The following is a 57,671-nucleotide window of genomic DNA, read 5'->3' on the forward strand; positions in this document are numbered from 1 at the left end:
TACGGCAACACCGCCGTGTTCTGAACGAGATGGTTCGCCTCGCCGAACAAGTCGAGCGTCGTCGGAATCCCAAGGTGGTGATGCAACTCCAAATCGTCGAGCATCGTCACCAAGTTCTTGCGAATCGGTCCGGAGAAGCTACCTCGTTGTTTGACAGCTCGAAGCGCCTCCTCGTCGGGTGCGTCCGCCAAATCACGAATCGCCTCGAACGATTGCCGCATTTGATACAATCCTGGCGTAATCCCTGCGATGACGACTTTAGCATTCGGATTAATATATTCGAACGGCGCATAATAAATCGTCAGTTGCTTGTTCGAGTCCTCCTCGAGCAGGAACGGTTCACTCTTCAGTGTCGTCTCCTCCAGGTCGGACAGTTCGAGAATATGTTGTTTATAGCGTTGAAATAAATCGGTACGTGTCGGCATGATTGTCCCTCCTCTGTTTCTGTTCTTTCCCCAAACCGCCAAATCCTATCAGAGGATGGTGAACTCGTTTCGCGCATTGACGCGGCACATCCGCTTTTGTATAGTTAGGAACGACAAAACGAATAGGAGTGACCAATTTGACTCCAACAGAACCGACGACACGACTCCTCGACCTCCTCAGTGAGCGACATGACCAAATCCGTCGCATCAGCGAGCGGGCTTGGAACGAGCAACACGATATCTACATCTCCAACTCCGAATGGTACGTGCTCGCCCGGATTTATCAAACAAAACCGACCATTGCCGAAGTGACACGCAACGTCCACATCTCCCGTCAAGCGATCCATAAGCTCATCAAGAACTTGAAAGCGAAGGAACTCGTCACGGTGACCGATCATCCGACGAGTCGAAAAGATAAATGTATCGAGCTGACCGAGCTCGGGGTCCGTTGCTACGAACAGAACGAGGCACTGAAAGCCGAACTCGAACAAAAAATAGCCGATTCACTCGGTGATGACGCGTTCCGACAACTGAAAATGTTGTTGAAAGCCGACTGGAATTTGTAATCTCTCCTAACGATTGGGAGGGATTTTTTTGTGTCATATCTCACCTCAAATGTCAACCGAGTTGACATTTCGTGTCATGAACTACTATACTTGATGAAAGGAAGAGGTGATCGATTTGTTCAAAACTGGTGATTTAATCATCTATTCGACCCACGGAGTTTGCCGCATTGACGACATTTCCGACATGACGGTCGCGGGTGAGACAAAGTCGTACTACACGCTCCATCCCATCAATAACGCACAGAAGTTGCAAATCAGTATCCCCGTCGATAGTGATAAAGTGATGATGTTGACGCTCCTTGAAGCGAAAGAAGCAAAAGAGATCCTCGAATCGTTCCGCTCGCCGGGTGTCGAATGGAATCCCCATCCGAACAACCGCAATCGTGAATTCTTGAACGTCGTGCACTCGGGTAACCGTCACGAGATTGCTCAAGTCATCAACACGCTTGCTCGCCGCCAAAGCGAAGCTCTCTTGTTGAACAAAAAGTTATATGAACAGGACCGTAAGATTCTAGAGAACGCTAAAACGATCCTCGTGAAAGAACTTTCGCTCGCGCTTGAATTATCGGAAGAAATTATCGATCAACAAATTGCTGCTTATTTGAGCGAAGAACCTGTCGCCACTACTTGATTGGCCCCTTCCGTGCGAAGAGGTCTTTTTTTTATGCGAAAATTGAAAAGAAAAAGCGAGAATATGAACATATCCTCGCTTGTACTCGCTTAATTGTGGACGACGCCTTTCTCTTTCAGGCCGAGCGCCATCGCTGTCGATTCGTGAATCGTCTTGAACAGTTCCGGGTGATCGGAGAGTGAGATACCATAAGACGGTACCATCTCTTTGATTTTCGGTTCCCATTCCGGCATCCGGCTTGGGAAGCACTGCTCGAGTACTTTTAACATGACGTGCACGGCCGTCGATGCGCCCGGTGACGCACCGAGCAGCGCTGCGACCGATCCGTCTTCGGCGCTGACGACTTCCGTTCCGAACTGGAGTGTCCCTTTGCCGTCCGGCGTGTCTTTGATGACTTGCACACGTTGTCCGGCGACGACAATTTCCCAGTCCTCATTCTTCGCGGTCGGAATGAATTCGCGGAGCTCGTCCATCCGTTTGTTGTGCGACAAGAGCACCTGCTCAATCAGATATTTCGTGAGCGGCATCTCTTTCGCCCCAGCCGCGAGCATCGTCACGACGTTGTATGGTTTGACCGATTGGATGAGATCGAGGTTCGAGCCCGTCTTCAAGAACTTCGGCGTAAAGCCGGCGAACGGTCCGAACAACAATTCTTTGCGCCCTTCGATGAAGCGCGTGTCGAGGTGCGGCACCGACATCGGCGGTGCGCCGACTTTCGCTTTGCCGTATACTTTCGCGTTGTGCTGTTCGATGACGTCACGGTTCTTACAGACGAGGAACAGACCGCTCACCGGGAATCCACCGATGTGCTTCGACTCCGGGATGCCTGTCTTTTGAAGGAGCGGTAGGCTGCCGCCACCGCCGCCGATAAACAGGAACGGCGCCGTGTGCGTCTCGATCGTGTTCGCCTCGATGTCTTTCACTTTCACTTCCCACAATCCGTTCGCCAACCGTTTCACGTCCTCGACGCTATGCTTGTAATTGACCTCGACGCCTTGGCCGGTCAAATGGTCAAACAGCATACGTGTAAGCGCACCGAAGTTGACGTCGGTACCTGAATCGATTTTCGTCGCCGCGATCGGCTCATCGACGGAACGTCCTTCCATGACAATCGGCATCCAGTCACGGAGCTGTTCCGGGTCATCCGATAAAACCATCCCTTCAAACAACGGATTATTTGTTAGCGCTTCCAAACGTTTCTTCAAGAAGCGGACATCATTCTCGCCTTGGACCATACTCATATGTGGAATCGAACGGATGAACGCTTCCGGATTTTGAATCAAGCCTTTGTTGACGAGATGCGCCCAAAACTGACGCGAGATTTGGAACTGCTCGTTCACGTTGATTGCTTTCGAGATATCGAGCGTGCCATCTGGCTTCTCGGTCGTATAGTTCAACTCGCAGAGGGCGGCATGTCCCGTCCCGGCGTTGTTCCATTCGTTCGAACTCTCTTCCCCTGCACTTTCGAGCTTCTCAAACACTTTGACTTCCCACTCTGGTACGAGCTCTTTAAAGAGCGATCCGAGCGTCGCACTCATGATGCCTGCACCAATCAAAATGACGTCTGTTCTCTTTTGAACACTGCTCATGAAAACCACATCCTTCTCCCCTGGATTTGTGTATGAGACGATTCGGTAAATCCCCATTCGCCGACTCGCCCCGTTTATAATTGTTATATTGATTATAACGCTTTTGTGATGTTTGATAAGGGTTAAGTACGGATTTCATCCATGAAACTTTTGAAGGGAGGAATGCAATCCGTGAAGCGCGGCATCCGTTTTAAAATCCCGAATACATATGGACGCTTTCTGGCCGACATGTTGAGTCCCATCGATATCGCCTCTTACAGCTGGTTCGTCGGTGGTGAGGAATCGTATCGTGTGAAGAACGGCGACCTCGATCAACCGTTGTTTCCTGGAGAGACCGAGGTAGATGGAGAAACGTTTTCTCATTTGATTCATCAGGATGAGCACTATCTCATCTTCGCGAATTTAAAGGCCTTTTCGAAAGGACCGGTGAAAGACATTGAGACGTATGAGGCGTTTCGTGATAGCCATTGTGACCTTGCCCTGCTCATCGTCGACTCCACGTTCGTCGATATGTACTGCAAAGATCAACAAATGATTGAATCACTCTATACGCACGCCCTATCTCGTTCCTTTGAGGACGTCGCCTATTTGACCGACGCCAACGATACGAAAACGAGTTTGACCGTCTGGTAAGCACCCAACCCTATAACGAAGGAGGATTCATCATGTCTACATTCTATCTCATCCGTCATTGCTCGGCGACTGGCCAAGAGCCGGACGCCCCACTCACCGAAGCCGGCGAACAACAAGCACTCGCCCTCACTGACTTCTTTCGAGACATTCCCGTCGACCGCATCATCTCGAGCGACTATACGCGAGCTACTGCCTCGATCGCACCGCTCGCCACATCCAAGCAGCTGACCATCGAGACGGAGCCGAAGTTGCGCGAGCGCATCCTCTCGCTTGAACCGCGCGACGATTGGTTCGAACTGCTCCGCCATTCGTTCACCGACACCTCGTTCCGTTTGCCGGGCGCCGAGTCGGGTCAAGATGCGATGGACCGGATTTTGAGCGTCATCGACTCACTCGACGACATAAACGGCACGACCGTCCTCGTGACGCACGGAAACCTGCTCGCGTTGCTTCTTCAACATGTGGATAACCGCTATGACTTCGACACGTGGCGCAATCTCAGCAATCCCGACGTCTATCGCCTTAAAATTGTGGATAACTCTTGGTCTGTGGAACGTGCCTGGTCCGTCCCTGCCTGTGGATAACGTTATCCACAGAAAAAGCCGCCTCTTAATTGAGACGGCTTACGTTTTATTTCTCCACAAAGAACATCGAGATGGCTCCGAGGCCGACGTGCGTCCCGACCGAGACGCCCATCTGCATGAGGTAAATCTCACCTTTGAAGTCGGATTCGGCTTGAATCTTCGCCTTCAAGTTCTCGGCAATCTTTTGATCTGACGTATAGCCGATGATGACGAAGTTGGTGATGTCCTTGTCGCAGCGTTTGATGAACTCGTCCGTATAGTGCTTGAGCACTTTACGCGTTCCCCGTTCTTTCGCGACGATGGCCCCTTTGCCGTTCTTCATGCTCATGATCGGCTTGACCATCAACAGCTTGCCGATGATGGCGCTCGCATTCGAGATGCGGCCGCTTTTAATCAAGTGGTCCAAGTCGTCGACCGACAAGAAGTGCTTCACTTTCAGCTTATACTTCTCGTTGAAGTCAACGAGCTCCTCGAACGTCGCCCCGGCTTCACGCATCTGGGCACTCTTCATTAATAACCAACCGCTCCCGTGGCTCATCGAACGTGAGTCGACGATATGAATCTTCACCGTCGAATCGGGATGCGCCTCTTCGAAGTATTCTTTTCCGAGCACGGCCGATTGATACGACCCGCTCGTCCCGCTCGACATACAGATGCAAAGAATCTCGTCATGTCCGCTCTCGACGGCCTCTTCCATCAATTTCATGAACGTTGCGGGGCTCGGCATCCCCGTCGTCGGGAATTCCGGTAGCGCTTCCAACATTCCGTAAAACTCATCGGGCTGGATGTCGACACGGTCCTCATACGATTTATTGTCAATCGTGATGATGAGCGGCGCGACGCCAATCTCATATTTTGCTAAAATCTCATCGGATAAATCACAAGTTGAATCTGCTAGTAATTTTATCATGGTACCCTCCAAATAATCGCCCCTAAATGACGAGAATCGTCCTAGACCACTACGTCGATTCAGACGTCACGATAGGACTTCTCCATTGTATCAGATATGGAGGGGTAGATGTTTTTTTGCCAGGCTCGGATATGCGTTTGTTTGCTCGTGTCGAAGCAGCCATTCCTTTCGCCAGAGGCCGCCCGCATAGCCCGTCAACGTCCCGTTCGATCCGATGACGCGATGGCACGGGATGACAATGCTCAACCGATTGCGCCCGTTGGCACTGCCGACGGCCCGCACGGCGCGGTCCCGGCCGAGTGTCACGGCCAGTTCGCGATACGAGGTCGTCTCGGCGTATGGAATCATGACCAGCGCCTGCCACACGTCCTGTTGAAACACCGTCCCCTCGACTTCAAACGAGAACGTGAACGATTGGCGACGTCCGTTGAAGTACTCCTCGATTTCTCGGTAGCACGTCTTCAACACGTCCGGCGTCGTCTCATCCGCTTCAAAGCAGACGTCAGTACGTTCGACGAACAGGATGGAACGGATGGCCATCTCTGTCCCGACAATCTCCAGAATCCCAATCGGACTCACATAGTCCAGTCTATACGTCTCCATACAATGACCTCCATAAATAGAATGTGGCGTACGCTTCCCACCCGGCAAAGCGTTCCCCGTACTGCCTCACTTCGTCTGCCGTCAACTTGTCGCTTCGCCCAAGATGATGCTTCAACGCCTGATGCAGACCAGCATCCGCAGCCGGGAACGCCGTCGGATCTTGGAAACACTTCATCCGGACATACGCGGCCGTCCACTCCCCGACACCACGTAAGCTTAACAACCGTTCATGCATCACGTCGGGTGGCTCGCTGCGCAACTGCTGTTTCGACAATCGTCCGTCCGTCATTTCCTGGGCGATGCCGATGATATATTCTGCTTTCCGGGTACTGAATTGGAGCGGTCTCAGTTCACTCGGGTCGAGCAGCGCGATTGTCTCTGGGGTCGGGAAAGCCCAGTACGTCACGCCGTCCACTTCCCGAGATGGTCCGTATTGCTCGACGAACCGTCGTTTCAGCGTATAGGCGAACGACAGTGTGATCTGTTGACCGATGACGGCCCACGTGAGCGCCTCGAACAAGTCTGGGAAGCCGATCAGACGTAGCCCCTCGTACTCTCGGACGAGCGGACGCAACAGTTCATCCGTCTCGGCCATTCGCACGAACGCTGCGACGTCTTGGTCGAGGTCGAACCAGTCGCGGACGTATCGTTCCACGTGTTCCTGTTCCGAGCTCGTGATGTCGTCTTCCGGGAACACGATGACGAGGCCGTGAGCCGTCTCCATGATGTCCCCGAGCAGCAATCGTCCGCCCACATCGAATAGCTTGGAGACGGACGTTTCGCGGGCGACATGCATCACTTCATCGTCGGAGCGTCGCAAAAACTGCAGACATTGTTGAAAATCAAACGGAGCGGTGACGTGAATCTCGAACGATGAGCGACTCATCGGCTCCCCCCTTTCGATACATGCTCGGTGAACAACCCTTTAGCCGTCGGAAGACGCGATAAAAGTTGGATGGGGTTTGAAAGCCGACCTCATAACAGATGGCGAGATTGCTCATGTCCGTCGTCCGCAACAGATGGGCCGCCTTGTCGATGCGAACCTTTTCGAGCAGACGGCGCGGCGTCTCGCCCGTCGCTTGCGTGAACGTCCGCTCGACGTAGAACGGGCTCAAGCTGACGTGCTCGGCAATCTCCTCAAGCTTGAGCGGCCGTTTGTAATGCGTGAGCACGAACGCCGTCACGTCATGGACGAGCGCGCTCGCCGGACTACGGTCGACCTCGGGCTGACATCGTTTGCACGGCCGAAAGCCAGACGACTCCGCTTCAGCTTTCGTCTCATAAAAATCGACATTCTCCCGCTTCGGCTTCCGCGAGCGGCACGAGGGACGACAGTAAATCCCGGTCGTCTTGACCGCGGTATAAAACTGTCCGTCATACGTCGCGTCACAGACGAGCACTTTCTCCCACTTCTCTTCAAACGTCAGCATCTCGTCACCCCCTTTGTTCCACTGTATCAGATTGATTTTCGTTCACTCGTCCTATTTCTTGCGTTTACAGTCTACATTCCCGCGATTTATGAATCTCATTTATTTTGAATCCGTCTTCCCGTCTGACTCGTACTATGATTACACGACTCAATTGAGTACACTTTAGCTAATCAAGATTTCGATAGTTTGTCAGAAGGAGCACATACGATGCAAAAGCGATTTTCCTGGAAACAACTGAAATGGTTGCTTCCATTCCTATTGATTGGATTGATTCTTTATCAGAGCGGTCAGGAGCTCCAAAACCTGTCGCTCGCCGCGGCGTTTCAAACGTTAGAGGCGTTGACGGGCTTCGAACAGATTGCCTTGATCGGACTCGGACTCGTCGCCGTTTTGACGATGACCGGATACGACTATTTTCTACTGCGCTCGCTCGACGTCCAGCTCCCGCTCTCGAAGCTGCTTCGCGCGGCATGGATCACTAACGCGATGAACGGCATGATCGGGTTTGGCGGCGTCATCGGCATCGCGCTCCGGACGTCGCTGTATCGACCGTATACGGATACGAAGCGTTTGCTCCGGGCCATCGGTTGGATGACCCCGACGCTCATCAGCGGCTTGTCGCTGCTTGCCGCAGGAGTGCTCATCGGACTTTTCCCGGCCGGCGTGCTCACCGGAACGAAACAATGGATTTGGCCCGTGCTCCTCGCGACACTCGCCGTCCTGCCGCTCTACATATACGTGACGCGGAAACGCTCGAACTTAGATTGGACGACATTGCTCGGCTATATCGCGACGTCGCTCGCCGAATGGGTGACGGCCGGACTCGTCGCCTTGTATGCCCTGCATTTGCTCGGAGGCGAAGCACCGCTCACAGCCATGATGGGTGTCTTCATCGTCGCGACTATCGTCGGGGTCGTCTCGCTCGTCCCGGGTGGTGTCGGTTCGTTTGATCTATTATACCTCGTCGGGATGACCCAGCTCGGCATCGACCAAGAGATTGTTTTGTCTTCTTTGATCGTCTATCGCTTTGTCTACTTCATCGTCCCGTTCATGATCGGCCTGTTCTTGGCGGCTCTCGTCTTCGGGGACCAGGTCGTCAAACAGATCGAGTATAAGCCGATCATCGGGTCGTCTTATGAAATCGGAACCGTCGTCTGGCGCATCGTGTCGCGCACACTCGCCAAGACCGGACGGCTCGCCGGAAGCCTGATCGCATTGATGACGAGCCTCGTCTTGTGGTTCCAGACGCTGTTACCGAGCGTGTCACCGCTCTATTCGACCGCCCTCTGGTTACAGTGGGTTGGCACGCTCGCGCTGTTCACGGCCGGTCTGTTGACGCTACTGACCACGTTCGGGATGTACATTCGGACGAAGCGTGTGCTCTGGCTCGTCGGGGTCGCAGTTTTCATTGCCAGTATCGGTGTCATCGCGCGCGGCTTCAATCTGTTTGAAGCGTTCGTCGTCGGTGGGTTCGCCTTGTTTGTCTGGTTGACCCGGACCCAGCACAAACGCTATCGCTCCATCGTGACCGTCAGCCGCTTCGTCCGCAACGTCGCCTATGTCGGCCTCTATGTCGGTACGCATGCGTTCCTGCTGCAGTCGTTCAGTCAGACCGACACGATTTTCTTCGATCCGGAAGCTGCCGCCGCGTTGAGCATCGCCGCCGTCGTTTTGTCCGGACTGCTGTTGATTGGCATCTTCACGCTGTTCAACCGGTTGAAACGTCCAAAGCTCGGCACGTCGTTTGAACCGTCCCGCTTCGCGGCGTTTCAAGCCACGCATGCGACGACGAGCGCGTTCGACTTGGCCTATATGAACGACAAACTCGTCTATTATGGGCCGGACGACGAGGCGTGTCTCTTGTTCGCCGTATCTGGCAATCACGCCATCGTCCTCGGGGATGTGCAAGGAGCGCGAGACGCCGCGTCACACCTATTGCTCGCCTTTATCGAAGAAACGGACCGGCTCGGCTATATCCCGCTCTTTTATCAAGTCACCCCGGACTGGATGCCGCGCCTGCACGACGCCGGGTTCACATTCTTCAAGCTCGGTGAAGAGGCGACGGTCGATGTTGCCACGTTCTCGCTCACTGGCAAAAAGCGTGCCAACATGCGCTCGCTCCACAACCAATTTACGAAGCGAGGCTATACGGCTGACATCGTCATGAATCCGTCTTCCGAGCTGATTGCGTCATTGCGCGGCATCTCGGAAGACTGGCTCGGTAATCGAAGTGAAAAAGGGTTCTCGCTCGGCTTTTTCAACGAGCAGGCCTTGTCCCACTATCCGGTCGCCCTCCTTCGTGACGAGACGGGACAAGTCGTCGCCTTCATCACGTTGCTTCGCGGCAGTGATACTGTCTCCATCGATTTGATGCGCTCTCACGGTGAGGCCTTGCCCGGATCGATTGAGGTGCTGATTCTGCACGTGATCGAGTGGGCACGGGACAACGATTATGCCCACGTCGGCCTCGGCATGGCACCGCTCGCCTCGGTCGGTGAGCACACATTCGCGTACTGGCCAGAGCGGATTGCGGCCGACATCTTCGAGAACATCAGTTACATCTATCCGTTCAGCGGGCTCCGTCAATTCAAACGAAAGTTCACACCGACGTGGGAAGCCAGATATTTGGCCATCCGCAAGCGTCGGAAACTGCTCCCGTCCTTGCTCAGGACGGCACGGTTGATCAGCCGGAAACGAGAATCTTAAAACGTCAAAGAGCGCCTCGCATGCGAGGCGCTCTTGCTTTCGATTATTTTACGGTCACGCTGACGTTGTCGATCGTCACATCGTGCGCGCCGAGCGGCGAGCCTTCCGTGCGGCCGAGCAAGAATTTCATAGCTGTCATGTCTGTCTGGCCCATGACAAACTCGAACTCATACGTGTTCGTCTCAGGAGTAACTTGGACGATTTCGCTCAAGTAACGCGTGTAGGCTGCGTTCTCGATCGTCACTTCCATGTTGCGGGCTACTGTCGATTTGGCGTCAAAGCGCACGACATAAGTTTGACCTGCATGTAACTCGAGACCACCCTGCTCCATGAGCACGCTCCACGGTTCTTGTCCTTCTTGCGTGATGGACAACTGAGCTGCCTCGTTCACCGCTTCGACCGCCGCTTGAGCGTCAAAGTGGACGTACGAGCCCCAATGCGTCAATCCTTCAGTGAATGAACCGTTCTTGAGAGGTGATGGATCAACATCGACCGGTGTCACATCTAGTAATTGTACATCGTCGAGCGTGATTTCACCTTTAGCCGAACCAAGCACGAATTGAAGTTGGCTCAATAAATCCGTCTCTTGGCCCATCGTGAACGGGATTTCAATTGACTTGAAATCGCGCGTCAACGCCACGTCTTGGAGCGGGAGATACGCTTGTCCGTCCAATCCATTCAAGCCGACTTGAAGCGATTTGATGCGTTCCGACTTCGCGTTGAACCGAAGCACGTACTCACGGCCTTCCGTCAATTGAATGCCGTTTTGGACGAGCGTTGCCGGTTGCCCTTTCTTCGCGTTCGTCACGAACTCGAAGTGACGAGCTTCCTCATCAACTGCGCCTGTGCCTTTCGTTGCGCCTGGGTCAAACTGCCAGTACGTCAAGCGGTCCATTGCCCCTTGATCGAACGTGCCGTTATAGACATGGTTGCCGTCTCCGAGCGCCGGTTTCGTCGCGTTCGGGTCGAGCGCTTCACGCGGTGTCTGTTCGACGCGCACGTTCCCGATTTGAACGCCTGCCGTGCTGAGGCCGACGTTGAACTCGAGGCGTGCCGCGAGGTCCGTGTCTTCTGTCATGTCGAACGTCATCGAGTACGTCTGGACGTCGGTCGTCAAATCGAACGAACCTTCATCCGAATATTTGGCGTAACCACGGTCTGGTCCACCGCCGACTTTGACAGCGATTGAGCGGGCCGAGTCGGCACTCGCATCGAACGACACTTTGTAGTGACCGCCTTTGCCGAGTGACACGTTTTGAATCAATTGGTGCGAGTAAGGCTGACTGCCCGCTTGCGTAATCGAGATATCCGCGAAGCGCGAACCAGCTTGCTCAATCACGTCGATGGATCCAGCTCCACCGAAGTCCGGTAGCGCCACATAGTTCCAATTCACAGGGTCAAGTGCCTGCGAACCGTTTGTCACGGTCGTGATTGGCTCTGTGTAGTCTTGATCGTAGACGAGGTTGCCGTCTTCAGAAGGTTGTTTCGCTCCATCCGGAAGCACGATCGTTTCATCCGTATACACCGGTTCGACTGCTTCACGATAGTCGCGGTTCTTCAAATCGAAGACGCGAACGTAATCGACTTTCATATCAGCCGGGAATGGTGTCGTCGCATCGACGTCTCCATCAAACCAGCCGCCGACGGCCAAGTTCATAATCAAATAGAAGTTTTGATCGAACGGTGCCGGATAGCTATATTTCGTCGCTTGGTTCAACCCTTTCGAGTACCAATCGTTTTGAGTCTGATACAATTTCCCGTCAACATACCAACGCAACTCGCCTGGCTCCCACTCGACCGCATATGTATGCCATTTGTCGATGCCGTCGCCTTCTTCGAAGTGGTAGTCTTTGCCGGTATATTTATTGTTCGGCCAGTTCTCGCCGTAATGAATCGTTCCGGCGACCTTGTCAGGCTGACTGCCCCATGATTCCATGATGTCGATTTCGCCAGACGCGGCCCAGGCGCCGTAACGGTCCTGTTCCGGCAACATCCAGAATGCCGGCCATAGCCCTTTGCCGGTCGGGAGCTTCGCACGCATCTCATAACGGCCGTACGTTTGACTGAACTTACCTTTGGTCGTCAACTTCGCTGACGTGTAATCGTATGACCCAAGTTCGTCTGTCACTTGTTCTTTTTTCGCACGGATGACGAGGTTCCCGTCTTCTACGAAAGCGTTTTCGTTTTTGTCCGTGTAAAATTGCTTCTCATTGTTTCCCCAACCCGGTGTGACCGGCGTACCGTCTTGATCCTTCAACCAGTTCCCCGTATCGAAGTTCCATTTGGTCTGATCGATTTCTGATTTGTTGAACTCATCCGACCAGACGAGCTTCCATTTCGTGTTGTCTTTTTTCTCAGGCTTTTCGGCAGATGCGCCTTGTGCGGCTGACAAGACAAGACCGGTCCCGAGTGCAAGTGCGACCCATTTCTTCATTACATTTCCTCCCTTGGCATGAATGAAGGCAGGGACGACGCAATCGACCTTGCCTCTTTTAGTGACGTACAAATTGAAACCGCTTTCCGAAAGCGCTTTCGTTAATCTTATTATAAATTTTTTCCATGTCTCGATTCAACCATTTTCTTGAAGTGAAATGAAAATGACATAAAAAAGCATCGACCGATGACTCAAGTCGATGCTTCCGTAACGGTCCAATCTGAAATCGTTACTTTGAATCCAGGTGCCTCCGTATCCGGACTGCAAGCGTACGGTCCGACGCGTAACGTCGACACGTCGTGGAGATGAGCAATCCGCAACTGCTCACGCGTACCATCCTCGTATTCGAAGAACACCTCCACATCCCCATCTGTATAGACGAGTTCGAACGTCAACCGTCCGTGAATGTCCTTGTTCGGGAAGTCCCGCGTCGACCAATCCGAATAACCAAAGGATGTGACAACGGCCCCGAGGTGTGACGGTCCGTCCGGGATATATTCAACGGACGTCTTGAGCCAATGGTCGTCGTTAACGTATAGCAGGATTCCTGCCTGGTCATATGTATGGCTCGGCTCCATTTCAATCGTCGCCCGGCACGTGAACCGCTCGGCCGACACGCTCTTCACCAAAGCATGTGCGGTCATCCGGTTGAAGCCGTAATGGGTGTTCCGCCAAAAGTCGGTGTCGGGTGCTGTCTGGAACGTCAGGTGTTCACTTGCATTTACTTCGTCTGGTTCATTGATCCACGTGTACGGCTGCCACATGATTGATTCCTCCCCACTGTCCTCGCATTGCGAACAATAATGGAATCATCCCCTCGTGATACGGGATGAATTCACCTGAACGGATCATGTCGAGAATCGTCGCCTCATCCGCCCACTGCACGGCCTGCACTTCCGATTCCTGAAGCGTCAGGCTATCCAAATCGACTTCTGCATCGACAAGATAGATATCATCGAACCCCTCGTCAAAATTGACCGTCAAATGTGGTCGTGTTTGGGTTAAGTCGAGCTTCAGCCCAATCTCTTCTTCAAGCTCGCGCATCGCCGCCTGTTGGCTCGTATCGCCGACCGTGGCGCTACCACCGACCGTGATGTCCCACATGTTCGCCCAACCGTCTTTGAACGGTTGGCGCTGCTGAATCAACATCTGTCCGTCCTTGTTAAAAATGCAGACGTGGATGACGAGATGATAATCGCCGTTCTCGAGACGGTTGCCCCGCTGCCACGTCCGCCCTGTCTTTTTGCGGTCCACATCATACACATCCCAAAACTCCATCGTTCCATCCCCTTCATGTCGCCGCGCTAGCACCTGCGGCTTGGTCTGACTTCGCACAATCGATGGCGACGACGATTGAGATGAGCATGTGCTCCATCGTCTCGTCCATCACTTGAATCTCGTAACTGTCACCCCATGACAACCATTTCTTTTGGACGCTGCCGATGACTTGGCCGTTCTGCATCACTTGGAAATCCATGTCCCACCAGTTGCCTTGCACATCGATTCCGGCCGCATCAATCGTATAACGCGGTTTGAATAACGTAAACTCTTTCGAAATCGTGACCGTCTCTTGGCCTTCGACGTCGACATAGAACTTCGGCAAGAAACTGAACGTTTTTTTCGTGATTGTCGTAATCTCATGCCCTTCTTTGTCTGAGATCGTGAACGACTTCGGCAGCTTCATGAAGCTCCCTTCGACGAAGTACCGATCGTTCTCATCCGCATCTTTGATCGTGAAACGTCCGCGCAGGCTGAAAACCTTTTGTTTCATGTAGAGCGTGTTCATCGTCATCCCTCCGATTTGGTCGTGATACCATGTATACGAGTATTTACCCAACTATGGTTCAGTTCATTGTATTTTTCTGTGCTGATCGTTGAGAGGAGTTTTTATGAACAGTCAAGTTTCAATCGAAGTAGATCTCGACTCTTTAATTTATGAGACACATATCATCGGCAATATTGCCTTCGTCATCGATGCTTATGCTTATTTCCCGGGACAAGGATGGTCTGATTTCGTCGCCGTCGTCTTGAACTGGTGGATTGCTAATGCCCGCGCCCTCTTATTCGCCCCCTTGCATGAGACATACTCGTTTCAATTCATGGACGGCCCGATCCGGATAGCCACTAAAAAGGTGACCGCCACAGAAGTTGAGCTCACCTTTGTAGAAGATGGTCATGCTAAGACGCCTATGGGGACTGTATCGCTTGAGGAATTGAAAGATGCCCTCATCAAAGCGACACGTCAGTTCATCAATGCCGTGGATCGACTCGGCTGGAGAAACGAGGACGTCGAGACGTTGCGACACGCAATCAAAGTGCTACATACAAGCTAAATCTAACCAAAAAGACGACGCGGCAACTGTCCGCGTCGTCTATAAATCCAATTTTATTATTTGATTTTCCCACGATTTTCTAACAGCTCAAAAATGCGAGCGGCTTGATCCGTGTTATCGATCATGCCCGTGAACTGCTCTTTTTGAGGACCGTACGCATAGACCGGCACATCGTCCCCGGTATGACCGTCCGTCGTCCAACCCGTTCCTGAGCGGACGTCGAAGATTTTTTCAATCGCATTGTCAATCTTCGTCACGTCTTTTGTCTCGGCAGCTTGCTGGACCGATTTGATTTCCGCATCCGTCAAGTCGAGGTCGATCCATTCGTTCAAGACGGCTTCGACATCTTTTCCTGACTCGATTTGTTTCGCCATGAAGTCCGGCGTGCGTTTCGCGGCTTGGATTGGAGCCGCATCCCAGTTATAGTTGCCGTCCGAGCCAATCGAGAAGCCGCCGGTCGAATGGTCCGCCGTGACGATGACCAACGTCTCTCCGTTCTCTTTCGCGAACTCCTCGACTTTCTTGAACGCATTCTCGAAGTCTTTCATCTCACTCATCGCGCCGACAACATCGTTGTCATGACCGGCCCAGTCGATTTGACTGCCTTCGACCATCAAGAAGAATCCATCTTCGTCGTCCTCTAAGCGGTCGAGCGCCGACATCGTCATGTCGGCCAAGCTCGGTTGGCTGTCGTCCCGGTCGATCATCTTATCGAGTCCGACCTCGGCGAACAGACCGAGCACTTGTTGATTGTCGTCCTGCTTCATCTCTTCCGCCGATTTTACATAGCTATATCCATCTTGTTGGAACTGTTTCGCGATATTGCGGTCCGAGCGTTCGAAGAAGTCGGTCCCGCCGCCCAACATGACGTCGATTTTATGTTCCCCATTAATCAACTCATCATAATAATCGTTAGCGATGGCGTTCTCACTCTTGCGCTCTTCTTCGTGGGCACCGTACGAGGCCGGTGTCGCATGCGTGATTTCAGACGTTGCGACGATTCCCGTCGACATGCCGTTCTCTTTCGCCTGCTCGAGGACGGTTTTCACATCCGTCTTATCGTTATCGACTGCGATGGCATTGTTATACGTCTTCACCCCGGCGCTCATCGCCGTGGCCGCTGCCGCTGAGTCCGTCACGTTCTCTTCTTCATCTTCAGGATATGTCGACTGTAATCCGACCAAGTGAGGGTCGAATGCCGTCTGTGGCATATCTGCCCCTTCTGTATCGTTCATATAGCGGAGTGCCGTCGTATATGGCACACCCATCCCGTCACCAATCATAAAGATGACGTTTTTCGCCTTGCCGTTCTTTCCTTCTTTCGCCTGTACTTCGGCCTCGTTTTGTTGCATCCCAATCAACCCACCAAATGCAAGTGTCGACACGACCGCCAATGGAATCACTTTTTTCATCGATTTCTTCATTTCCTTAGTCCCTCCCGAATATGTACTGCGTTTCTAGACTTTTGTAGACTAAAGGAAATTTGTTAAGAAGCTTTTTCAACACCGAGTCAATCCTGTATATGTTTTGTAAAGACAACAAAGTGCGCTTGGTTTTAAGCTCCACAAAAAAGAATCGACGCATGGTCGATTCTCCGTTTACTCTTTCAACGCCGTTTCGACGAACGTCATCAAGGCGTCAAGATTCGTCATGTTCTCGTTGCATGAGGCACTGTCTGTACAAATATACGTCCCAATCGCTTTATAATAGTCAGGATTTTTAGCTTGTTTTGCTTTTGTGATGGTGACACAATACGAGACTTCTGCCAACTGATTACAGAAGGCGCAAATATTTTTCTTCGCATTTGAGCTTGCCTTAAGCTCGATCCCAATCAGCTGATGATTCTTTTCGCAAAGGATATATTTCCGATTGGAACGCAGGTCGTTCCAGCTCATGTAGGACATACGATTCACATTAAGTTCCGCTGCGTCTGGAAGTCTCAGTTTTTTCTGTTTGGGAAACATTTTTTTCACTTGCTGTTCCGACACTTGCGGAAACGACCGGACGTGAGGTCTTAACTCATCTATAAACCCATCATAGGCTTCGTCGGTTTGTAACTTTGATACGTCCAACATGGCAAGCTGAGCTGATGTCGCTTCAGGAAACAGAAAAGCAATTTTGGCATTGGCCAAATCGATGACGGCTTTTAACACGGAAGGTGGTAAGCTTTTCTTTCGACTATCTCGAATCATCTCGACTTGCTCTCGAATGAAATTAAATTGGTGGTTCTCAATAAAACGCTCTTGCATATTCAGTCATCCTTTCTCAATCCTGACTCCCTTCAGTGTAAAGGATTTCGGACGACCCGATTGTACCGACTTTGAATTAGAACTGTTCTATACAAAAACGGTACAGTCGCAAAAAATGCGCTGTACCGCTAGTTACTGTGAAGAGTAGACGATTTTCCGAATGGTCGTGACCGCTAAATGATAGTCAGCGGCCAACTGCTCGACCCGAGTCCCCTTCTCAAAGGATGTTCGAATCGCTTCATTCCGTTTTTCAAGCAGCTGTTTCCCACCACTGACTGTTCCCCAGCGCTTCTTGTCTTGACCGGTCCGTGGGACGTAAAGCGTCTCCCCTTGGACGTATCGTTGAACTTCCTGAAGCAATTTCTCCGGAAGAATCTGTTGCGCATTTACATACTTCATTTCTGCTCGCTCCTTATTAAGAATCCGACAATAAGGAAGCAAAGCCATCGTTGTCACACGATTTAGCGATCAAATGAAACGTTCTGCCCCATGCAAATGATCGCCTTTGTGACAACTGGCTTTGCATGAGTGATTGAAGACTTAGAAAATCTCAAACGATTTTCCACGTATATGCGCCCCCCTTTCCAATCACAAGATGTTGACTCCATTATACAAAATAGCACGTGATGTGTGAAAGGCGGCCAGCCGTATACAATGAAGCAATCAAGTTCATCAGCCGTTTTTCATGCTGAACGAGTCCGCGAGCGTAAACGTGATGTCTTTCACGTCGAGACCGCCGAGTGCGAAATAGAGTTGCAAGTAGTTATGTTGATTCAGGAAGAATACTTGCTTCGTCTGCGTCACCCATTCGCCGTCCGTTCCGTTGAACGTGAACGTCGGGCCCGGGATGTTGTTGGCGAACAACGTCACCGGCATCTGGGCAAGTTCGCCCGCGTCCGATTTCGCCGTGATCGTCACGTCGTACGTGCCTGTCTCATCGACCGAGACGGCAAAGACGTGCGTGTTTCCCGTCGATGTGTCCGCATCACTCAAGCTGACGGCCTCACCGCTCTCCAGGTGGCAATACATCACATCAAAGTCGATAGCCTGTCCGGCTTCCTCGTCGAGCCCGATCACGTCGACCGAACCGTCGTGGACACCGACGAGACGTTCCATCGCCGGTGACTGCAAGACGAAACGACAGATGTTCGCCGCACTACGGAGCAGTTCACCGCGCGTGAGCGACCCGGCCGCGAGCGCCGCGCCCGTGTTATCGTCGAACGAGTTCGTGTCCGGACGGTCGACGACCATATACAAGTCGTTCTGCGACTGGACCATCGCCGCCGTGTTCTGACGGTTCGCCGGCTCGTTTTCATGGTGATTCACTTTCGCCCACCAGTCGGTCATGACGATACCGTCAAAGCCCCACTCGTCGCGGAGGACGCGTGTGTTCTGATCATAAAGCCCGGCCGTCCAGACGCCGTTGACGGCGCCGTACGTCGTCATGATTGACTTCGCCTTGCCTTCTTTGACGGCCATCTCGAACCCTTTCAAGTAAATCTCGCGTAGCGCCCGCTCCGAGACGATTGAATCGATATCGTGACGGTGCGCCTCTTGGTTATTGGCGCTGAAGTGTTTGAGCGTTCCCGTCACGCCGACGCGATGCATCCCGTTCAATTGAGCGATCGCCATCTTGCCGGTCACGTGCGGGTCTTCCGAGAAGTACTCGAAGTTCCGGCCGTTCAGCGGGTTGCGGTGGATGTTCATCCCAGGTCCGAGGAGCGTATCGACGCGATTCTTGCGCATCTCGAGCCCCGTCATCTCGAACAAGTCTTCCACCAATTGAACGTTGAACGTCGACGCGAGGAGTGTCCCGTTCGGAAGCGCGAACGCCTTCGTCCCGATGTCCATCCGGATGCCGGACGGGCCGTCCGCACAGCATGCGGCCGGGATACCGAGGTCGGTCAAACGGTCCGACACGCCACCGAACGCGGCGGCTGTCCCCGGTGTCACGCGCGGCGAGTTCATGCCTTGTCCCCGGACGATGCAGGCGAGATCCTCATCCGTCAATTGATCGAGGAACGTATCGAGTTCGGCTTTGCCCGCGTAAACATCCGTCAGTTTTAAGCCGTTGTCACCAGCGTAGTCACGCGTGATTGGACGTTCGGCGAGGTAACGTGCCTCGACATCGACCGCACGGAGCGGCGTCGGCACGTACTCGACCAAATAACCGTTCTCGCCGACGACCGGTTTGATGCGGTCGAACGGAGTGACGGGAGCCATGTTCTCGCTGAGTGTCTCGACGACTTGTTGAGAATCCACTTCATACGTGAACACCGGTCGTGCCGAGCGCACGTCGGTCCCGAGGTGAAGCTCGTATGTGCCGGCCTCGAGAACGAAGCTTGACGCGTGCCCAGTCGCGCCGTTGTCGTCATAGCTCGCGAAGTCCGTGACCGGGACGCTGAGTGTGAGCGTCGTCCGTTCCCCCGGTGCGAGTCTGTCCGTCTTATCGAAAGCGACGAGCGAACGCGCTGGATTCCCTAGCGCGCCTTGTGGCTTTTCGACGTACAGCTGGACAACTTCTTTTCCTTCAACAGCGCCTGTGTTCGTCACATCAACGGTCACCGTGATCACGCCGTCCTGTTCGCTCGCCGTCGCGACGTCGGTCGTGAACGTCGTATACGACAAGCCGAACCCGAACGGATAGAGCACTGAATCCTTAGCGAACGTCTCGAAATAGCGGTAGCCAACGTAGATGTCTTCTTGATAGATGCCCTTGTCCGCATGACCGAAATTTTTCGTCGATGGGTAGTCCTCAATCGATTTGGCAATCGTATCGGTCAGCTTACCAGATGGTGTGACGACACCCGTCAAGACGTCGACGAGTCCAGTGCCACCTTCCATTCCGCCTTGCCACGTATAAAGAATCGCGCTCGGTTGGTGCGCCCAATCCATGTCGATGATATTGCCGACGTTCAAGACGACAGCCGTCTTCGTGAATGTTTTTGATACCTTCTCAATCAGCGACTGCTCGATGTCCGTCAACAAATAGCTACCCGGGTCGGCCGTGTTATCCCGGTCCTCACCGGCCGTGCGTCCGATGAAGATGAGCGCCAAATCAGAAGCCTCGGCCGCTTCCGCGACGAGCTCGTCCGTCACTTCCATCTCCGGCTGCGACCACGGTTCGCCGGCCCAACCGACACCTTGGTCGAACGGATTCGCCTCGACCCATGTCTCATACGTCTTAAGAAGCGATGCGTTCAATTGAATCCCTTCGGTCGCCTGGAGCGCCTCGAGCGGACTCGTCACATGCGAGACGTTGACCATTCCGCCTGACCCCGTGCCGCTCTTGTAGTAGTTGAATTGACTGCGTCCGAACACAGAAACGGTCGTCCCTGCTTGAATCGGAAGCGTCGCGTGCTCGTTCTTCAAGAGGACGGCCCCTTCTGCGACGGCTGTCCGCGCCAGTTGTTTATATGTATCCCAGTTCAATGTGTAAGTCTTCATCGTGTCATCTCCTTCATTCCATTTGCGATTTCAATCATGCAGTCTTCGGCTTGCGGGTAGTCGCCGAGCTTATCCATAAAAGCGTGGTCCATCCCGCGGTATTGAATCAGTCGCGTCGGTACGCCGTCGCGTGCGAGTTTACGCGCGTACGCCTCGCCTTCGAGACGAAGGTAATCGTATTCGGCCGTGATGATCAAAGCGGGCGGTAAGCCGTTCACATCATCCGCGAACAACGGCGACACGAGCGGGTCGGTCAGCTCGGCCTTGCCTTGTAAATAGATTTGGTTCAACAAGTCTTCTGAATCTCCGAGCGCCATGACGACGCCACGGATTAAGTCGTGATGATGCTTGATTTCATAGCGGTCGAGCGTCCATTCGTAATCGTCTGTCGGAATCGATCCTAAATTGACGACCGGATAAATGAGCGCCTGGAAACGAATCATGTTCGTCTCATTCGATCGGTCGAGTAAGCAACAAGCGGTCGCCAAGTTGCCGCCGGCACTGTCGCCGGCGACCGCGATGTCGTCTCGTGACACCCCGAGCTCATCGGCACGCTCGTGCACCCATTCGAGCGCTCGGTAACAGTCGTTCAGTCCGGCTGGAAACGGATGCTCCGGCGCGAGCCGGTAATCGACCGAGACGACGAGGGCGTTCGCTTTCTCCGCCAGTAACTTACACGGGTTCTCGACCGTATCGAGCGTCCCTCCGAAGAAGCCACCGCCGTGAAAGAACAGAATGGCCGGTAACGTCTCTTCCGTGCGCGGTCGATACAGGCGCGCCGGGATGTCACCGTCAGCGCTCGGAATCATAACGTGGTCTGTCGTGATGTCCATCGTCGTCACGTCACGGTTGGGCCAACCCATGCTGGCACGGGCAGACGCCAAGTCGAATGACGTTTCCGGCTCGGATGCGGCATAGCCTTTGATGACGGCTAACACCCGTGGATCGAGGTCTCCGGTCACATCAGTGTCTGGGATAGGTTTGATGATGGTCTCGACACCGTCTATTGTGTAGGCTTGTCGAGCTGTCTCAAGCTTTGCTACCAATACACGATACGTCTCACGTGGATTCAACATGATATGTAGTCCCCTTTTCATAGGCAAAATTGACACGTAGATTCAATTCCCTGATTCCTTACTGTTTCGCCCTACTCAACAAGAAAAAATTGACAATTATCCAGCTTTTCCATACCATTCTACTAATACTCCAGTAGAAAGGATCGATGTCCATATGTCACAACCAGTACGATATGACGTCGCTGTCATCGGCGCCGGCACGATGGGCATGTCAGCTGCCTCGTTTTTAACGGAACGCGGTGCCCACACGCTCGTCATCGATGCGTTCGACCCGCCTCATAACAAAGGCAGCCATCACGGGGACACCCGGATGATCCGCCATGCCTACGGGGAAGGTCGTGCGTATGTCTCACTCGTCAAACGGGCCCAAAAATTATGGGAAGATCTCGACCGTACGTCGCAGTATCCGATTTTCAAGAAAACGGGTGTCCTCGGTATCGGGCCACGCGATTCGGCGTTTCTCGATGAGACGATTGCCTCGGCCGAAAAGTATAACTTGCCGCTCCAGCTTTTGTCTAAACGAGACATCGAGACACGTTGGCCCGGACTCTCGATTCCAGACGACTATATCGGTTGTTATGAGACCGAGTCGGGACTGCTCTACAGCGAGAATGCGATTCGAGCGTATCGCGAACGGGCCTCCGCAAATGGCGCCGAGCTCGTGATGAACACGCCCGTCAAGTCGCTTTCCTTCAATTCGGACGGGGTCACCCTCGTCACGTCCGAGGCGACGTTTTACGCTAAGAAAGTGATTGTCACAGTCGGAGCCTGGGCGAAACAACTGCTCCCCGACCTATCGCTCCCGCTTCAACCGACCCGGAAAGTCGTCGGCTGGTTCGACGCGGACGAGACACTTTATTCGGATGCGACGTTCCCGTCGTTCTTCGTCGAGGACAGTGACCGGATGTTCTATGGATTTCCAAGTCTTGACGGGGCTGGACTCAAAGTCGGACGGACTGACGGCGGTCAGGCCATCGACCCGAACCTACATACACAAGACTTCGGTCGCTATGAAGCCGACGAGGGCGATTTGCGTCACTTCCTCGCGACGTATATGCCAGAAGCGAACGGCCACTTGAATCAAGGCAAAACGTGCCTGTACACGATGTCAGATGATCATGATTTCATCGTCGATGTTCATCCCGAGCATCCCAATGTTCTCATCGCCTGTGGCTTCTCCGGTCACGGTTTCAAGTTCGGCAGTGTCATAGGCGAAGTGTTGAGCCAACTCACGCTAGACGGACAGACACCGTTCGATTTGAGCGGCTTTCGTCTTGACCGTTTTCGTGCATGAACGACGAACCGCTTCGTTTCGTGTATAATGAAGCGTAATCCAAATTGCTAATGAAAATTTCTCGAATAGAAGTTTCTTACACGAAAAAGAGGTAAACCTATGAATCAACCACGCTTTTCAGACTATCGCCTGAGCGAAGACATCCAACGCGCGCTCGGCATCATGAAATACGAATCACCGACCGAAGTCCAACAGAAAGTCATCCCGCTCGCCCTTGAGCGCCAAGACTTGGTCGTCAAAGCCCAAACCGGTAGCGGGAAGACCGCAGCGTTCGGCATCCCGGTCACGGAACTCATCGAATGGGAAGAGAACAAGCCACAAGTGCTGATTCTCACACCGACGCGCGAACTTGCCGTCCAAGTCCGTGAGGATATGACAAACATCGGTCGTTTCAAACGCATCAAGGCGACCGCCGTCTACGGGAAAGAACCGTTCTCGAAGCAACGTGAAGAATTGAAGCAGAAGACGCACATCGTCGTCGGGACACCGGGACGCGTCATGGACCACATCGAACGTGAGACACTCGTTCTCGATAAAATCGATTACTTGATTATCGATGAGGCCGACGAGATGTTGAACCGTGGCTTCCTCGCTGACGTCGAGGCGATCCTCCAAGAATTGCCACGCGACCGTGTGACGATGGTGTTCTCGGCGACGTTCCCAAACGATATCGAGCGCCTGTGCCAGAAACACATGAACGAACCAATCCGTGTCGCCATAGAATCGAGCGGTGTCACCGCTTCGACGATCGAACACGGCCTGATTGAAGTGCGCCGCGAAGACAAGCTCGCCGTGCTGAAAGATGTGACGGTCGTCGAGAATCCGGACAGCTGCCTCATCTTCTGTCGGACGAAAGAACATGTCGACACGGTGTACACCGAGCTCGACCAGGCCGGTTACTCGTGCGAACGCCTCCACGGTGGCCTCGAGCAAGAAGACCGTTTCGCCGTCATGGAAGGGTTCAAGATGGGCAACTTCCGTTATCTCGTCGCGACCGACGTCGCAGCACGTGGAATCGACGTCGATAACGTCAACCTCGTCATCAACTATGACGTGCCGATGGAAAAAGAGAGCTACGTGCACCGGACCGGACGCACAGGCCGTGCCGGCAACGCCGGAAAAGCGATCACGCTCGCGACGCCGCATGAAGGCAAGTTCGTTCGCGCCATCGAAGCGTTCATCAAGTTCGATATCCCGGAGATGGATGCACCGACTGAAAGAGAAGTCGCGCGCAACCAAGCCGCATTCGAAGAGAAGTTGAGCGGTCGACGTGTCGTTCGCAACAACAAGACGGCCCGGATCAACCAAGACATCATGAAGCTTCACTTCAGCGGTGGGAAGAAGAAAAAACTCCGCGCCGTCGACTTCGTCGGTACAATCGCCAAAATTCCTGGCGTGTCGGCTGACGATATCGGCATCATCACGATCAACGACCAGATGACGTACGTCGACATTTTGAACGGCAAAGGCTCACTCGTCCTTCAGGCGATGGAATCGACACCGATTAAAGGTAAAAAGCTAAAAGTTAGTAAAGCCCATAAATAAACAATCCAGGTTTCGGAGAGGAAGATCTCTCCGGGCCTTTTTTGTGTTTAACCAACATTACCGAAAGCGCTTTCGGTGAACTTTAAAAAAAATAAGACCTATCGAGAGAACGCTTTCAAGAGCATCATACCGATAACCGTTCCGAAATTCAACTATCCTCACGTGATTGACAAAAAAAGGCTCAGACGATTGTCTGAACCTCAGTCTTCCAAATGAAGAAAATCAACCTTGTCCTCTCGAGTCGAACGATGTCTCGACAGGAGGACAGCAAGGGCGGTCATCCGCTCAACGATTTCTAACGGGTGAACCCGCTCGCCTCCGTCCGCTTAGCGTCAGTCGAGCAGCTCTTCCGAGATCAACTTGAATCCTTCGATTTCCGTGTCTTCTTCTAGTTCAATCAACAGGCAACGTTTCCCTTTCACGTTCACTTGTCTCACGTACTTCAAGTCTTGCGGGCTGATCGAGATATTGGCGACTTTCGTATTGATTTTAATCGACTTCGACGTGTATTTTGGGACGACGCTGCTCGCCTTCATCTCATATTGGCGGTCGTCGACGACTTGTTGGAACGCCTGCTCGACCTTCTCCGTCGTCACGTCCTCGACCCCGCTCGCTTTCAACACGATTTCGACGGTGCGGGCGTCAATCATCGGCACGCTCTCTTCCTCGTCCTCACGCTCCGCTTCGGCGAGGATCATTTGGTTGATTTCATCGTAAACGGTAGCGAGCGTCCCGACGTTCACTTCTTCACCGATGACGGTCTTGACGACCTCCTCGAACATCGCCTTCTCCTCGACCGCCGTCACGATCTCGGTCCCGTTCAAGACGTTCTCGATAAAGCCAAAGTCTGGTTGATGCGCCTTTTGCGCGGCATACAAGATATGGTTGACGTCGGCGGCGTTGTCCGTGAAGCACGGGAACATAAACCCACCAATCGGGGCATCGAGCTTGATGACGGGATTGATGAAGATATTCGACTTGAACTCCCGCTCGATATAGTCGAACACGAGCGACTGTTTCGGGAGCTCGGTCTGGTTGATGCTACATAGGATGAATCGTGACGTCCACACCTCGTCGCGCATATCGATTTCTGTCTCCTCAGAATGACGACGTGTCGGCTTATTGTATTTGAAGCGAATGAACGTGACGACCATATCTTTCTCAAACGGTGCCTCCTGGACCATCTTGAGCGCGATCCGCTGCATCATACCGGCCCACTCTTCGATCTCGTCGGTCCGAAGCGCCTCATACAACAACGTCTGCGTATGGTCGGTCTGGCCCGGCTCCGGATGTTGAAACTTCACTTCGAATAGCTTCTCGTCGATTTTGCCGCCGAGCACTTTCTTGAAGTTGGCGAGAAACAGCTCTTGGTGCTCCTGCTCGACAAACGGGAACGAGCGTAACTCCTCGTAAAAAATCTCGTTGCTGTCTTGGCGAATATAAATATTATAAATGTCAGCGATTTTGACCGCTTCCGCATTCAACTTGAAATGCTTGCGGATTGCCGCGATGTCTTTTTGATTCATTCATCCCAACTCCTTCGTCCTTTACTACAAACCGCCTTCATTATACCAATAGTTGGTGCCTGCGCGTATGCCGGTAGTGCTAAAGCCGGGACGTCTGATGTCATGTATCATGTCCCTGACCTCAACTTTTATAATCTTTGGATTCATTTTTTGTAAATTTGCGTATTTCTCACTTCCTTGCCATGTATAGTCGATGTGCATCGTGCGTTTACGATGCGCGTCGTTCAGTCGTCATACATAATAGGAGGCACAAACATGCTTAAAAAATGCATCAGTTCGTTATTCGCCATCATCTTGGTCGCCACGTCGCTCCACTTCACGACGCCGACCGCCTCGGCACTCCCGCCCAATATTCCATCGAAATCGAGTGCGCTCACGAAGTTGAACGCGTTGACCGTTAAAACTGAAGGAACGATGACCGGCTATAGCCGTGACTTGTTCCCGCATTGGAGCGGACAAGGGAACGGCTGCGACACGCGTCAAGTCGTCTTGAAACGCGACGCCGATTCGTACGTCGGTGACTGTCCGGTCACGTCGGGCTCGTGGTACAGTTACTATGACGGCATCACGTTCACGTCACCGTCTGATCTCGATATCGACCACGTCGTACCGTTGGCCGAAGCGTGGCGTTCAGGTGCCAACAGCTGGACGACGACGAAACGTCAAAGCTTCGCCAACGATTTGACCGGACCACAGCTGATTGCCGTCTCGGCCAGCTCGAACCGTTCAAAAGGGGACCAAGACCCGTCGACATGGCAACCGACACGCACCGGTGCACGTTGCGCTTATGCGAAGATGTGGGTCGAGACGAAGAGCCGCTGGGGTCTCAGCCTCCAATCTACAGAAAAGACGGCCCTTCAAACGGCCATCAATGCTTGCGTCTATTGATTTAGAAAGGAGTCTACGATGAACCAGCAATCTTCAGTATTTAAAGCCACTCACGGCGTCATGACCGAGGAAGTCGGCGTCATCAGTGGAGATCTTGAATTACGGACGACATGCCAGGAAGACGGCACGCTCGAGCTCGCCATCACGTACGTCGGTGCGGCCGAGTGGTACACATTGCCCGGGAAAGACTACAAACTGCATGACGTGCGCGACCACGAGGTCGTGCATCGCTTGCTCGTGAACGTCCTCGAGCGGGCATAACAAATGAGCCGACACGGCATCGTGTCGGCTCATTGTTTGTACTTCTCTAATAATGTCTTCGGGATATGGCAGTAATCGTCCGGACATCGCTCAAGCCGGTCTTGATGCTCATCCGCGCTTCGGACGTAGTTCGTGAGCGGCAATACCTCGACCGCGATTCGGTCCGCATCGCTTCGGTTGTCAATCAATGTGCGTGCGACTTCCAAATGGCGTGGGTCTGCACTATAGACGCCGGTCCGATACTTTTCGCCGACATCTTCGCCTTGGCGATTGACGCTATACGGATCGATGATTTCAAATAAGTAATTCATCAACTCCTTCATCGTGACGATGCTCGGATCGAACGTCGTTTTGACGCATTCGGCGTAGCCGTCATATGCTCCGTCAAGCGTATCCGTCGCTCCGTTCGCCCGTCCGGCCTCTGTTTCGATGACACCGGGTAACGTCTTGATGAACGCTTGGACGCCCCAGAGGCAGCCACCTGCTAAATAAACGGTTTCGATCAGTCTCACTCCTTGTCTGTCAGGTTTAGGCAATTCTAGTTATACTATCGTTATACATGATTATATCCAAAAAGGAGCACCATTTTGAAAACAATCAGACTCGCTCTTCTTCTATCCGCAGCACTCCATGTGATTTATGTTGTCGCCACGTTCGGAATCGGCTTCATCCGCACACTCAACTATACACCCGACATCATCGCCGAGGCGGATAACGTCACCATGCTTCAAAACGAGGTGACCCTCGGGACGACTGGGTCGCCATTGATCTACGTCTTCACATGGATTGGTCTTGCCATCGTCCTAGCGATTGGGATGCTGACGGTTCAACGGATTCGCCAAACGCGTTAACCAAGAATACATTCGCTACACGGTCACAGATGCCACTTTAGGAGGGATGTCGTTTGAATCTCATTCAGCAAATCAGACAAATCTACGTACCGGTGCACGACTTGGATCGCGCGGTACGTTTCTATCGGGACACGCTTCAACTTCCGCTCTTATTCCAAACAGGCAGCCTCGCCTTTTTAGAATGCAGAGGTGTACGGCTCATGCTGTCGCGTCCCGAGAATGAAGATTTTGCAAAAGCGAGCTCCGTGCTATATCTCCAAGTGAACAACATCACTGAGGCGTATGAACAGCTTTTGGCGAAAGATGTTCAGTTTATCGACCAGCCGCACCTCGTCGCGAAAATGGAGAACCTCGAGACATGGATGGCTTTTTTCAAAGACTCCGAGGGTAACACGCATGCGTTGATGAACGAGATTGTTTCGTAATAGGAGCAATACGAAAAAGGAAATCTACGCTGCTGTAGATTTCCTTTTCTTATAGATAGCCAAGTCGTTTCAAATCCTCATAGACGAGAGAAGATAGGAGCGTTCTCCCCTTCCCGTTCAAATGGTCTGGATTGTGAAAGTACTCGCGCTGATGGATGAACCGTTCGTCATCCATATAGTTTAAGAACGGGACGTCCAACTCGAGCGCGGCCAGATGTTGATAAACGAGTCGGTCCATGACCGCTTGATCAAAATAGGCGTTGTAGGATGCGTGGACCGGCTCCATCGCCAACACGACGCGATAGTCTTTCGCCTGACAATACTCGATGATGTCTTTCAATCGTTCCATATTCTGCTCGATGTCACGATTTTCCACAGCCTGTTTATACTGCGCTTCGACCATCTCGTATTTTCGTTCCGAATAATTCTGGCCATTGTTCACCCACGGTTTATGAGACTCCCATCTGAAATCGCGAATTTCTCGCGACAGCGCCGTATACACGCTCCCACTGTTCAATGCAGGAATCGACGTGTACGTATAATAATCAAACGTACTGACCGGTTCGATGTCTTCCCGGTCCAACACCTGATAATAGTTTTCTTTCCGGCCAATCTCCGCATTACTAAACGTGATTTGCGAGAGCGAGACGATGACGACCCCACCCGGACGCAGATGATCATCATACTGCTTCAACATCTTCAAGTCGTATTCAATCGTTTGGCTCGGCAACGCTAAATCGAGATGCGACAGACCGAGCGGTTTGAACGCATAGCCGAACATCGCGTGCGATGTCCCCAAGTTGATAATGTCTAGCTCGGACGGGTCATCTTGGAACGCCAACACACCGCGGTTGTTATTGTACGCCCACGACTGTTTGACAAAGTCGTTGAGCGGAATCAATAAGAGCGCAACGATAATCAACACCACTGAAATTTTCATCCATACACTTCTCATAGCCATTCCTTTCACTTAGAACCCACCATAAATGAACCCTTCACTCGACACGCCGAACACCAAGACCGACACAATCACGAACAGTTGAATTGCCACGTTCGTGAGAGCCGAACGCTCGGCCAGCCAGTCCCAAGCCGAACCTTTCGTCCGTTCGATATACTGAAACACCTGAACGGTCGTAAAGAAGAAGAGGAACACGAGTAAATCGAGTAACGAAAATAATTCAAGTGCCTGCAGCATGTCGACCGGTGCCCATGACGAAGGTGTCACATACAACTGGGCATGGTGAAACGCTTGGGCGACCGAGTCAGATACGAAAAAGACGCGGGAGAAACAAACCAACTGGAACGTGACCGCAATCTTCAGCCATTTATGAAGCTCGGGCGTCCGGTCCAATCGAACGAAGGACGCCATCTGTTCCCGCTGATGTTTCGTCGCATCCCCGAACACGCGGTACATGCCATGAATCAGACCCCATAAGACGAAACTCCAGGCGGCCCCGTGCCAGATGCCGCTCACCAAGAACGTGATGACGATAGCGACATAGATTTGATGTCGTTTCTTTTTCCCTTTGCAGAGCGGGATAAAGATATAATCCCGGAGCCACGTCGACAGCGAGATGTGCCATCGGTTCCAAAAGTCGGCAATTGATACCGCGAAATGAGGCTGTCGGAAGTTCTCCGTCAACTTGATGCCAAATAGTCTCGCTGTCCCGATGGCGATATCGCTGCAGGCTGAAAAGTCGGCATACAATTGAAGCGAGAACAGCATCGTCCCGAGCACGATTTCGGAGCCGGTCGGGTCTGGCTGACTGAACACGCTCGCGACCATCGGCGCCAACCGGTCGGCGATGAGCGTCTTCTTGAAGAAGCCCCAGGCAATCCGCTTCATTCCATAACTGACATGCTCATAGTCGAACCGTTGTTCCGCTTTGAATTGAGGTAGCAACTTCTTGGCCCGCTCGATCGGTCCCGCCACGAGCTGCGGGAAGAAAGCGAAGTAAATCGAGAAATAGCCGTAATGGCGCTCGGCCTTCAGCTTCCCTCGATACAAATCAACGAGATAACTGATGGCCTGGAACGTATAAAACGATATCGCCAGCGGCAAGACGACATCTCGATACGGGATGTCATAGTTCCACCCCATCGATGTCGCCACCGTGCGCAACGAGTCGTTCACGAAGTTAAAATATTTGAACCAGCCGAGGAACAATACCAGCGTGGAGACACCAATCATCATGAGGCGTTTCTTCTGTCGCTTCTCGTCTTGTCGTTCAATCAGGATTCCCGTGACGAACGTAAAGGCTGTACTCACGAGCAACAACGGGATGAACTGGATACTGAGCGTCGCATAAAACAAATAACTGGCCGCCAGTAACAATACCCAGCGGAAGCGATGCGGCACCACATAATATACCGCCACTAAAATGGCGAGAAACAGTAAAAACTCGATTGAAATAAACGTCATATCTTCACCTGATTATTCTAAACTTATACAGCTTTCAACAAAGGCTTCACTTGCACCCGCTTATTGGTTCAGGTGGTGACGAGCTCTCGTTTCGGTAATGCGGCATACAGAATTTTTCCAGATTCGTTCCGGGGAATGGCATCGATTTGTAGAATCGTGACCCCTCTTGTATGCATCATGTCCTTGATGACTTGTTTGATGGCGGGACGGTCATCGTGCAACGTGTACACGTACAGCTCATCATCCGTCCCTGTACAGACACACTCATGTCCGTGTGCTCGTAACAGGTCCTCCACTTCATCGAGGCTAATCCGGTTCCCATGCATCTTAATCATCCGCTTGATGCGGCCGACGATAAAGAAATAGCCGTCTTCATCCATATACGCCAAATCACCCGTCTGCAGGACGCCCTCGTTCTCATCTCCGCTCGCGAGATCGGATAACGCCTCGGCATACCCGAGCGACACGTTTACTCCCTGATACATCAACTCTCCGACGATGTTAGGCGCAGTGATCAGTTCACCTGTTTCCTTGCGAAGCGTCAATTCACCGCCTGGGATGGCGATACCGATGCTACCCGCCTTCTCCCGATTCTGGTCAGGAGGCAAATACGACATGCGGGCCGTCGCTTCCGTTTGACCGTACATCGTGAAAAACTGAATCCCTTTTCGTTCGCAGATGTCGGTAAACGCACTCGCTAAATCCGGACTCAATTTTCCTCCGGCTTGCGTCAGTTTCGTCAAACTCGGTAGCTGCATCGTCTCGAACTTGAGCCGGTGCAGCATCTCGTAGACGAACGGCACACCACCGAACGTCGTCACGTGCTGGTCGCGGCATAACTGCCAAAATTCCTTCTGCATGACGGACGCTTCCGTCACCACGATGGTCGCCCCGGACACGAGGTGGCTGTTGATAATCGATAGGCCGTACGAATAGTTCATCGGCAACGTCGTGATTGGACGGTCGTCTTCATTGATATTTAAGTACGACACGATCGATGCTGCGTTGTGGAACAGGTTGTCGTAGCTGAGCCGTACCAGCTTCGGACTGCCCGTACTGCCGGACGTCGTCAACAGGAGCGCGAGCTCGTCATGCAGTTCATGCTCAATCACATGAGGACACTCAAATAGCGCATAGTCTCCATACTCGTAAGTCGTGTCCATCTCCTGCGTTAATTGATTATGCTCCCGATTCGCCCAAATGTGCGTCGGTCGGTAGCGGTCAATTAAGTTCTGCAGCTGTTCCGAATGAATCGCTGCATCCAACAGGAGTGGCACGATGCGTCCGCGCAGGAACCCGACGTAGCCGAAGAGTGACTCTTTATTGTTGGCACACAAACAAAAGACGAGCGTTCGATCACCGACCTCACGCGCAATCGCGTCGGCCGCCTCAATCATCTCTTCGTAGGAATACGCACGATCCGCATAAATGGCGGTGCGTTCTCCATACTGACCAATCGTATCGAAGCGTTTCATTAACCGAAGTCCACACCTAAGCGTTTCAATAAGTCGATGCCAGACTGATACGTGTTGAAATCTGTGATCACATCGGAATCGAGATCGACTTCAAAAGCGTCCTCGAGCTCCGCAATCAATGTCATATGACCGATCGAATCCCACTCTTTCGTGACACCGAGCTTCATTTCTTCGAATGACGCGTCTGGCTCGACATCGAGTCCGTTGATAAAAGCTGTTTTATATAATTTGATATTGTTCATTGGATTAAATTCTCCCATTTCTTATTGATAATGATAATCATTTGCCATGTGATTTTATCACATCGGTTTTTTGACGGCAATACGACATCGGATCATTCATTTTTCTAACTAATTTACTCAATTCTAAAAATATGAGGCTAGATTTTGAGTACATCAGCGAATTTTAAAAAGAATTGAGTCATCAATAATCGATGACTCAATTCTTTGATCTATTCAATAAAATTCGATGGTAACATTCTCATATCCATTAGAGTTCAAAAATGAAATCAACAATTTTTCCGTTGCTTTGTCTGCTTCTTTTAAAAAGCCTTGACTTACTTTCTTCTCTTCAACTTTTTCTTTATCCTTTGTAATCTCGTCCATAATCGTTTGGGAAGGGTAGTCAGAAAAAATGTTTCCTTTGATGTCTGTTACTTTAGTATTCTCCGTTTCAGCAACGTTATCGAGAATTTTAGACTTTGGCACTTGCACCAACATACTTTCATCTTTGTCATCGTAAGATAATTTAATATTGCTAAAGTCAGTTCCGGCTTTCAAATATCCGGAATACTCGATTAGTTTGATTGCTTCAGCGAATTTGATGTCCGATAATCCTATTAAAGAGACCTCTCTATTAGTGCGACTCACAATGACATGGCTATATTCATATTTCAATGTTGCTAGCTCTGACAACTCTACAATCCTATCTTGAACTAAAGCTGTATCTGAACTCTTATTAGTTGTGAATTCAAACGGTTTGAATTGAAATAAAATAATTGCGCCAACCATCACAGTTCCTAATACTAGAATCAGACTTGATATCATCAGCTTTTTCACAGTCGCATCCCCTTAAAAAATATGTAATTTTTATCCTTGGATTTATTATACGTTTTTATCTTTTATTTAATAATATAAATTTCGATAAATTAAAATAGATTATTAAATTACCTCCATACTAAAAAGACCACCTGTGATCTTCTGGTAAACAGTCATCGCACAGCAGTTTCCCTTCGAAAGTTGCTCCATTACACAACTGTAACAATGGATCACTTTTTTCTCTATCTGTTATCCAACGTCCACAAGTTGAGCATTTTCCACAATTCATTGAAACTGAATCTAAGACAACCGTGGAGGAACTTTCCCATTCCACATTCACTTCATTCGTACCTATTCTGATTTTTTGATCATGACACAGCTCATTCGCAATTTGATCAATCATCCCAAAATCTTTACGTACTTCCGTTTCGTCTACTTCCACCAAAAAAGATGCATTGATTAAAACTGTTTTTTTCAAAGTTAACTCTCCTTCCAATCATTCAATTCATGCGAGTTTTAATCAAAGTAGGTACTTGATTTTCAATGCTCTTAAACTTTTTCAATATGATTAGCATTCGGTAGCCGAAAACATTTACCTGCACAAAAAGCGTCAAAGACAGAAGCTGCCTTTGACGCTAAACAAATATATATGTGGTTACTTATGATAAGGCTCATTCCGGTTGATCCGGTACGCCCGATAAATCTGCTCACACAAGACGAGCTTCATCAATTGATGCGGGAACGTCATCTTCGAGAATGAGATTGTATCATCTGAGCGTTTCATGACGTCATCCGATAAGCCGAGCGAGCCACCGATGACGAAGGCGATTTTGCTCTTGCCGTACGTTGCGAGTTGATCGAGCTCACGGGCGAACTCTTCGCTCGTTCGTTGTTTGGCGTCGATGGCCAAGGCAATCACATGCGTGTCCGGACTGATTTTCGCCAAAATCCGCTCGCCTTCTTTTTGTTTTACTAGAATCATGTCCGCTTCACTCAAATGCTCGGGTGCTTTCTCGTCTGCGACCTCGATTTCCTGCACTTTCGCATAGGCCGACAAACGTTTTGTGTACTCGGAAATCCCTAGTTTCAAATACTTCTCTTTTAGTTTGCCGACCGTGATAATTGAAATATTCATCCAATTCTTCCTTTTTCCACAGTTTTTTTGGAGTTATCCATAGGGTTATCCACAGAGTTATCCACAAATCCACATGTTGATAATCATTTTTTGCTTGACACAACATATGTTGCGTCGGCATCGCAGAACTCACATGTCACTTGTCCACTTGTGGATAGTTCTTCGAGCAACGGGTATTCCCCCGTCTCATCGACAATGATATCTAAAGCGATTTCAACATGTTCCTTGCATACTTTTTTTTCCACAATGTTTCCTCCTTAAAAAAGAAGCGTCGCCGCTCCTTTAAGTTGCTTCAGTTAATGTGGCCTCGGTTTTGCCTGCCTTGCCGCGTCGTGTATATTCAATCGTGACCTTATCCCCAACCGTGGCGTCTCGGTACAGGGCGTCTCGCAAATCGACGTAACGTTTGATGTCACGGTCGCCGATTTTGACAATGACGTCACCGACGCGGAGGCCCGCCTCTTCGGCTGGACTGCCGGGCGTGATTGCCTCGACGAACACCCCGTCTTCGTTATCAAAACTAATCCCATACTCTTCCCGGACGTTACCCGGTACGGCGATGACTTCTTGAATCGTGACACCGAGCTGGGCCCGCGTCACTTCCCCATCACGCTCGAGCATATCGATAACCGGCAACGCGACGTTGACGGGAATCGAGAAGCCGACCCCTTCGACGCTCGCCTCGGCGATTTTCATCGAGTTGATGCCGACGAGCTCGCCGCGGATGTTGATGAGTGCCCCGCCGGAGTTACCCGGGTTGATGGCTGCATCGGTCTGGATGACCTCGGCGTTATAATCCATGAGGCCGTCACTGTTCGTATCGACCGGCACGGTGCGTTCGACACCACTGACGATACCACGGGTGACCGAGTTTGAAAAGACGCCGAGCGGATTCCCAATCGCCATGACGGTCTCGCCTGCCTGGAGCACGGTCGAGTCCCCGAGGGCAATCGGGGCGACGTCGATATTGGCCGGCAGTTTGACCGATGCGACAGCCAAATCATTGAGCGGGTCTTCTCCGAGAATCGTCGCCGAAGCGACTTGTCCATCAGAAAACGCGACGTTGATCTCATCCGCTTCTTCGATGACATGGAAGTTCGTGACGATATACGCCGTGTCGCCGTCGACCTTATAGATGACACCAGAGCCCGCTCCGGCCTCCCACTGCGAGTCCGAGGTGAACGCCCGCTGGATGTTCGTAATGCTGACGACGGACGTCTTAGCGCCCGTCACAGCGCTCGTGATGTCAGATTCCGTGACAGTGACGGCTTGTTCCGTCCGAATCAGTTCATTCGTCACAAAACGAGAGGTTGGGGAATCCCAGAGCATCATCGCCAAAAAGAACAAAGCCGCTCCTAAGAATCCGCCAACCCCTCCGAGTAACAACGGTTTTAAATTCACTCGTGGCTTATGGCGCACATGTTCTTCTTGCTTCGGGCGCCACTCGCTACGAGATGGGTACGTCGGTTTTACATCGTTCATTGTATCTGCTTCGTGCTCTAAAGGTTCGACGTCTTGAGGTTCATACTCATGGTGTCTCTCTTCATTCACGACGCGTCCCCCCTTCAAGACAGTGTGTTATCTGTCTTTTCCCAAGTTCGCTTATAAAGAAACGAGCGAAGTGGGGGTCGATGGGTCGGTATCGCACAATTTGATGCGACCGAGGTCGACATCACGCGTCCCAAGTGTTTGCGAGACGCTCATTTGAGCGAGCTCTTTCATGTTGTTATCTTTACTGAGGTGAGCCAAATAAATCCGTTTCGTCTGATCCCCGATGACCTCGCTCATCGCGATGGCCGCGTCTTCGTTCGAGACGTGACCGTAGTCCCCGAGTATCCGGCGCTTGACGCTCCACGGGTAACGTCCCATCTGGAGCATCGAGACGTCGTGGTTCGATTCGAAAATAAAGTCATCGGCCCCGCGGATGACACCTTTCATCCGGTCGGACACATAACCCGTGTCGGTGATATGGGCGAGGCGTCTGCCGTCATGGGCGAACTGGTAGAACATCGGGTCGGCCGCGTCATGGCTGACGTTGAACGACTCGATCTCGATATCCCCGAACTGTTTAATCTCGCCTACCTCAAAGTGAAACTTCAAGGCCGGGTCGACCTTCCCAATCAAGGATTCCATCGCGTCCCACGTCTTCGCGTTCGCGTAAATCGGTAAATTGTATTTTCGAGCGAGAATCCCGACACCTTTAATATGGTCGGAGTGCTCATGCGTGACGAGCAGTGCATCGATACCGTCAAACGATCGGCCGATTTCGGTGATGCGTTGTTGCATCGCCTTCCCGGTCAATCCGGCGTCGACGAGCAATTTCGCCCGTTCCGTCTCAATGTAGAGGGCGTTTCCGGTCGAACCGCTCGCAAGCACACTATAGCGTAAAGTCACTCGATCACTCCTTTCATTCTTCTGAATCAAATTCGACCCGTTCGACGGTCCCGTCGATCGCATTGACGAAGTAGGCGTCCTCGTCAATCGTGATCGCCCAGAGCGGCGGCATGATAATCAGGCTGCCGGAACTGTCGAGCGGCAGGCTATAGAAGCCTGTATTGATGGCTCGCATCTCTTGATTCGGCTGGAAGTATTTCCGGGCCGCGAGTTGCGAAATCGCCTCGCTCGCCGTCAAAACGAGATCGTCTTGCGACTTCGAGGACAAATTCGTCAAATGACGTTGTTTATAGTCGGTCACTTCGAACGCTTCGTTCAGTTGAAGCAATAAAAGCGACGGACCGATGTACTGTTCCGTCTCCCCGTTGATTTCGGGGTTCGAGAAAATCTTATTGTTCTCATACGTCTGCACGAAAGCGACTTGACGCGTCTCAGAGTCATATCGCCAGTACGCATATTCGGAACCGAACGGGACGTACTCTGAGACGAACGTCGCCGCGGTCGTCCGCAAATCGTTTTGATCGAGCGGGACGGGCTGTTTGAGCTCGACTTCGAGCTGCATGTTGTCGAGTGTCGTCGCCAGTTGGGCTTCCCGATTCTGCGTGATCATCGAGGCCGACATCTGTTCCGACGATCCCGTCAAATAGCCGATGTCCCGACCCATCCGTGGCAACTTCGACGCATCGACGTTGCGTTGGTCCAAGATTTGCGCGATGGACGTATTGTCGTTCGTCACGACCTCCGTCGCCCACGTTTCCGTCAAGAGCTGGAACAACAGGTAGATGTTCAGCGCGAGGAAGGCGAAGAGGAGAATCGTTTTCGCTTTACTCCAGTCCACGATACATCATCCTTTCTGTCCAGTCCTCCGGTTGATCGAATGGAATCCATCTTCCGGCTTCTCGAACGAACCAGTTCGGGGAGAACGTGACGTAACGGCTCGTGTCTTCATTGTATTCAATCTCATAGCCGAGACGAATCTCGGTCACGTTTTCAAATCGTCCTGCGTTGACGAGCGTATCAACCACATCTTGTCCATCCGCGAGCTGCGTCGTCCCGACCGAGATCAAACGATCGATTTCGAGATGGTGCCGGGTGATCGATCGGACTTGCGTCCCGTCGTTCTCGACACGCAGCGTCGACAAATCGACGGCGTCGTTGTTGATGAACGCCTCCCGTTGACTGAACACCGGGAAACCGTTCACGTGAAACCGGAACACGGTCGTCTCAAACCCTTGATTGGCCGGGGTAATCGCATCGAAGCGAAGCGACAACCCTTGGCTCTCCGACGTCTCATCAACCCAACCTCCGTGGAAGTTGACGAACTCGACGATCGTGTCGAGCCCGATGACCGACTCTTGTTCCGTGCTATTGCGCGACAAGTTACGGTAGCGGCTCGCGTTCAGGTTCGCATCGTACTCGGCGACGCTAATCCCGTTCGTGAGGGCGCCAACAGAGCTGGCCGGATCGACTTCCTGCACGTTCGGGTCACCCGGGAAGAACGTATCGCGCATCCAGTCGAGGCGGGCCGAGATTTGAATTTGAGATACGTCATAGGCGAACAGCTCATTCATCTCTGGTCCGACGACCGGGATATAGTTAACGCGTTCATCCGTGTACGTGACACGTCGCATCGCCCGGTCCGAATCTTTCAAGAACAGGCTGTTGACGTCCCCTTGGCCGACTTTCGACAAGCGGCCTTCCCAGAGCGACTGGTCGCTCATGATGGTACGGATGCGCCACGTGTCGTCCTTCATGAAGATGAGGGCGCGCTGCGGCACTTTCCCGGACAGGCTGTATGAGCCCGGGAGCATGTAGCTGAGCGTGTCCGCATAATACGCTTCCGGTAAAATCAGTTCGACGGCCTCGTCGACGCCCGCATACAAACTCGGGACGTTCTTGACGGCGAGTGGTTTGAACTCGCTCGCTTCGAACGATTCCCGGATGACGCGCATGATCTGCTTCGGCGTGTTCTTCGTGGCAAAGACGGCGTTGTTCTCATGGACGACCGTTTGGGCCGGCACGATGACTTGACGCGCCTGGCGCTGCAACGACTCATCCACCGTCGCGACTTGCGTCTCCGATTGGACCGACTGATACTTCGGATGGTAATCCCAGAGGATGACCGTTTGGACGATGGACGTGACGATCAAGGTGAGCAAGACGAGCGATTTCACTAGTTCTGGCTTCGCCAAGAAGCGTGGTCGTTCCATCAGTCATTCACCTCCACGATCGTATCGAACGGGATGGTGAAGTAAATCGTCGTCCCACGCCCGAACTCACTCTCGGCCCAGATGTCGCCGCCATGGGCAGAAACGACTTCTTTGGCGATTGATAGACCGAGTCCGGTCCCGCCGATATTGCGGGCCCGGGCCTTGTCGACCCGATAGAACCGTTCAAAGATTTTTTTCAAGTTCGATTTCGGGATACCGACTCCTTCATCTTTAATGCCGATGACGAGCCGCTTGGCACGGAGCATCGTCCGGAACGTGATTGTCCCGCCTTCCGGCGAGAACTTGACGGCGTTCGTGATGATGTTATCGATGACCTGCGTCATCTTGTCTTGATCGGCATGGACGTACACGCGACGCTTCATGAGCTTACGGCGGAACTGAATCGTCTCGCCTTTCGTCATCTCATGTCGCTCGATGATATCGTTGAAGAACTGGATAAAATCGAACTTCACTTTTTGCATCGTATACTCTTTGCTGTCCATCTTCGACAGTTGCAACAAGTCGTTGACGAGGCGGATCATCCGCTCCGTCTCGTTTTGTGTCGTCTCGAGGAAGCGCGGGGCGAGCTCGTCGTCCTTATATGCGCCTTCCGCGAGCACTTCGAGGTAACTCCGCATCGTCGTGAGCGGCGTCCGCAGCTCGTGGCTGACGTTCGCGACGAACTCACGGCGGTCTTGCTCGACTTGTTCTTGCTCGGTCACGTCGTGCAAGACGACGATCAGACCGGTGATCGGTCCGCTATGCTTTTGAATCGGCGAGAAGTAGGCGCGGACGAGGAACAGCTCTTCGTCCGTACTGAGGTCGATTAGTTTCGGCGGCATCGTCCCGTCTTCCGGGATGACGATCTCGTCGTCAAACTCGAGCAGGTTCTGTAGGTTCGCACCCATCGCCTCTTCTTCGGCGAGCCCAATCATGTCACGGGCTTGGTCGTTCATCAAGATGACCCGAAGCGAGCGGTCCGTCGCGACGACACCGTCCGACATATTCTCGAGGACGCTCGTCAAGCGGCGTCGCTCAGCCTCGGTCGTGGCATTCGCCTCCATCAGCTCATCGGTCAATTCGTTGAACGAATAGGCGAGTTGGCCGACCTCGTCGTCGGAATAGACTTTAACTTTTCGCGAGAAGTTCCCTTTTCGCATCTCGACGGCTTGACGACGCATATCCGCAATCGGTCGCGTAATCGTCCGTGACAGCAAAATCCCAAGAATCGACGTGATGATGAGGGCGATGAGCGTCCCGGTCGCGAGGATCCGGGTCACTTGTTCCATCTGATTGTAGATGGACTGCATCGACGCCTCGATATAAATCATACCGGTCGTCGTCCCATCGACTTCTGATTTGACCGGAACGGCAACGACGCGCATGCGTTCGTTCGAGTCTTCATAGACGAGCGTCTCTTGCGCCCCGCTCGTCGCGAATGATTTTTGAATGAACGAGTTCGCCGTCCGTTGTCCGACGAGACTCTGGTTGTTCGGGTTCGACGTCGCCCGGACGACACTGTTCGTGTCGATAATCTGGACTTCGCGAATGTCGTCAGCTAGCGTCGTGCTCTCCGTAAACTCAGACAGCAGTTGATCCAGTACCTGGTTCAACTGCTGGTCCGAGGTCGAGTCACCACCGTTCGATGCGATCCCTTCACTGACGTTATAGCTCAGAAGGTTGGCCCGATCGACGAGCGACTGCGAGAAGTTGTTGATGTATTGTCGTTCGAGGGAGCGTACGAAGTACACTCCGATGACTTGCATCGCAACAAGAATGAGCAGCGCATAGATGACGACGAGCTTCCACTGGATAGATTTAAAGAAGTTCGTCCGTTTCATCGTTTAGTCTTCTTCTCCTGCTTTTAAATAGTACCCGACACCACGGCGCGTGATGATATACGTCGGCGTCGATGGATTGTCTTCGACTTTCTCACGCAACCGGCGGACTGTCACGTCGACCGTACGGACATCGCCAAAGTAGTCATAGCCCCATACCGTCTGGAGCAAATGCTCCCGCGTCATGACTTGCCCGATGTTTTGGGCGAGGTAATGGATGAGCTCGAACTCACGGTGTGTCAATTCGATTTTCTCTTCCCGTTTCGTGACCATGTACGAATCCGGATGAATCGTCAAATCACCGATCACGATATCGTTGTCATTGGCACCTTTCGTCTCTGGGGCCGGAGCCGTTGCGTGACGGCGCATGTTCGCCTTGACGCGGGCCAAAAGCTCGCGTGAGCTGAACGGCTTCGTGACGTAATCGTCGGCACCGAGCTCAAGTCCGAGCACTTTATCGATTTCAGAGTCTTTCGCCGTCAACATGATGATTGGCATGTCGTACTTCTTACGGACTTCACGGCACACTTCCATGCCGTCTTTGAGCGGCAACATGATGTCGAGCAAAATCAAATCCGGTTTGACTTCTTCGACTTTCACGAGCGCCTCTTCCCCGTCATAGGCGACGTGGACTTGGTATCCTTCTTTTTCAAGCTTAAACTTCAATATATCTGCAATTGGTTGTTCGTCATCTACCACTAAAATCGTACGATCCATTCAGTGAGTCCTCCTCTTATCGTTAAACGTACATGTCTACATTGTAACTCTTTTTCTATAGGTTAGAAAGCGTGGTCCATTTCCGTGGAAATGAAAAGAGAGCCACGAGGGCTCTCTATCTTATGCTTCGTAAATGTCACGCAAGATGACCGTCTGCTCACGTGCCGGTCCGACCGAGAACGTCAACAATTCGATACCTGTCAACGCTTCGATGCGCTTGACATAGTTCTGCGCGTTCACCGGCAAGTCTTCGAACTTGCGGATGCCTGTGATATCTTCTGTCCAGCCTGGGAGCTCTTCGAACACCGGCTTGCACTGCTCGAGGACACGGAAGTTTGGCGGATACTCATCGAGGAGCTTCCCTTCGAACTCGTACGCTGTACAAATCTTGAGCGTCTCAAGACCTGTCAACACGTCAATCGAGTTGAGGCAAAGGTCTGTGATACCGCTGACACGACGCGAATGGCGGACGACGACCGAGTCGAACCAACCGACGCGACGCGGACGTCCTGTCGTCGTACCGTACTCTTTTCCGACTTCACGGATCGTGTGACCGATCTCATCGTCAAGTTGGGTCGGGAACGGGCCGTCTCCGACACGTGACGTGTACGCCTTACAGACGCCGACGACGTGATGGATCTTCGATGGACCGATACCGGCACCGCTCGATACGCCGCCTGAAGCCGCGTTCGATGATGTGACGAACGGGTACGTTCCGTGGTCGATGTCTAGCAACACACCTTGCGCGCCTTCGAAGAGCACTTTCTGTTCTTCGTCGAGCGCGTTGTTTAACACGACCGATGTATCACACACGTACTTGGCGAACTGTTGGCCGTACGCATAGTATTCTTCAAAGATATCATCGAATTCGATCGCATCGACTTCGTACATCTTCACGAACATGCGGTTTTTAATCGCGAGGACCGTCTTGAGCTTCTCAGCAAACACTTCTTTGTCGAGAAGGTCAGCGATGCGAATCCCGATGCGCGCCGCTTTGTCCATGTAGCAAGGACCGATCCCTTTGAGTGTCGTCCCGACTTTGGCGTCGCCTTTCGCGTCCTCTTCGAGCTTATCTTGCAACTGATGATACGGCAAAATGACGTGGGCCCGGTTCGAGATGCGGAGGTTATCCGTGCTCACACCGCGCTCGTGCAAATACGCGAGCTCCGTGACGAGTGATTTCGGATTGACGACCATCCCGTTCCCGATGACACATGTTTTGTCCGAGTAGAAGATCCCCGATGGAATCAAGTGAAGTTTATACTTCGTATCGTTGAAGACGATTGTATGACCAGCGTTGTCTCCCCCTTGATAACGCGCGACGACCTCGGCCTGCTTCGATAAGAAGTCCGTGATTTTTCCTTTACCTTCATCGCCCCACTGCGTTCCCACTACGACTACTGATGACATAATGAATCCTCCTTGTAGATAAACGTTCTATTCAAACCATCCGTAAGTGTACACTTGCTCTTGTTGAAAGTCAACCTAATACCGAACGATATTTTTAAGTTGTAACCTTTCGTTCGTTATTGACGTGTCATTTCTCGTTCAATGATGGAATTCTTCAAAATCAAGATACGTTTAGGTCTAAAGACCGACCAAAAAGGCGACGTCATGAGACGTCGCCTTTGGCAGAATCATTCGTCCTACATCGGTGGCGCAAAGGCTTGCGTCTCCATGTTGACGAACTTGTTATATTCTTTTCGGAACGAGAGTTTGACCGTCCCCGTCGGACCGTTACGCTGCTTGGCGATGATGATCTCGATCGTGTTGGCGTCTTCACTCTCTTTGTCGTAATAGTCATCCCGGTACAAGAACGCGACGATATCGGCATCTTGCTCAATCGCCCCGGATTCCCGGATATCCGACATCATCGGCCGCTTGTCTTGACGGCTCTCAACACCACGTGAGAGCTGTGACAAGGCGATGACCGGCACTTGAAGCTCACGTGCGATCGCTTTGAGCGTACGCGAGATTTCCGAGACTTCTTGTTGCCGGTTCTCGCCTGGCTTACCGTTCCCGACGATGAGCTGCAAGTAGTCAATCATGATCATGCCGAGGCCGTGCTCTTGTTTCAAGCGGCGGCACTTGGCCCGAATCTCGTTGACGCGAAGACCCGGCGTATCATCGATATAGATACCGGCTTGTGACAGTGACGACATGGCGAGCGAGAGTCGCCCCCAGTCCTCGGCCTCGAGCCGTCCCGTCCGTAGACGCTGGGCATCGATATTGCCTTCCGCACAGAGCATCCGCATGACGAGCTGCTCGGCACCCATCTCCAAACTGAAGATGGCGACGTTCTCGCCGGTACGGACGGCCACGTTTTGCGAGATGTTCAAGGCGAAGGCCGTCTTCCCGACGGAAGGACGGGCCGCGACGATGATGAGGTCGTTGCGTTGGAAACCGGCCGTCATCTTGTCGAGATCGCTGAACCCGGTCGCGATACCGGTGATTTCGCCGCTCGATTGGTGCAGTTTTTCAATCGTCGAGTAGGCGTCCGATAAGACCGAGCCGATCGGATGGAAGCTTGACTGCCCTTTACGTTGCGAGACTTTTAAAATGTTCCGCTCGGCGTCTGACAGGACAGCATCGACCTCATCTTGGCGTTCATAGCCGTCCGAGACGATATTCGTCGCAGTCCGAATCAAGCGGCGTAACGCCGCCTTTTGGTCGACGACGTTCAAATAATAACCGATGTTGCCGATGGCCGGAACCGCTTCGGCGATTTCCGCCAAATAGTTCAATCCACCGATTTCATCGAGAATGCCTTGGGCTTGAAGCTCCGAACTGAGCGTGACCAAATCGACGAGTTCGCCGCGGTCGTTAATCTTCAGCATCGCCTCAAAAATCCGTTGATGGCTGACACGATAAAAGTCGTCCGGGTCGACCCGTTCCGAGGCCGTAATCAGCCGGTCAGAATCGAGGATGACGGCCCCAAGGACAGCTTGTTCCGCTTCGACGCTATGTGGCGGGGTGTTGACTTGAATCGCATCACTCATACGTTGTCTACCTCACCTTCACGCTTCTTGAACATGAACGTTTAACGAAGCCGTGACGTCATGATGCAACTTCACCGGCACTTTCGTGAACCCGAGCGCTTTGATTGGGTGTTCAAGCTCGATTTTACGCTTGTCGATCTTGTAGCCCATTCCTTTCAACGCCTCACCGATTTGTTTGCTCGTGACCGATCCGAAGACGCGACCGCCTTCACCTGACTTCGTCTTGACGACGATCGTCTCTTTTTCAAGCTTGTCCTTCAACTGTTGGGCTTGCTTCAATTCTTCTTCGGCCGCTTCTTCAGCGCGTCGCTCTTTCGCGGCGAACGCCTTCAAGTTACCCGGTGTCGCTTCGACCGCCAAGTTCTTTTTAAAGAGTACGTTCTTTGCGTAAGCGTCCGCGACGTCTTTCACGTCACCAGCTTTACCTTGACCTTTAACATCTACTTTTAAAATGACTTTCATTCAGAATCCTCTCCCTCTGTTTCGTCTGTCATATAATGATCAATCGCTTCTTGTAATAACGTCTTCGCCTGTTCCCGGCTCACGTTCAATTGCGTCGCCGCGTTCGTCAAATGGCCGCCCCCGTCCAGCATCTCCATGATGACTTGGACGTTGACGTCGCCGAGCGAACGAGCACTGATGCCGGTCCGGCCGTCTGGCAAGATGGCGATGACGAACGACGCTTTAACGCCCTCCATATTGAGGAGTTGGTCAGCGGATTGGGCAATCAACACTTGATGATGCACTTCATCATCCGAAGCGACGGCGATCGCCATACCATCGGAATAAATATCCGTGTTTTCGAGTATATGGGACTGTTCGATATACGATTCAAGGTCTTGACGCATGAAGTGTTGGACGAGCACGGTGTCTGCCCCTTGAATCCGAAGGAAGGAAGCGGCGTCGAACGTCCGCGACCCCGTCCGCAGAGTAAATCCTTTCGTGTCGACCACCATACCTGCGAGGAGCGACGTCGCCTCTAAAATCGATAGCTTGCGCGTCCCGGCCTGATACTCGATCAACTCCGTCACGAGTTCGCACGTCGATGACGCGTACGGCTCCATATAGACGAGGACCGGATCCTCGATGAACTCTTCGCCGCGGCGATGGTGATCGATAACGACGACCCGTTCCGCCCGGTCCAAAATGTCCCGTGAGATGACGAGCGACGGTCGGTGCGTATCGACGACGACGAGGAGCGTCTGTTCGTCGATGAGCGGTTGAGCCTCGAACTCTGTCAAAAAACGGCTATATAGGTCTTCGTCGTTTTCGACTTCATTGACGAGACGTTGGATGCCGACACTCGTCTCGCCGGCCGGGATGACGACGTACGCCTCGCGACCGACAAATTCAGCCAGTTTCATGATGCCAATCGAAGCCCCAAGTGAATCCATATCGGGGTTTTTATGCCCCATAATCAGGACACGGCTCGACTCGCGAATCAAATCGCGCATCGAGTTCGAGATGACGCGGGCTCGAACCCGAGTCCGTTTCTCGGTCGGGTTCGTCTTGCCGCCGAAAAAGCGGACTTTCCCGTTATGACGCTTGACGACGACCTGGTCACCGCCACGTCCGAGCCCTAAATCGAGACTCGATTGCGACAAGTTGCCGAGTTCCGTCAACGTCGTCTCTCCGCAGCCAATCCCGATGGAGAGTGTGAGCGGAATCTTATGCTCTTTCGTCGCCTCTCGGACCTCGTCGAGAATCGAGAAGCGGTTGTTCTCGAGTTCAGAGAGTGTCCGTTCATTCATGACGAGAAAGAAGCGGTCGGCTGCCGTCCGGCGCATATAGATGTGGTATTTTTGAGCCCATTGGTTCAAGAGGACGGTCACACGTCGATTGATTTCACTCCGGACCTGTTCATCCACAGCGGTCGACATCTCGTCATAGTTGTCTAAGTATAAGACGCCGATTACCGTCTGTGTTTCCGAGTATTTTTGTTCAATCTCTGCCTCATCCGTCATATCGAACAAGTAAAGTGTCTGATACTCCCTATTGTAGAGGACCCGATAAACGCGGTCTCCGACTTCGATGGTCGCCTCGTCCTCTTCTTCCTCAATCAATTCGGTGAACGCCGAGTGAATCGAGTCAATCGAGATTCCAAGTTCCATCTCGAGCTCAAAGATGAGTCGAGACTGTTCATTGAACCAGCTGATGCGACGAGCTTCGTCAAAGACGAGAATCCCGATCGGCATGCCGGTGAGCGCTTCTTTCCCAACATCTTCAATCCGATGCGACAAGGAATGAACGTATTGTTCCCATGCCTTGCGCTCTCGTCGAATCGTCACTTGCTGATAGATGAAAAAAATCAGCGTGCCCACGAACAGGGTGATTGCCGCCACAATGCTGTAGAACGCCAATCCTAACGCGACCAACATTCCAATCACATATGGAACGGCGTGACGCGCGTACTGGTTCTTCACTGATGTTATTGCTTCACCACTGTGCATGTGTGCCTCCTAAAATGAGTGGTGTTCCACCCATGATGTCTAAATGGTTTCTGCTCTATCATACCATATCCGCCCGTTTCACTTACACTCCTACATCGGCTCAGAAAACAAAAAACGACCTATCCCGAGGGATAAGCCGTGTGTCAAAAATTACTCTGCAACGTATGGAAGCAAAGCCATTTGACGTGAGCGCTTGATAGCGACAGTAAGTGGACGTTGGTATTTCGCTGAAGTACCAGTCACACGACGTGGAAGAATTTTACCACGCTCCGAAACGAAGCGTTTGAGCAATTCTACGTCTTTATAATCGATATGGGTGATGTTGTTCGACGTAAAGAAACATACTTTACGACGACGACGACCTCCTGGACGACGTGCCATGTGAAGACCTCCTTTTTAGTTTAGTTTTCGAATCGACGCGATCAAAATGGCAGATCGTCATCCGATAAGTCGATTTTTCCGCCACCCGAGAACGGGTCAGCTTCAAAACCTTTGTTTGAGTTCGAGGACTGAGATGAAGTCGAAGAAGCGGCTGCGCCCCATCCTGACCCACTTGACTCACCACCACCGAAGACATCTCCAGCCGGTGCTGTATCACGTTGCCCTGAGGCACCGCGTGGTTCAAGGAAGCGTACGCTATCGGCTACGACTTCTGCCCGGTAACGACGTTGGCCATCTTGACCTTCGTAACTACTGATTTGAAGGCGACCGTCTACGCCGGCCATGCTGCCTTTTTTCAAATATTGTGCCACGTTCTCTGCTTGTTTGCGCCAAACGACACAATCAATAAAGTCCGCCTCGCGCTTCCCATCTTGTCCAGTGAATGGACGATCGCAAGCGAGAGTAAAGCGAGTTACGGCAATCCCGCTCTGCGTGTAACGCATTTCTGGATCGCGTGTCAATCGACCAACTAACACAACTCGGTTAATCATCTCAAAGCTCCCCTTTCGCAATATGAAGCGTTAAGAATTAACGCTCGTCTTTAGTTGTCATTTGACGGACAACGTCATCAGAGATCTTCATGAGACGCTCTGTTTCTTGAATCGCTTTAGGCTCAGCAGTGATGTTGAGAAGAACGTAGTGTCCTTCGCGCATCTTGTTGATTTCGTAAGCGAGACGACGTTTACCCATGTCTGTTGTTTTATCAACAGTACCACCGTTTTCAGTGATGACGTTGTTGAAGCGTTCGATTAAAGCTTTCTTAGCTTCCTCATCAACTGATGGACGGATAATGTAAAGAAGTTCGTATTTACGCATTATCTTTCACCTCCTCTTGGACTAACGGCTCCTACCGGTTGTAGGAGCAAGGAGCAAACAAATGTTTTACTCACGTCATAATATACTATCAAACTTCTGTTCGTTTTACAATACGTTTCCGTAAAATGGCTTAAACGTTGAAACGGAACGTGACGACGTCGCCATCTTGGAAGACATATTCTTTTCCTTCTGAGCGGAGTTTCCCTTGTTCTTTGACCGTCGTCATATTGCCGGCAGCTGACAAGTCTTCATACGAGACAACTTCTGCCCGGATGAATCCACGCTCGAAGTCCGAGTGGATGACGCCCGCACATTGTGGGGCTTTCATGCCTTGCTTGAACGTCCAGGCGCGTACTTCTTTCTCACCGGCCGTGAAGTAAGTCGCGAGACCGAGCGTCGAGTAAGCGGCACGAATCAATTGATCGAGACCTGATTCTTCGATGCCGAGGTCTTGCAAGAACTCAAGGCGCTCTTCTGGTTCGAGCTCTGAGATTTCTTCTTCGATGCGGGCACAGATGACGATTACTTTCGCCTCTTCTGTCGCCGCGTGTTCACGAACTGCTTGGACGTATGGGTTTTGATCGGCATCAGCCACTTCGTCTTCACTGACGTTCGCGACGTAAAGCATCGGCTTCATCGTGAGCAATTGGAAGTGTTTGACGATCGCAAGCTGGTCTTCTGTCAACTCGGCAACGCGAGCCGGGCGCTCCGATTCGAGGACGGCTTGAACGATTTCAAGTGCCTCGAGTTCTTGAGGTGCACCCTTATCTTTCGACTTGACCATTTTTTGAACGCGCGTGATGCGTTTCTCGACCAACTCAAGGTCGGCCAAAATCAATTCGAGGTTGATGGTCGTGATGTCATCAATCGGTGAGACTTTTCCTGCTACGTGCGTGATGTTGTCGTCTTCAAAGCAACGGACGACTTGGCAAATCGCGTCGACTTCACGGATGTTGGCGAGGAATTTGTTTCCAAGACCTTCTCCTTTTGACGCACCTTTCACGATTCCGGCGATATCTGTAAACTCAAATGCGGTCGGTACGGTCTTCTTCGGTTTGACGAGTTCTGTCAACCGATCGAGACGTGCGTCCGGCACTTCGACGACCCCAACGTTCGGGTCGATTGTCGCGAACGGATAGTTGGCTGCTTCTACACCGGCTTGCGTGATGGCGTTAAATAATGTCGATTTCCCGACGTTCGGTAATCCGACGATTCCTGCTGTTAATCCCACTTGTATGTCCTCCTCATCCGGCTTTCCCGGGAAATGTTGATCCGTCTGTGGAGTGGGTACGTTCAGTACACCACACCGTCACATCCTTCACAATTATAGTTAGTCCTCGATTAAACCGCAACTCACGGTTGCAACACAGAGAAGAACGCCACTTATTCAGCGGCGTTCTCTTGTTTAAGCACTTTTTTCAATCGCTTATCAAAGTCGCGACGCGGCATGAGCACGCTCGCCCCGCATCCTTGACACTTGATGCGAATATCCATTCCGACCCGAGTCACCTGCCAGCGGTTCGTCTGACACGCATGCGGTTTCTTCATTTCTACAAAATCGTTCAACTCATACGATTTAGCCTGCATTTTCCGGCGCTCCTTTAGTCGTTGTGGTTGGCGGCATCATGACGGTACGCGGATACGGGATTTCGATTCCACGCTCATCTAGCCCGGCCTTCAACTCTTTATGCAAAATCCGACCGGCCGCGAAGTGTTGTGTCGGTGGAACTTCGGCCATGAGACGATAGACGACTTCCGACGGTCCGAGCGACTGCACACCAGCGAGCGTAATTGGTTCGATGAACAAGTCGTGATACTTCTCCTCGACCGTATGGGCGATTTCTTTCAACGCCTTCTCCACTTTAGCCATGTCTTCTTCATACGCGACACCGATATCGACGACTGCGACGCTGTTCTCGAGTGAGTAGTTCGTCACTTGCATGATTTGTCCGTTCGGGATGATCGTCACTTGTCCGTTCAACCCTTTCAACTTCGTCGTCCGAATCCCGACTTCGATGACGGTGCCGTCGACTTGTTGATTTAAATTGACGTAATCCCCGTTCTTATACTGGTTCTCGAAGATGATGAACGCACCTGTGATAACGTCCTTCACCAAGTTTTGCGCGCCAAACGAGATGGCCAGACCGGCGACCCCGGCCGATGCGATTAAACCGGCGATATTGACGCCGAACTGCCCGAGCACCGTCAAAATCATGATTAGGCCGAGCACATAGCGAATCGTGTTTTGGGCCAATTTCGATAGCGTCTCATTTTGCCGTTGCGTCACAATATCGTGCTCTTTAATTTTACGCAGTGCGAACACGCGTTGGACCATCGACGTCAAAATGCGTGACGCCACATAAAGTGCCAAGATGATGAGTGCGACACCGGTCAATTTGATACCGAGACCGATCCACATCTCCGTGTCTTGGAAATAGGCGACGAACCGATTGACACTATCCATCGTTTCGTCGGCTACCGTGCTTAAGTTTGTATCTGTATTTTGTGAAGCCATGTTGTCACCTCTAGCGTTATAGATTCTAACCCATCAAACCATAATTAACGACTTTTCTCAAACCCTACATCCGGACGTTATAAGTTTTGGTGTTCCGGGAATGGGATAATACGGTTTCATTCCGCAATTGCAACTAGACGCAGGCAGCTTAGAAGAGAGGATGAGATTCATGCCGTTTCGCCTAAAACCTCATAAACCATACTCTTTCTTCATCGAACATACCGAACGGAGTGGATCCAAGCTCTTTGCCGATCAACTGCATGATCAGTTGGCAAAGGAGACGCATCGTCCAATCGTCCTCGTTTGTATCGGCTCCGACCGTTCCACCGGTGACTCGCTCGGACCGCTCGTCGGCACGTTCCTTGAGGAGCGCTTTGTCCGCAATATCCATGTGTACGGCACGTTGACAAAACCGGTCCATGCGCTGAACCTTGTCGAGACGCTCCATGAGATTCAGACACGGTTCCATCGCCCCCTCATCATCGCCATCGACGCTTGCCTCGGTCGCTTGTCGAGTGTCGGTTATATCTTCTTCTCAGAAGGACCGCTCGCCCCCGGTGCCGGTGTTCAAAAAGAACTCCCTTCGGTCGGCGAATACAACATTAAAGCCGTCGTCAACGTAAGTGGCTTCATGGAAATGATGATTTTGCAAAACACGCGCCTCCACCTCGTCTATGAGCTGGCTCGTTTCATCACCGACGGGTTCGTCGAGTTCGACTCACGCATCGGGCGGCTTCATCAAGAAGAGGCGGCCATCACCCGACTTCGTCAGTCTCGTGACGAATCGAAATCTTGAGGCGATAACAACGTCAATAGATGTTCCAAATCGTCTTGCGAGAAATACTTCAGCTCGAGGACGCCCCCTTTTCGACGCGGGCGAATCGATACATCCATTTGAAGACGTTCCGCTAGCACCGCCTCGACGGCTTCCACGTCGGCGTCCGAGCGTTTGAGCGTCTTTTTTTCAATGCGCTCCTTTTGTAAATAGCGCTCGAGTCGGCGGACCGTCCATTGCTCGGCGATGACGCGACGGGCAATCTGTTCCATCGCCTGAACCGATTTCATGCCGGTGATGGCCCGGGCGTGGCCCATCGTCAACTCACCGACCATGACCGCATGCTGGACCGCGCTCGGTAACCGAAGCAGTCTCAAGCTGTTCGTCACATGGCTCCGACTCTTGCCGACGCGTTCGGCCAATTGTTGCTGGGTCAATCCGAGCGTTTGCATCAACTGTTCGTAGGCGAGCGCCTCTTCGATCGCGTTCAAGTCGGCACGTTGAATATTCTCAATCAAGGCGAGTTCCATGACGCGGTCCGAGTCGGCCGTGACAATCAACGCCGGGATATCCGTCTTGCCGGCCAATTGAGCAGCCTGAAACCGGCGCTCGCCGGCGATGATTTCATAAAACCCACTCGCTTTACGGACGACGATTGGTTGCAACACGCCATAACGTTCAATCGATTGCCTGAGCTCGTCTAGCTTTTCTGGTTCGAACTGCTTGCGGGGCTGATTCGGGTTGGGACGAATGTGTTTAATCGGTAACCGTTCCATCATGATTCCTCCATTCCTTCTGACTGATAGCTATAAAAAAAGCACAGGCTCACTTTTGTGGCCGTGCTTTCGGGATTCGAATTCGAATTTCAACAAATTCGTCTTCTTCGACTTCCTCGGTCTGGACTTCAATCCCGGTCTTTCCGATTAAACTGACCGAGTCCCGGATTGTATTGAGGGCGATTCGCGTGTCACGTGCGAAACTTTTCGTCCGACGGCGTTGCTTTTTCGGTTTCCGCTTCTCTTCTTCAATCGGTGTCGTCAAGAAGGCGACGCGTTCTTCCGTCTCTTTGACGTTAAAGTCCTGCTCTATAATCTCCATGAGCACTTGGAGCTGGAGTCCTTCCTCTTTGAGCGGCAAAAGCGCCCGAGCGTGACGTTCATTGATTTGGCGGTCGCGCAAACATTGCTTGACGTCGTTCGGCAATTTCAACAGGCGTAGTTTATTGGCAATCGTCGACTGACTCTTGCCGAGACTCTTCGCGAGCGCGTCTTGTGTCAGACCTTTCATGGCGAGCAGACGATCGTACGCCTCCGCTTCTTCAATCGGACTGAGCTGTTCGCGCTGCAAGTTCTCAATCAATGCCAGAGCGGCAGTCGTATCGTCATCCATCTCCCGGACGATGGCCGGAATGACCGACCAGCCGAGCGATTTGACGGCGCGGAAGCGGCGTTCCCCAGCGATAATCTCGTAGCGTCCCTCTTCTGCTTTTCGGACGACGATTGGCTGCAGGAGACCATGTTCATCGATTGTGACAGCGAGCTCTTCGATTTTAGCCGGCTCGAATACTTTACGCGGTTGATAACGGTTCGGGAGAAGCAACGATAACGCGATGTCTTGAACCGCGTCATTCGGTTTGACTTCTGCGATTTCTGTAACCGCCACTTCTGGACGACTTCCGAACAGTTTAGCAAATGTTTTCTTCAACGTCGGCACCCCTCTATGTAAAAAATAAGCAGATTCCACTACCGGAATCTGCTTTTAGTTTCACGTGAAACACTATTGCTCAGATTAGCGGCTCTTTCGCTGGGGTACCCGCTTTACGTGGATATTTCCCAGGCGTTTTTCGTAATTTATCTACAATTACGATATTACGCTCACTCATCTCTCCTGGCAATAGGAACTGGTGTGTCGTTTTTACTTTCCCACCGAGCACGGCCAAGGCGTTTTTCGCATCGACAAGCTCGTCGGAAACCTTCGCTGCTTTGAGCGCTACGAACGTTCCGCCGACTTTTGCGAGCGGTAAACAGTACTCGGCGAGCACCGTCATCCGGGCAACCGCACGGGCGGTTACGACATCAAATTGCTCACGAAATTTTTTATTTTTTCCAAACTCTTCGGCGCGTCCGTGATGGAACGCCACACCTTCTAACCCGAGCGCGAGCGCGAGTTCGTTCAAGAACGTGATCCGCTTGTTAAGCGAGTCGATAATCGTCACGTGAAGGTGCGGGAATAGAATTTTGAGCGGCAAACTCGGGAATCCAGCCCCGGCACCGACATCACATACGGTATCCACGTTTGCGAAGTCGAAATGGAACGCCGCACTGAGCGAGTCATAGAAATGCTTCAAATACACTTCTTCCTTGTCCGTGATCGCCGTCAAATTCATCTTCTCATTCCACTCGACGAGCATCTCGAAATACAGTTCGAACTGAGCGAGTTGTTTCTCGCTCAATTCAAACCCTTCTGCCTGCAGCGCCTCAATAAATTGGGATTGGTTCATCGTTTCACTCCACTGTCGCGTATTGTCCTTGCTCGATATAGACAAGAAGAATCGAAACGTCCGCCGGGTTTACCCCGGAAATACGTGACGCTTGTCCAATCGAGAGCGGACGAACTTGTTTTAGTTTTTGTTTCGCTTCCGTCGCAAGACCACCGATTGCATCGTAATCGAGTTTCTCCGGAATCCGTTTTTCTTCCATCCGACGCATCTTCTCGACTTGCTCGAGCTGCTTCGAGATGTAGCCTTCGTATTTCACTTGAATCTCGACTTGCTCCGCCACTTCAAACGGCACTTCGATCGGTGCCGGTGCAAAGCGCATGAGCGTCGCGTACGTCACTTCTGGCCGCTTCAACAAAATGCTGGCATGCGTCGCTTCTTTGAGCGGGTTCGCGCCAACTTCTTCGAGCACGGCGTTCACGTCAGCGGACGGTTTGATGACGAGTCCGTTGAGACGCTTCACTTCTGCCGCGATGGCGACTCGTTTGTCTTCAAGGTGGGCATGACGCTCTGGTGACAATAGACCGACCTCGTGGCCGATGTCGCTCAAACGAAGGTCCGCATTGTCGTGGCGCAAAAGCAACCGATACTCGGCGCGGGATGTGAGCAGACGGTATGGCTCGTTCGTCCCTTTCGTCACGAGATCATCAATCAAGACGCCGATATACGCCTGTGAGCGGTCCAAGATGACTGGCTCTTTGCCGAGAACTTGGCATGCGGCGTTGATTCCGGCCATGATGCCTTGTCCGGCCGCTTCTTCATAGCCGCTCGTCCCATTGATTTGACCTGCCGTGAACAATCCGCCAACCGTCTTCGTCTCGAGTGTCGGCCAAAGTTGCGTTGGTACGACTGCATCGTACTCAATCGCGTATCCAGGGCGCATCATCTCTGAGTTCTCAAGCCCTGGAATCGTCCGGAGCATTTGATGCTGAACGTCTTCCGGCATACTCGTCGAGAAGCCTTGCACGTAAATTTCTTCCGTATCGCGACCTTCTGGCTCGAGGAAGATTTGGTGACGCGGTTTATCGTTGAACCGGACGACTTTATCTTCAATCGATGGGCAGTAACGTGGGCCCGTCCCTTTGATGGCACCTGAGTACATTGGCGAACGATGCAAGTTCTCGTCAATCAACTGGTGCGTCCGCTCGCTCGTGTAGGTGAGCCAGCACGGGATTTGCTCGATCGGGTCGAGGTCTTTCGACGTGTAGGAGAAGAGCGACGGATTGTCGTCCCCTGGTTGAATCTCCGTCTTCGAGTAATCGATCGTCTTGCCGTCGATGCGTGGCGGTGTCCCCGTTTTGAAACGAACGAGTTCGAGCCCGAGCTCTTCTAAATGCTTCGACAATTCGACCGAAGGCATCTGGTTGTTCGGACCGCTCTCATACGACAATTCGCCGATAATGATTTGACCGCGCATGAACGTACCCGTTGTGACGATGACCGCTTTCGAGCGGTACTCCGAACCAGTATTCGTGACGACGCCGGCGACTTTCCCGTCTTCGATGAGAAGTCGTTCGACGAGCGCTTGACGAAGCAATAGGTTCGGTTCGTCTTCAAGCACTTTCTTCATATGATTTTGGTATTGGAATTTGTCCGCTTGCGCCCGTAATGCGCGCACTGCTGGACCTTTCGATGTGTTGAGCATCTTCATTTGAATGTACGTCGCATCGATCGCCTTCGCCATTTCGCCGCCAAGGGCATCGATTTCGCGAACGACAATCCCTTTCGCGGGACCACCGATCGATGGGTTGCAGTACATGAATCCGACCATATCTGGATTCATCGTGAGCATCGCCGTTTTCGCGCCCATGCGCGCCGAAGCCAGTGCGGCCTCGATTCCCGCATGACCGGCTCCGATGACGATGACATCAAACTCGCCTGCCGTGTAAGCCATAGTTGTTCCTCCTTATTATTTCCCAAGACAAAACTGTGAAAAGAGTTGATCAATCAAACTTTCTTGAACGGTGTCCCCGTTGATTTCGCCGAGCGTATCCCACGCCCGCCGTAAATCGATTTGGACCATATCAATCGGCAAATTCATGGCGGCGCTTCCGAGCGCCTCATCGATTTGTTCGATCGTCCGTTTGATGAGCTGAATGTGTCGTGCGTTCGAGATATATGTCATATCCTGTGATTCGACGCCTTTAGCGAAGAACAAGTTCGAGATCGCCTTCTCCAATGCATCGATTCCCTCTTCTAATAAGAGAGACGTCGCCACAATCGGGCGACCTGCCGCTAGTTTCTCCAGCTTAGAAGAATCCATACTTTGTGGCAAGTCCGTCTTATTGATGATGATGATCGCATTCATACCAGCAATCGCCTCAAACAAGGCCTCATCCTCGACAGTTAGACCTTCATGCCCGTTCAAGACGAGCAAAATCAAGTCAGCCCCGGCGAGCGCCTTGCGCGATTTCTCGACACCAATCCGCTCGACGATATCTTCCGTCTCCCGAATCCCTGCCGTATCAATCAATTTGAGCGGAACGCCTTTGACGTTCACATACTCTTCAATCGTATCGCGCGTCGTTCCTGCGATTTCCGTGACGATCGCTTTCGTCTCTTGTACGAGCGTGTTCATGAGCGATGACTTGCCGACGTTCGGTCGACCGATAATCGCTGTCGCGAGCCCTTCTCGTAAAATCTTGCCTTGTCGCGCCGTCTCAAGTAGCTGCTCGAGCACACGCTTCACTTCGCCCGCCTTGTCTTCGACGATGGCCTGGGTCATCTCTTCGGCGTCGTATTCCGGATAGTCGATATTGACCTCGACCGCCGCAATCGTCTCAAGCAACAGTTGACGCAACTCGCGGACGAGCCGTGACAAGCGTCCTTCCATTTGTGACATGGCGACGTTCATAGCCCGATCCGTTTTGGCACGAATCAAATCCATGACGGCCTCGGCTTGCGACAAATCAATCCGTCCATTCAAAAAGGCGCGTTTCGTGAACTCGCCCGGTTCTGCCAAGCGGATGTCCGGTTGTTCAAGAATCAGTTCGAGGACACGATTGACCGCGACGATTCCTCCATGGCAATTGATTTCAACGACGTCTTCTCGCGTGAACGTCTTCGGTGCGCGCATGATGCTCACCATGACTTCATCGACGACCTCGTCCGTGCCAGGACGTTTCAATTTTCCGTAATGGATCGTATGTGACTCCACTTTCGTCAAATCCTTTCCAGAAAACACACGGCCCACCGTCTCGACGGCGCGGTCACCGGACAAGCGGACGATTCCGATTGCCCCTTCACCCATCGGCGTCGAAATCGCCGTAATCGTGTCAAACTCTAGCATCATCTTTCCCTCCCATACTTCTTACTACTTCCTCTATCTTATGCATAACGCACCTACTATACACGATATTTGTCTCGAACGAAAGAGTCCGACCTCTCGAGTAACGGTTGCATTTCAGTGAATTACTTTAGTACAATAAAGGAATATATTTCCATGGAGGACGTGATGAAATGCGACAGCAAGATGCCATCGCCACATTGACCGACAGCCTCATCTCCGATACGGACGTGCAGGCCATTTTCTTGAAAGGATCGT

General features: G+C 52.1%; 60 protein-coding genes (2 of these 60 cut by a window edge). 14 read left to right on the forward strand and 46 right to left on the reverse strand.

Annotated elements, in window-relative coordinates; all coding sequences use genetic code 11:
- Window positions 1–425, reverse strand: the 5' portion of a protein-coding gene (locus KNP84_RS09860; RefSeq protein WP_215114703.1) for a hypothetical protein. It extends 322 nt beyond the left edge of the window; 425 of the gene's 747 nt are visible here — the first part of the coding sequence; it begins with the start codon at window positions 423–425; its stop codon lies beyond the left edge, outside the window.
- Between the two features lie 137 nt (window positions 426–562).
- Between KNP84_RS09860 and KNP84_RS09865 the strand changes: the two genes are divergently transcribed.
- Both KNP84_RS09865 and KNP84_RS09870 read left to right on the forward strand, forming a co-directional pair.
- Window positions 563–991: a MarR family winged helix-turn-helix transcriptional regulator gene (locus KNP84_RS09865; RefSeq protein WP_058765235.1), complete on the forward strand. Its 429-nt coding sequence runs from the start codon at window positions 563–565 to the stop codon at window positions 989–991.
- A gap of 106 nt (window positions 992–1,097) precedes the next feature.
- Window positions 1,098–1,622: a CarD family transcriptional regulator gene (locus KNP84_RS09870; protein WP_029596405.1), complete on the forward strand. Its 525-nt coding sequence runs from the start codon at window positions 1,098–1,100 to the stop codon at window positions 1,620–1,622.
- A gap of 89 nt (window positions 1,623–1,711) precedes the next feature.
- On the opposite strand, the gene mqo is transcribed toward KNP84_RS09870, so the two are convergent.
- Window positions 1,712–3,211 carry a malate dehydrogenase (quinone) gene (gene mqo, locus KNP84_RS09875; protein WP_215114704.1) on the reverse strand — a complete coding sequence of 500 codons (1,500 nt, stop codon included), beginning with the start codon at window positions 3,209–3,211 and terminating at the stop codon, window positions 1,712–1,714.
- A gap of 162 nt (window positions 3,212–3,373) precedes the next feature.
- On the opposite strand from mqo, the gene KNP84_RS09880 reads away from it, so the two are divergent.
- Window positions 3,374–3,844 carry a DUF2691 family protein gene (locus tag KNP84_RS09880; RefSeq protein WP_251131207.1) on the forward strand — a complete coding sequence of 157 codons (471 nt, stop codon included), beginning with the start codon at window positions 3,374–3,376 and terminating at the stop codon, window positions 3,842–3,844.
- Window positions 3,845–3,876: 32 nt separating this feature from the next.
- Entirely contained in the window at window positions 3,877–4,428 is a 552-nt protein-coding gene (locus KNP84_RS09885; RefSeq protein ID WP_215114705.1) for a histidine phosphatase family protein, read from the forward strand.
- Window positions 4,429–4,474: 46 nt separating this feature from the next.
- Here KNP84_RS09885 and KNP84_RS09890 read toward each other — a convergent pair whose 3' ends face one another.
- From KNP84_RS09890 to KNP84_RS09905, 4 genes are all read right to left on the reverse strand, one after another.
- Window positions 4,475–5,338: a DegV family protein gene (locus tag KNP84_RS09890; RefSeq protein WP_029596408.1), complete on the reverse strand. Its 864-nt coding sequence runs from the start codon at window positions 5,336–5,338 to the stop codon at window positions 4,475–4,477.
- A 90-nt stretch (window positions 5,339–5,428) separates the two neighbouring features.
- Entirely contained in the window at window positions 5,429–5,941 is a 513-nt protein-coding gene (locus tag KNP84_RS09895) for a methylated-DNA--[protein]-cysteine S-methyltransferase (RefSeq protein ID WP_215114706.1), read from the reverse strand.
- Window positions 5,928–6,827, reverse strand: a complete 900-nt coding sequence (locus tag KNP84_RS09900; protein WP_215114707.1) for a DNA-3-methyladenine glycosylase family protein — start codon at window positions 6,825–6,827, stop codon at window positions 5,928–5,930. Before KNP84_RS09900 ends, KNP84_RS09895 begins: the two co-directional genes overlap by 14 nt.
- A complete protein-coding gene (locus tag KNP84_RS09905; protein WP_214836503.1) occupies window positions 6,784–7,371 on the reverse strand; it encodes a bifunctional transcriptional activator/DNA repair enzyme AdaA in 588 nt (195 codons plus the stop codon). The genes KNP84_RS09900 and KNP84_RS09905 overlap by 44 nt, the downstream gene beginning before the upstream one ends.
- Before the next feature lie 207 nt (window positions 7,372–7,578).
- On the opposite strand from KNP84_RS09905, the gene mprF reads away from it, so the two are divergent.
- A complete protein-coding gene (gene mprF, locus KNP84_RS09910; protein WP_215114708.1) occupies window positions 7,579–10,077 on the forward strand; it encodes a bifunctional lysylphosphatidylglycerol flippase/synthetase MprF in 2,499 nt (832 codons plus the stop codon).
- A gap of 43 nt (window positions 10,078–10,120) precedes the next feature.
- Here mprF and KNP84_RS09915 read toward each other — a convergent pair whose 3' ends face one another.
- The 4 genes from KNP84_RS09915 to KNP84_RS09930 form a co-directional block, all read right to left on the reverse strand.
- Window positions 10,121–12,511, reverse strand: a complete 2,391-nt coding sequence (locus tag KNP84_RS09915) for a carbohydrate binding domain-containing protein (RefSeq protein ID WP_215114709.1) — start codon at window positions 12,509–12,511, stop codon at window positions 10,121–10,123.
- 191 nt (window positions 12,512–12,702) lie between these two features.
- Window positions 12,703–13,275, reverse strand: a complete 573-nt coding sequence (locus KNP84_RS09920; RefSeq protein ID WP_215114710.1) for a DUF1349 domain-containing protein — start codon at window positions 13,273–13,275, stop codon at window positions 12,703–12,705.
- Window positions 13,247–13,789 carry an NUDIX hydrolase gene (locus tag KNP84_RS09925; RefSeq protein WP_215114711.1) on the reverse strand — a complete coding sequence of 181 codons (543 nt, stop codon included), beginning with the start codon at window positions 13,787–13,789 and terminating at the stop codon, window positions 13,247–13,249. Before KNP84_RS09925 ends, KNP84_RS09920 begins: the two co-directional genes overlap by 29 nt.
- Before the next feature lie 13 nt (window positions 13,790–13,802).
- Window positions 13,803–14,297 (reverse strand): LURP-one-related/scramblase family protein, encoded by a 495-nt coding sequence (locus KNP84_RS09930; RefSeq protein ID WP_058765217.1) that lies wholly within the window; start codon window positions 14,295–14,297, stop codon window positions 13,803–13,805.
- Window positions 14,298–14,400: 103 nt separating this feature from the next.
- Between KNP84_RS09930 and KNP84_RS09935 the strand changes: the two genes are divergently transcribed.
- The gene (locus KNP84_RS09935; protein WP_029596418.1) at window positions 14,401–14,844 is read left to right on the forward strand and encodes a hypothetical protein; all 444 of its coding nucleotides are present in this window, start codon (window positions 14,401–14,403) and stop codon (window positions 14,842–14,844) included.
- A gap of 56 nt (window positions 14,845–14,900) precedes the next feature.
- Here the strand turns inward: KNP84_RS09935 and KNP84_RS09940 are convergent, their stop codons facing one another.
- The 5 genes from KNP84_RS09940 to KNP84_RS09960 form a co-directional block, all read right to left on the reverse strand.
- Window positions 14,901–16,268: an alkaline phosphatase gene (locus tag KNP84_RS09940; RefSeq protein ID WP_215114712.1), complete on the reverse strand. Its 1,368-nt coding sequence runs from the start codon at window positions 16,266–16,268 to the stop codon at window positions 14,901–14,903.
- A gap of 174 nt (window positions 16,269–16,442) precedes the next feature.
- Entirely contained in the window at window positions 16,443–17,093 is a 651-nt protein-coding gene (locus tag KNP84_RS09945; RefSeq protein ID WP_215114713.1) for a FusB/FusC family EF-G-binding protein, read from the reverse strand.
- Between the two features lie 132 nt (window positions 17,094–17,225).
- On the reverse strand, window positions 17,226–17,492 hold the full coding sequence (locus tag KNP84_RS09950) for a CD3324 family protein (protein WP_214801866.1): 267 nt from the start codon (window positions 17,490–17,492) through the stop codon (window positions 17,226–17,228).
- 273 nt (window positions 17,493–17,765) lie between these two features.
- Window positions 17,766–20,540 carry a glycoside hydrolase family 3 C-terminal domain-containing protein gene (locus KNP84_RS09955; protein ID WP_215114714.1) on the reverse strand — a complete coding sequence of 925 codons (2,775 nt, stop codon included), beginning with the start codon at window positions 20,538–20,540 and terminating at the stop codon, window positions 17,766–17,768.
- Window positions 20,537–21,616, reverse strand: a complete 1,080-nt coding sequence (locus tag KNP84_RS09960) for an alpha/beta hydrolase (RefSeq protein WP_215114715.1) — start codon at window positions 21,614–21,616, stop codon at window positions 20,537–20,539. The genes KNP84_RS09955 and KNP84_RS09960 overlap by 4 nt, the downstream gene beginning before the upstream one ends.
- A gap of 154 nt (window positions 21,617–21,770) precedes the next feature.
- Between KNP84_RS09960 and solA the strand changes: the two genes are divergently transcribed.
- Complete coding sequence (solA, locus tag KNP84_RS09965; protein ID WP_215114716.1) at window positions 21,771–22,910, forward strand: N-methyl-L-tryptophan oxidase; 1,140 nt, start codon at window positions 21,771–21,773, stop codon at window positions 22,908–22,910.
- 99 nt (window positions 22,911–23,009) lie between these two features.
- On the forward strand, window positions 23,010–24,455 hold the full coding sequence (locus KNP84_RS09970) for a DEAD/DEAH box helicase (RefSeq protein WP_214801878.1): 1,446 nt from the start codon (window positions 23,010–23,012) through the stop codon (window positions 24,453–24,455).
- 332 nt (window positions 24,456–24,787) lie between these two features.
- Here the strand turns inward: KNP84_RS09970 and KNP84_RS09975 are convergent, their stop codons facing one another.
- Entirely contained in the window at window positions 24,788–25,981 is a 1,194-nt protein-coding gene (locus tag KNP84_RS09975) for a DUF4317 domain-containing protein (RefSeq protein ID WP_021067885.1), read from the reverse strand.
- Window positions 25,982–26,236: 255 nt separating this feature from the next.
- On the opposite strand from KNP84_RS09975, the gene KNP84_RS09980 reads away from it, so the two are divergent.
- Window positions 26,237–26,869, forward strand: a complete 633-nt coding sequence (locus tag KNP84_RS09980; protein WP_021067884.1) for an HNH endonuclease family protein — start codon at window positions 26,237–26,239, stop codon at window positions 26,867–26,869.
- Between the two features lie 18 nt (window positions 26,870–26,887).
- Window positions 26,888–27,130 (forward strand): hypothetical protein, encoded by a 243-nt coding sequence (locus tag KNP84_RS09985; protein ID WP_021067883.1) that lies wholly within the window; start codon window positions 26,888–26,890, stop codon window positions 27,128–27,130.
- 29 nt (window positions 27,131–27,159) lie between these two features.
- Here KNP84_RS09985 and KNP84_RS09990 read toward each other — a convergent pair whose 3' ends face one another.
- A complete protein-coding gene (locus KNP84_RS09990) occupies window positions 27,160–27,633 on the reverse strand; it encodes a peptide-methionine (S)-S-oxide reductase (protein ID WP_031200405.1) in 474 nt (157 codons plus the stop codon).
- 84 nt (window positions 27,634–27,717) lie between these two features.
- Here KNP84_RS09990 and KNP84_RS09995 point away from each other — a divergent pair, with 84 nt between their 5' ends.
- On the forward strand, window positions 27,718–27,981 hold the full coding sequence (locus tag KNP84_RS09995; protein ID WP_215114717.1) for a hypothetical protein: 264 nt from the start codon (window positions 27,718–27,720) through the stop codon (window positions 27,979–27,981).
- A 53-nt stretch (window positions 27,982–28,034) separates the two neighbouring features.
- Entirely contained in the window at window positions 28,035–28,406 is a 372-nt protein-coding gene (locus tag KNP84_RS10000; RefSeq protein ID WP_215114718.1) for a VOC family protein, read from the forward strand.
- Between the two features lie 49 nt (window positions 28,407–28,455).
- Here KNP84_RS10000 and KNP84_RS10005 read toward each other — a convergent pair whose 3' ends face one another.
- The 24 genes from KNP84_RS10005 to KNP84_RS10120 form a co-directional block, all read right to left on the reverse strand.
- Window positions 28,456–29,346, reverse strand: coding sequence for a hypothetical protein (locus KNP84_RS10005; protein ID WP_251131208.1), 891 nt, complete (start codon window positions 29,344–29,346; stop codon window positions 28,456–28,458).
- A 30-nt stretch (window positions 29,347–29,376) separates the two neighbouring features.
- Window positions 29,377–30,828, reverse strand: a complete 1,452-nt coding sequence (locus KNP84_RS10010) for an MBOAT family O-acyltransferase (RefSeq protein ID WP_215114719.1) — start codon at window positions 30,826–30,828, stop codon at window positions 29,377–29,379.
- A 68-nt stretch (window positions 30,829–30,896) separates the two neighbouring features.
- Window positions 30,897–32,303, reverse strand: coding sequence for an AMP-binding protein (locus KNP84_RS10015; RefSeq protein ID WP_215114720.1), 1,407 nt, complete (start codon window positions 32,301–32,303; stop codon window positions 30,897–30,899).
- On the reverse strand, window positions 32,303–32,545 hold the full coding sequence (locus KNP84_RS10020) for an acyl carrier protein (RefSeq protein WP_215114721.1): 243 nt from the start codon (window positions 32,543–32,545) through the stop codon (window positions 32,303–32,305). Before KNP84_RS10020 ends, KNP84_RS10015 begins: the two co-directional genes overlap by 1 nt.
- A gap of 213 nt (window positions 32,546–32,758) precedes the next feature.
- Window positions 32,759–33,361, reverse strand: coding sequence for a DUF4230 domain-containing protein (locus KNP84_RS10025; protein ID WP_214801899.1), 603 nt, complete (start codon window positions 33,359–33,361; stop codon window positions 32,759–32,761).
- 118 nt (window positions 33,362–33,479) lie between these two features.
- Window positions 33,480–33,818, reverse strand: a complete 339-nt coding sequence (locus tag KNP84_RS10030; protein WP_214801904.1) for a hypothetical protein — start codon at window positions 33,816–33,818, stop codon at window positions 33,480–33,482.
- Window positions 33,819–33,995: 177 nt separating this feature from the next.
- Entirely contained in the window at window positions 33,996–34,475 is a 480-nt protein-coding gene (rlmH, locus tag KNP84_RS10035) for a 23S rRNA (pseudouridine(1915)-N(3))-methyltransferase RlmH (RefSeq protein WP_215114722.1), read from the reverse strand.
- Between the two features lie 83 nt (window positions 34,476–34,558).
- A complete protein-coding gene (locus KNP84_RS10040) occupies window positions 34,559–34,720 on the reverse strand; it encodes a CxxH/CxxC protein (protein WP_021067873.1) in 162 nt (53 codons plus the stop codon).
- 37 nt (window positions 34,721–34,757) lie between these two features.
- Window positions 34,758–36,026, reverse strand: coding sequence for a S1C family serine protease (locus tag KNP84_RS10045; RefSeq protein ID WP_021067872.1), 1,269 nt, complete (start codon window positions 36,024–36,026; stop codon window positions 34,758–34,760).
- Window positions 36,027–36,077: 51 nt separating this feature from the next.
- Window positions 36,078–36,869, reverse strand: coding sequence for an MBL fold metallo-hydrolase (locus KNP84_RS10050; RefSeq protein WP_021067871.1), 792 nt, complete (start codon window positions 36,867–36,869; stop codon window positions 36,078–36,080).
- Between the two features lie 13 nt (window positions 36,870–36,882).
- The gene (locus tag KNP84_RS10055) at window positions 36,883–37,707 is read right to left on the reverse strand and encodes a two-component system regulatory protein YycI (protein WP_215114723.1); all 825 of its coding nucleotides are present in this window, start codon (window positions 37,705–37,707) and stop codon (window positions 36,883–36,885) included.
- Complete coding sequence (gene yycH, locus KNP84_RS10060) at window positions 37,694–39,079, reverse strand: two-component system activity regulator YycH (RefSeq protein ID WP_214716347.1); 1,386 nt, start codon at window positions 39,077–39,079, stop codon at window positions 37,694–37,696. Before yycH ends, KNP84_RS10055 begins: the two co-directional genes overlap by 14 nt.
- The gene (walK, locus tag KNP84_RS10065) at window positions 39,079–40,920 is read right to left on the reverse strand and encodes a cell wall metabolism sensor histidine kinase WalK (RefSeq protein ID WP_021067868.1); all 1,842 of its coding nucleotides are present in this window, start codon (window positions 40,918–40,920) and stop codon (window positions 39,079–39,081) included. The genes yycH and walK overlap by 1 nt, the downstream gene beginning before the upstream one ends.
- 3 nt (window positions 40,921–40,923) lie before the next feature.
- Complete coding sequence (gene yycF, locus KNP84_RS10070; RefSeq protein ID WP_021067867.1) at window positions 40,924–41,634, reverse strand: response regulator YycF; 711 nt, start codon at window positions 41,632–41,634, stop codon at window positions 40,924–40,926.
- 120 nt (window positions 41,635–41,754) lie between these two features.
- Entirely contained in the window at window positions 41,755–43,044 is a 1,290-nt protein-coding gene (locus KNP84_RS10075) for an adenylosuccinate synthase (RefSeq protein ID WP_021067866.1), read from the reverse strand.
- Between the two features lie 236 nt (window positions 43,045–43,280).
- Window positions 43,281–44,633: a replicative DNA helicase gene (gene dnaB, locus KNP84_RS10080; RefSeq protein ID WP_021067865.1), complete on the reverse strand. Its 1,353-nt coding sequence runs from the start codon at window positions 44,631–44,633 to the stop codon at window positions 43,281–43,283.
- An 18-nt stretch (window positions 44,634–44,651) separates the two neighbouring features.
- Complete coding sequence (rplI, locus tag KNP84_RS10085) at window positions 44,652–45,095, reverse strand: 50S ribosomal protein L9 (protein ID WP_021067864.1); 444 nt, start codon at window positions 45,093–45,095, stop codon at window positions 44,652–44,654.
- The gene (locus KNP84_RS10090) at window positions 45,092–47,083 is read right to left on the reverse strand and encodes a DHH family phosphoesterase (protein WP_021067863.1); all 1,992 of its coding nucleotides are present in this window, start codon (window positions 47,081–47,083) and stop codon (window positions 45,092–45,094) included. The genes rplI and KNP84_RS10090 overlap by 4 nt, the downstream gene beginning before the upstream one ends.
- A gap of 150 nt (window positions 47,084–47,233) precedes the next feature.
- Entirely contained in the window at window positions 47,234–47,464 is a 231-nt protein-coding gene (gene rpsR, locus KNP84_RS10095; RefSeq protein ID WP_015880232.1) for a 30S ribosomal protein S18, read from the reverse strand.
- A gap of 41 nt (window positions 47,465–47,505) precedes the next feature.
- A complete protein-coding gene (gene ssb / locus KNP84_RS10100; RefSeq protein WP_021067862.1) occupies window positions 47,506–48,015 on the reverse strand; it encodes a single-stranded DNA-binding protein in 510 nt (169 codons plus the stop codon).
- A 37-nt stretch (window positions 48,016–48,052) separates the two neighbouring features.
- Window positions 48,053–48,340 carry a 30S ribosomal protein S6 gene (gene rpsF / locus KNP84_RS10105; protein ID WP_021067861.1) on the reverse strand — a complete coding sequence of 96 codons (288 nt, stop codon included), beginning with the start codon at window positions 48,338–48,340 and terminating at the stop codon, window positions 48,053–48,055.
- Between the two features lie 130 nt (window positions 48,341–48,470).
- The gene (gene ychF / locus KNP84_RS10110; protein ID WP_029596437.1) at window positions 48,471–49,571 is read right to left on the reverse strand and encodes a redox-regulated ATPase YchF; all 1,101 of its coding nucleotides are present in this window, start codon (window positions 49,569–49,571) and stop codon (window positions 48,471–48,473) included.
- Window positions 49,572–49,723: 152 nt separating this feature from the next.
- Window positions 49,724–49,927 (reverse strand): DUF951 domain-containing protein, encoded by a 204-nt coding sequence (locus KNP84_RS10115; protein WP_016509068.1) that lies wholly within the window; start codon window positions 49,925–49,927, stop codon window positions 49,724–49,726.
- Window positions 49,917–50,855, reverse strand: a complete 939-nt coding sequence (locus tag KNP84_RS10120) for a mechanosensitive ion channel family protein (protein WP_021067859.1) — start codon at window positions 50,853–50,855, stop codon at window positions 49,917–49,919. Before KNP84_RS10120 ends, KNP84_RS10115 begins: the two co-directional genes overlap by 11 nt.
- Window positions 50,856–51,024: 169 nt before the next feature.
- On the opposite strand from KNP84_RS10120, the gene yyaC reads away from it, so the two are divergent.
- Window positions 51,025–51,651 carry a spore protease YyaC gene (gene yyaC, locus KNP84_RS10125; RefSeq protein ID WP_021067858.1) on the forward strand — a complete coding sequence of 209 codons (627 nt, stop codon included), beginning with the start codon at window positions 51,025–51,027 and terminating at the stop codon, window positions 51,649–51,651.
- On the opposite strand, the gene KNP84_RS10130 is transcribed toward yyaC, so the two are convergent.
- The 5 genes from KNP84_RS10130 to mnmE all read right to left on the reverse strand — a co-directional run bounded on the left by KNP84_RS10130 (window position 51,624) and on the right by mnmE (window position 57,416).
- Complete coding sequence (locus KNP84_RS10130; protein ID WP_029596439.1) at window positions 51,624–52,406, reverse strand: ParB/RepB/Spo0J family partition protein; 783 nt, start codon at window positions 52,404–52,406, stop codon at window positions 51,624–51,626. The genes yyaC and KNP84_RS10130 overlap by 28 nt on opposite strands.
- A gap of 49 nt (window positions 52,407–52,455) precedes the next feature.
- Complete coding sequence (gene noc, locus KNP84_RS10135) at window positions 52,456–53,334, reverse strand: nucleoid occlusion protein (protein ID WP_021067856.1); 879 nt, start codon at window positions 53,332–53,334, stop codon at window positions 52,456–52,458.
- A gap of 79 nt (window positions 53,335–53,413) precedes the next feature.
- A complete protein-coding gene (gene rsmG / locus KNP84_RS10140) occupies window positions 53,414–54,130 on the reverse strand; it encodes a 16S rRNA (guanine(527)-N(7))-methyltransferase RsmG (protein ID WP_021067855.1) in 717 nt (238 codons plus the stop codon).
- Window positions 54,131–54,134: 4 nt separating this feature from the next.
- Complete coding sequence (mnmG, locus tag KNP84_RS10145) at window positions 54,135–56,021, reverse strand: tRNA uridine-5-carboxymethylaminomethyl(34) synthesis enzyme MnmG (RefSeq protein WP_021067854.1); 1,887 nt, start codon at window positions 56,019–56,021, stop codon at window positions 54,135–54,137.
- 15 nt (window positions 56,022–56,036) lie between these two features.
- Window positions 56,037–57,416 carry a tRNA uridine-5-carboxymethylaminomethyl(34) synthesis GTPase MnmE gene (mnmE, locus tag KNP84_RS10150; RefSeq protein WP_021067853.1) on the reverse strand — a complete coding sequence of 460 codons (1,380 nt, stop codon included), beginning with the start codon at window positions 57,414–57,416 and terminating at the stop codon, window positions 56,037–56,039.
- A gap of 170 nt (window positions 57,417–57,586) precedes the next feature.
- On the opposite strand from mnmE, the gene KNP84_RS10155 reads away from it, so the two are divergent.
- Window positions 57,587–57,671 carry the 5' end (the start) of a nucleotidyltransferase domain-containing protein gene (locus KNP84_RS10155; protein WP_215114724.1) on the forward strand. The gene runs 668 nt beyond the window's last position, so the window shows 85 of its 753 coding nt (coding positions 1–85); the start codon lies at window positions 57,587–57,589; its stop codon lies beyond the right edge, outside the window.

Origin of the sequence: Exiguobacterium sp. s70, assembly GCF_018618315.1 — a bacterium.
In the GTDB taxonomy this organism is placed as follows: domain Bacteria; phylum Bacillota; class Bacilli; order Exiguobacteriales; family Exiguobacteriaceae; genus Exiguobacterium; species Exiguobacterium chiriqhucha.

Excerpts from the sequence above, each read along its gene's own strand:
- mqo (WP_215114704.1), bottom strand. The coding sequence starts at position 3,211 with ATGAGCAGTGTTCAAAAGAGAACAGACGTCATTTTGATTGGTGCAGGC.
- KNP84_RS09880 (WP_251131207.1), top strand. The coding sequence starts at position 3,374 with ATGCAATCCGTGAAGCGCGGCATCCGTTTTAAAATCCCGAATACATAT.
- KNP84_RS09885 (WP_215114705.1), top strand. The coding sequence starts at position 3,877 with ATGTCTACATTCTATCTCATCCGTCATTGCTCGGCGACTGGCCAAGAG.
- KNP84_RS09890 (WP_029596408.1), bottom strand. The coding sequence starts at position 5,338 with ATGATAAAATTACTAGCAGATTCAACTTGTGATTTATCCGATGAGATT.
- KNP84_RS09895 (WP_215114706.1), bottom strand. The coding sequence starts at position 5,941 with ATGGAGACGTATAGACTGGACTATGTGAGTCCGATTGGGATTCTGGAG.
- KNP84_RS09900 (WP_215114707.1), bottom strand. The coding sequence starts at position 6,827 with ATGAGTCGCTCATCGTTCGAGATTCACGTCACCGCTCCGTTTGATTTT.
- KNP84_RS09905 (WP_214836503.1), bottom strand. The coding sequence starts at position 7,371 with ATGCTGACGTTTGAAGAGAAGTGGGAGAAAGTGCTCGTCTGTGACGCG.
- mprF (WP_215114708.1), top strand. The coding sequence starts at position 7,579 with ATGCAAAAGCGATTTTCCTGGAAACAACTGAAATGGTTGCTTCCATTC.
- KNP84_RS09915 (WP_215114709.1), bottom strand. The coding sequence starts at position 12,511 with ATGAAGAAATGGGTCGCACTTGCACTCGGGACCGGTCTTGTCTTGTCA.
- KNP84_RS09920 (WP_215114710.1), bottom strand. The coding sequence starts at position 13,275 with ATGTGGCAGCCGTACACGTGGATCAATGAACCAGACGAAGTAAATGCA.
- KNP84_RS09925 (WP_215114711.1), bottom strand. The coding sequence starts at position 13,789 with ATGGAGTTTTGGGATGTGTATGATGTGGACCGCAAAAAGACAGGGCGG.
- KNP84_RS09930 (WP_058765217.1), bottom strand. The coding sequence starts at position 14,297 with ATGAACACGCTCTACATGAAACAAAAGGTTTTCAGCCTGCGCGGACGT.
- KNP84_RS09935 (WP_029596418.1), top strand. The coding sequence starts at position 14,401 with ATGAACAGTCAAGTTTCAATCGAAGTAGATCTCGACTCTTTAATTTAT.
- KNP84_RS09940 (WP_215114712.1), bottom strand. The coding sequence starts at position 16,268 with ATGAAGAAATCGATGAAAAAAGTGATTCCATTGGCGGTCGTGTCGACA.
- KNP84_RS09945 (WP_215114713.1), bottom strand. The coding sequence starts at position 17,093 with ATGCAAGAGCGTTTTATTGAGAACCACCAATTTAATTTCATTCGAGAG.
- KNP84_RS09950 (WP_214801866.1), bottom strand. The coding sequence starts at position 17,492 with ATGAAGTATGTAAATGCGCAACAGATTCTTCCGGAGAAATTGCTTCAG.
- KNP84_RS09955 (WP_215114714.1), bottom strand. The coding sequence starts at position 20,540 with ATGAAGACTTACACATTGAACTGGGATACATATAAACAACTGGCGCGG.
- KNP84_RS09960 (WP_215114715.1), bottom strand. The coding sequence starts at position 21,616 with ATGTTGAATCCACGTGAGACGTATCGTGTATTGGTAGCAAAGCTTGAG.
- solA (WP_215114716.1), top strand. The coding sequence starts at position 21,771 with ATGTCACAACCAGTACGATATGACGTCGCTGTCATCGGCGCCGGCACG.
- KNP84_RS09970 (WP_214801878.1), top strand. The coding sequence starts at position 23,010 with ATGAATCAACCACGCTTTTCAGACTATCGCCTGAGCGAAGACATCCAA.
- KNP84_RS09975 (WP_021067885.1), bottom strand. The coding sequence starts at position 25,981 with ATGAATCAAAAAGACATCGCGGCAATCCGCAAGCATTTCAAGTTGAAT.
- KNP84_RS09980 (WP_021067884.1), top strand. The coding sequence starts at position 26,237 with ATGCTTAAAAAATGCATCAGTTCGTTATTCGCCATCATCTTGGTCGCC.
- KNP84_RS09985 (WP_021067883.1), top strand. The coding sequence starts at position 26,888 with ATGAACCAGCAATCTTCAGTATTTAAAGCCACTCACGGCGTCATGACC.
- KNP84_RS10005 (WP_251131208.1), bottom strand. The coding sequence starts at position 29,346 with ATGAAAATTTCAGTGGTGTTGATTATCGTTGCGCTCTTATTGATTCCG.
- KNP84_RS10010 (WP_215114719.1), bottom strand. The coding sequence starts at position 30,828 with ATGACGTTTATTTCAATCGAGTTTTTACTGTTTCTCGCCATTTTAGTG.
- KNP84_RS10015 (WP_215114720.1), bottom strand. The coding sequence starts at position 32,303 with ATGAAACGCTTCGATACGATTGGTCAGTATGGAGAACGCACCGCCATT.
- KNP84_RS10020 (WP_215114721.1), bottom strand. The coding sequence starts at position 32,545 with ATGAACAATATCAAATTATATAAAACAGCTTTTATCAACGGACTCGAT.
- rlmH (WP_215114722.1), bottom strand. The coding sequence starts at position 34,475 with ATGAATATTTCAATTATCACGGTCGGCAAACTAAAAGAGAAGTATTTG.
- yycH (WP_214716347.1), bottom strand. The coding sequence starts at position 39,079 with ATGGAACGACCACGCTTCTTGGCGAAGCCAGAACTAGTGAAATCGCTC.
- walK (WP_021067868.1), bottom strand. The coding sequence starts at position 40,920 with ATGAAACGGACGAACTTCTTTAAATCTATCCAGTGGAAGCTCGTCGTC.
- yycF (WP_021067867.1), bottom strand. The coding sequence starts at position 41,634 with ATGGATCGTACGATTTTAGTGGTAGATGACGAACAACCAATTGCAGAT.
- KNP84_RS10075 (WP_021067866.1), bottom strand. The coding sequence starts at position 43,044 with ATGTCATCAGTAGTCGTAGTGGGAACGCAGTGGGGCGATGAAGGTAAA.
- dnaB (WP_021067865.1), bottom strand. The coding sequence starts at position 44,633 with ATGAGTGATGCGATTCAAGTCAACACCCCGCCACATAGCGTCGAAGCG.
- rplI (WP_021067864.1), bottom strand. The coding sequence starts at position 45,095 with ATGAAAGTCATTTTAAAAGTAGATGTTAAAGGTCAAGGTAAAGCTGGT.
- KNP84_RS10090 (WP_021067863.1), bottom strand. The coding sequence starts at position 47,083 with ATGCACAGTGGTGAAGCAATAACATCAGTGAAGAACCAGTACGCGCGT.
- rpsR (WP_015880232.1), bottom strand. The coding sequence starts at position 47,464 with ATGGCACGTCGTCCAGGAGGTCGTCGTCGTCGTAAAGTATGTTTCTTT.
- ssb (WP_021067862.1), bottom strand. The coding sequence starts at position 48,015 with ATGATTAACCGAGTTGTGTTAGTTGGTCGATTGACACGCGATCCAGAA.
- rpsF (WP_021067861.1), bottom strand. The coding sequence starts at position 48,340 with ATGCGTAAATACGAACTTCTTTACATTATCCGTCCATCAGTTGATGAG.
- KNP84_RS10115 (WP_016509068.1), bottom strand. The coding sequence starts at position 49,927 with ATGCAGGCTAAATCGTATGAGTTGAACGATTTTGTAGAAATGAAGAAA.
- KNP84_RS10120 (WP_021067859.1), bottom strand. The coding sequence starts at position 50,855 with ATGGCTTCACAAAATACAGATACAAACTTAAGCACGGTAGCCGACGAA.
- yyaC (WP_021067858.1), top strand. The coding sequence starts at position 51,025 with ATGCCGTTTCGCCTAAAACCTCATAAACCATACTCTTTCTTCATCGAA.
- KNP84_RS10130 (WP_029596439.1), bottom strand. The coding sequence starts at position 52,406 with ATGGAACGGTTACCGATTAAACACATTCGTCCCAACCCGAATCAGCCC.
- rsmG (WP_021067855.1), bottom strand. The coding sequence starts at position 54,130 with ATGAACCAATCCCAATTTATTGAGGCGCTGCAGGCAGAAGGGTTTGAA.
- mnmG (WP_021067854.1), bottom strand. The coding sequence starts at position 56,021 with ATGGCTTACACGGCAGGCGAGTTTGATGTCATCGTCATCGGAGCCGGT.
- mnmE (WP_021067853.1), bottom strand. The coding sequence starts at position 57,416 with ATGCTAGAGTTTGACACGATTACGGCGATTTCGACGCCGATGGGTGAA.